Here is a 57,671-nt window from a genome sequence, read left to right as displayed (position 1 = left end):
CCGAGGATACCACTTACTTGACGTTGGAAATCCGCCATATTCTGGGCTTCCTGGCCAACAACCGAGTTGCCCTGTCCATCCGTGCGCAGGAGACTATCCGTGAGGTAATCCAACGGGTTTGTTTTCAACCCCTCTGGCAACATTTGTTCAACCGATGGAGCAGCCGCCTGACCTGCGCCCTGGGCTAACCCGGACACCGCTTGCCCGGCGCCTGAAGCAAGCCCACCAGCTAACTGACCAGCACCTTGCGCAGTTGCACCAGCCACGGTTCCTGCGGTCTGCACAGCGGTTTCTGCGGCACTTCCAACTGCTTTTGCGCCGCCGGAAATAGCGCTGACGAGCAACAGCGTGGATATGATTGTGCCAAGACCCCATACAACGAGGCCGTTTAATCCGTCTCGAACGGTCAATTCATCGCGTGTAGCCGTTCCGGCAGGTCGCCGCATTCTTCCGGTGATGTAGCCACCAAGCATGTAGGAAGCGACCATTGATATGATCATAAAAAGCGCAGTTACCACAAGCCAAACTACGCTTATGTCTCCCCCTTCATCGACGGAGAATGAACTTAAACCGAGGCCACTTGCAAAGGTCGTAAGGACAGCCATAACACCCGAAGCGACGGCGGTGCCAGCGAAGATGGCGGCCCAGTCAACGTAGCCGCGATCATTCGTGTCTTCTACAATAGTTGGATCTACCATCAGCGTAACCCCAGAAACGAGAGGATGAACAACACGATAACGACTAGACCGACTAAATAGATGATGGAGTTCATGTTGAGTTTCTCCTTTCGACAAAGGAAACACCCTGCTTGCAGTTCTTTATTGCAGCGGGTTTTTCTATCTGTGACAACTCGCTAGTCAGCAAAAGGTTTCAGCGAAAGGCGATTATTGGCTTGAGCAAACTTTCGATCGGTCAGAAGAATGGCCCCGGCGCTCTTCCCGGAGTAGTCGGGGCCGCGCTTGGCATAGTGTGCCTGACCTAGCTTCGCGCTATCATCCATCAATACCACGGATGATCTCAATGCCATTGGCTGGGCCGGATCGTCAGCCCGGCGGCCTTCGCGGCTTTTATAAACGACTCGCGTGCAGTGTTTGGCAGTCCTTCCAGATCGGCGAGGCAAGCCTGCAACGCTTCCTCGTATTCCTTGCCGTGGGCCTCTTCATTTTCCGGCCAATCGTTAAGGAGGCATCTGGCGGCTGTCGCGGTATCGGGCACAATTCGATACTTGCCTATCCCATATAGCTGTACGTCTACCGGCTTATCCCAAGGCATAATGCGCTCCAAAAATAACCCCGCCAAAAAAAAGGCAGGGCAGCGTCAGTTTGCTGTTAGGCATATTGACGCGAAGTTTTCCAGGCGGTGTCTGAACTTTCAGTGAGCCGCTTTGTTCCCGCCTAAGCGAGTGGATCGTATTCAATGGATCGGGTCGGAACGGTCCGCTTTAAGCAGTTGCTGTTGGCGACTGGACATTGCTTGAGTTCATGTCGTCTCTCAAACCGTTGATGAGCAAGACGCGCAGACAATTCGCTGAGATAAGCGTGGTCTCTGAGGCCACTCTGGTAAAGCAGGATAATGCATGATGCCAAATCCGCAGCGGAGTAATCGTGGTCGCTCTCTTCAAGAATGATTGCTGCATTACTGAAGCAGCTACGCATGAAATTCACTTCGATGGGGTCGTATATGCGGCTCGCTTCGTTAGAAAATGGCATTTCGGTCTCCCTTTAGCTTGCGCTAGTAGAAACCCCCACAACTATTAGGTAACCTTGGGCGCAATTAGCCGTTAATACAAATCACAAAGTCCCCGCCGGCCAAATCAATGGCCGACGAGGTAGCGCCTGCCGAAGCGAGCCACGCCGATACAGACGCCGCGTTACATACCAATCTTGTGCCGGATTGTTCCAAATAAACTGCTGGGATGAATGGGCAGGGAGCGTCAGCTGTCGGGCACGAATTTGACACGCGAATGCTATTGCGATCTGCTCTTAACTCCTCAAAATAAGCTCGCCTGCGCTTCCTCGTTGTCATTACTCGGCGCGAGGCCGATGAGACCGGCGTCGGGCAGGGGCTTTTGCATTTCTTTGGCTTCGTTCCAGGGGGCCCGTAGCCATGTGTCGATTTCTTCCGTGGTGCGGAGAATGACCGGCATTGCTTTTGGGTGGATCGGCTTCACCACAGCATTCGGCTCAGTGGTTAAGAATGCGAAGATATCGACCTCAACCGGCCCCTCCTTTTTCTTCCGCACGCCTTTCCAGCTTGTCCATATGCCGGCGAACGCAAAGAGCGGCTTGTCCTCATTTAGAGCGAACCAGTGTAGCGGCTTGCGCTTGGTCTTCGGGTCCGGTTCCTGCCCGTACTCGGAGAAGGAGGTGGCGGGGACAACGCACCTGCTTTCGACACCCTGCCAGCGCCTCCAGTGAGGTGAGGTCAGATTGCGGATATTCGTTACCCCACTATCCGCTTCGCCCTTCACATACATCGGAGGCGTCGGCATGCCCCAGCGCAGCATTGCCAGTTCCGGCTCTTCACCTTTGACGTTTCGCAGAACAGGCGCGGGATAATCCGGGTACACGTCCAGCTGCGGATCGACGCGGTTCGTCATATCCGCGAACTTTGGAAACAGACGGCGCATGGCCTCATGTGTCGTTGTGATATTGTATAGATTGCACATGCGACCCTCCTGGCGGATGAGAGAATAGCGCGCTTATTTCCGCCGTCCAGACAGGGCATCCTCGCCTTCCTGCTTATGAGCCCGGCAGAACCAAAGCTGGCCATATGTAGTCTTGTAACCGAACGAGCCCCATTCCTGGCAGCCGTTCGAATCACAAAGGTGCACAAATAGACTTCCGGCTTTGGCTACATGGGCGTTGTCGCTTTTGTATCCGCTCATCTATCACCTCGGCATCTTCGTAATTCCAAACTGCGCATCGCCCTTGGCTGTGCATGCCTTGCATCGCATACGACTGTGCAAATCAACGAAGTAAGTATGCGTCCCGAACTTTCTTAGAAGGATCATCCGATCCACCGATCCGATATGTCCGCAGCGACAGCAATAACCATATAGTTCGTACCACTGGAGAAGATCCATAATCCGGGTCGATGCTGGCATTTCTTGCAGAAAGGTAGGCCGCATTCTCATCGATCAAAATACGTTGCCCACGGCTTGGATTTCTTGTCCGTCGGGTCGTAAGGCACGCCGCCATAAAGCCGAATGAAATCTTGCTGGCCTTCCTGCGTCGCGAATTTCACAATCGAGAAATGATATCCTTCATGATATTGGTAGCCATGCAGGTGATAGGCGCCCAGCCGGCGTTCATTCGTAATTACGTCCGAAAGCGTTCTGCGCAGCTCGTCTGTCAGATACAAAACTACCTGAAACGGGTAATGCTTGTTGATCAGGGTTTTCGGCGGTTCGCCGCGTGATCTGCCGCTCATTTCACGAACACCGTCGGTTTCCAGCCCCGGGTATAGCCGTGGCTGACAGCCATGCTCGCAATGGCGATCTCTTTAACGAGAAAATCCCGATCTTTGAGAAGCGCCTCTATCGCGGCTCGCGCATCGCCCTTGTGGTAGGCGAGAACCAATTCAATTTCGTCGTCGTATTCATTTTCCTGCGCAACCGCACTCATTGTTCTGCTCCATTGAAGCAGACACACACGCCACCAAGCATGTCTGGATTTCATCAGCGCCGCCCGCTGATGTTCCTAAAATGTTCTTGTTTGAGAGGAGAGTCAATCGCGAACTCAGCGCTGTGAAAACTTATGGGATCACCTGTGGATTTCCTGTGCGCATTCGCGGGTTTATCGAACCAAAACCTTCTCCCATTTCCCATCGCCGAACGGTTTGCCGCCATGCCGACGCATAAATGCGCTCATGCACCTTTCGGTAGGAAAACTGAAAACGCAGAAACCAACTCCAGACTTGCGGGCCATGCGATGAGGCAGGCGTGCACCAAGCCGATCAGCATCACGATGCACCTCGCGACGTGCAAACTTCAAGGCGTAAGATTCGGGGAGTGCGACCTGGAACGTTTTCATTAGGCTGCCCTCTTAAAGAGTTCGACAGGATGGCCATGGGTGACAGCGAGACGCGATAGCTCTACTTCACGAATGAGGAAGTCGCGGTCTTTCAAAAGTGCCTCGATGGCAGCGCGCACATCTCCACCGTGATACGCGAGAACTTCCTCGATTTCGGCGTCATAGCTTTGGACAAGAGCGTTCATAGGTTTCTCCTGTTTTTTGATGTTCTTATTTTGTTCTCATGCAGGACGAAAGTCAACAGGAGATGATTCTGTATCGTCGGCTTGTCGGCTCGTGTGCCGTTGTATAGTATGTGCCAAAATTATCAGGAGTTCATTTTGGCCAAAATTAAGAAGCGATCCTGGGAGAATGCCAGCGGCCAGCATGAGGCTTGGCAACTCGATTTTACGGATCGTCTCGGCAAGCGGCACCGTGAGCAGTTCACAAAGAAGCGCGAAGCAGAAGCAAGGCTGGTTGAACTCGTCGCCACGACAGGTTCAGCCACGTACAAGGAGGAGGCGAAGAAAACTACGGTTGCGGATATTTGCGACGATTTCTATAAAGCCATGGAGCTTCGTCACAAGCGCGGTGAGAAGGTCGTTCAGTCATATCTTCGGACGACGAAGCAGCATTTCGATAATTGGATCAATCCCACCGACGAAAGCAGCATTGGCTTCGAAAACGGCATTGGCGAGAAAACGCTGGCAGAGCTAACGACAGCCGACGTCATCAAGTTTCGTGATGACATGCGCAATGCGGGGGCGGGAATTGTCACAACGCGGCGCGTCCTAGGCACGTTAAGCCGCACCCTCAAGCATGGTATTGAGACGAACAAAGTCGGCGTAAACGTTGCTAAGGGTGTCCGCGTCATTGGAAAGCGGGACGAAGGATCGGAGCGAGTAACGCCGCCGTCCAAGATGGCTTTAGCGGCAATCCTCAATCTTGCTCAGTCGCCTATCGACCTGCGTATCCGCTTTGCCGCCGCCACCGGACTGCGCGCTTCCGAACAGTGGGCGCTGCGATGGGCGCATATAGATCTGGAAAACGGCCACGTCAGTGTCGAGACGCGTGTTGATGCCTATGGCGAGTTTGACACGACAAAGTCGGGGGCAGGCCGCCGAACCGTTCCAATCGGAAAGGCGATGGTTGATCAGCTGAAGACATGGAAAGCGGCGTCCAAGCATAATGGAGTTGACGACTTCGTGTTTACCGACAGCAGGGGCGGGTTCATCAGGCATACGAACTTTATGAAACGGGATTGGAAGCCCCTTATCGCAAAGACGAACGCCCCGGATATCGGATGGCACGCGTTGAGGCATTATGCGATTTCGACGTGGATCGAAGCCGGGCTTCCCCCCAAGGCCGTGCAGACATTGGCGGGGCATGCCAGCTACGCAATAACCATGAATCGATACGGTCATCTGTTCCCATCCGACGATCATAAGGCAGCATTTGACAGGATTGCCGAAACGCTCGCCTCATGATAGATTGGCACACAAATGGCACATGAAGACTATAACATATTGAAAATAAAAATATTATTCGCTGACTTTTAATCAGTAGGTCCAGGGTTCGAATCCCTGCGCGCTCACCAAAATCAATAACTTAGCCCCATTCTAAACATCCTGATTTTACAGTGGGACGAGTTTTTTACGTATATGTTCCTTTGATGATCTTTAAGCGTGCCCATCAACTGGCTGGTCGGGGCGGCAATCCGGCACGGGTGCGCATTTTTTCCAGAAGGCTTGCAGCAATCGGCTCATAATTTTCATCGAAATGATGGCCGCCAGGCAGTTTCATGACTTCCATGCCCTTCAGTTCGGCAGCAGTGCAGGCGGTATCCTCTTCTTCCTGGCCATAGACACAAACCACCCGGTCAAGGGGGATTGTCGAGATAGCCGGAATGACGTCCTTGTCCCCATCCATTCCAAGCCATCCTTCAATGGAGACCTGAAATGTGGTCGTGGTCTCAACGCCCAGCAGGCCGATCATTTTGGTCCGGTCCTGTATGGCCGCAGGCAGATATTTCCAGGCGAACGGAAATGTATCCGCGCCAAATGAATAGCCTAGAACGGCAACCGGTAGTTTATTCGTGGGGTCCGCTTTTTTGATCATCGCCGTCGTATCATTGGCGATTTCCTCTGGTGTGCGCTCTGACCAGAAATAACGCAGAGAATCCACACCGATCACGTGGACACCGTGTGCTTGCAGCCACTCGCCAATGGATTTGTCGAGGTCGCGCCAGCCGCCGTCTCCCGAATAGAAGACCGCAACCATCTCGGCATTTCCGTCCTTGGCGGGAAGGTCGACGATGGGGAGGGCTTCATTCTTGGCATCCTGATCCGCCATGGCAACGACATTGTCGACAGCCATTTTCAGACGTGCCGGAAATGCAGGAGCAGATTGAAGTATGGCGAAATTTTCCTGTCGGGCTGTAACGGGATTGTTGACCGGCGATCCGGCTGGTCCAATCACAAGGGCAGGGGCCGGAATTGCCACATTGAACCCGTAGGTGAAGCCTCCGTCGGGGGCTTTGGTTGCCGCAGCTTTCTCCGTGCATGAAGGCAGGCGGGTCTTGGCCGGAACCGGATCAAGCGCAACGGCGCCTGCAATCGTCGCATCGGGCGAATCCGAGGCCGCCGCATAAGCAATGGTCGCGCCTTGCCCAATACCTGTCAGGACGGGATGGAAATAGACACCGAGATCCAGCCCACGCAAGGCTTCCTTGGCGATGGCTTCGAAATCGGAGTCCAGATAGTTGCACTCTCCGTCCTCCTTGTCGAGCGCAGCGCGCCAAGGGCCAAGCTCAACCGGCAGAACGATCATATTCCGCGCAAGCATGGCATCCATGAATTGTTTTTCCCGGTCACCTATGCCGCCGTCATCGCTGAGCAGGATAGCAAGACCGACCGGGTCGTTCTCCGGCATATAGACGGGGATATTGGATAGCCTTTCGGCACTGGCGTGAATAACCGGTTCGTCAGAATCGATCACCTTTGTCCAGAGCCGTGCGATTTTACCAGTGTGCATTGTGCCGTATACAATCGCTGCTGCCACCAGCGCCAACCCGAGCACAATAGAAAGAACGCGTCTTTTCGTCATTTGCGGATGAACTCCAGTGGGCTGCCATTGATAAGGGTTGTGGCATCGAGAAGGGCGCGCGGCGTTTCAAGACCACCCGGACAGACCATATAATGCGGGGTCCAGACAGGATCGAATTTTTCCTTGAAGGCTTTCAGTCCGCCGAAGTGATAGAGATCAGCGCCGCGTTTGTAGATGAAGGAGCCAAAGCGGTTCCAGCGGGAAGCCAGCCTACTGCCGCTCAGACCGGAAAGCGGGGCAGCACCCAGGTTGAACCACTTGTAGCCTTCTTCCTTGCCGGCCATCAGCAATTTAGCGAAAAGCGCGTCCATCAGGAGCTTGTGGACATTCGGCATGTAGCGCATGAGGTCAACGGTAATTTCATTTTTATTCGCGCCGCGCCATATATTGGCAAAAGCCACGATTTCTTCGTCGCGTTTCAGCACTGCGACGTCGAAACGTTTCATATATTCTTCATCGAAATATCCCAGCGAGAACCCTTTTTCGCTACCCGACTTGAACTCCAGCCAGGCATCCGAAATCTCCCGCAGGCGTGGAATGAGCGGAGGCACATCAGCTGCCGGGATTATTTCAAATGTCAGTCCGTCCTTGTCGATCTTTCGGTCGGCATAGCGGAACGGTTGGCGACGCGGTCCTTCCAGCGAGAACTCGGTGAGATCAACGCGGGCGACCTCGCCTAATTTGAGGGCGACAAGGCCCATATCCAGAAAGAGGGGCAAGCTTTGCGGACCAACACCGTAAAATACGGTGCGTAGCGCAAGCTTGTCTGCCAGCCCATGAAAAGACCATGCAAGCTCCTTGCCACTCTGTTCGTTGCCAACGGGTTCGCCAAGCGCGATCAGGCTCCCGCCAGACTGCGCATACATGATGAAGGAACTCTCGTCCGGAGCAAGCAGAAACTGCTTGTCGCCGAGCAGTGCCAGAGCAGCATCGGTATGCGGGCACTGGGCAACGAGAGCAGGCACAGCACGGGGGATCGAATAATCCACCTTCCGCCTGCGATGTCCGTTCCGGTTGATGATTGAGTAAAGGCCCACCGCAGCGACCACGGCAAAGACAAGCACGGTTGCTCGCAGAAACCGCGGCGCATTGGCGTTCCAGGCGAAATCCCACCAGAGAGTGTTGGAATACTCCACGTGGCGATAGACGAAAAATCCGAGCCATGTGGAAACAAGCACCGTTGTGCCGACTGTGGTGATCCAGTTCCAGCTCAGGTCAAACGGTCCGGAAATGGGGCGGCGATAGAACGAATCCCGGAAGCCCCACAGCGTGAAAGCGAAAAGGCAGAGGGTGATGGCTTCTTCCCAGTCGAGACCCTTCGCCAGTGAGAAGGCTGCGCCGCAGAGAAGCAAAATCTGCGCGGCCACCCATGCTCGTGCAAGCCTCTTCGACAGACCGCGAGCCACGATAAGCAGGGCCACACCGACGAGACTGGCGGCGAGGTGAGACATTTCCATGAAAGATTCAGGAACGATATCGGAGAGCACTTCGACGCGATAGCGAAGGTCCGGCGTGGCCCCTGAAACGAGAAGCATGATCCCGCCCAGAAAGATGATGCTGGCAGACAGACCAGGGATGAGCGGTTCGACGAGGCGTTTGGCGAAGCGTGCCTGTTTGCCAAGCATATGGCGCCGGCGCATGATCTCCCATATGAGAATGCCCGCGGTCGCCACGACAAGCGGCATAATCGTATAGATAAGCCGGTAGGCGAGAAGCGCCGCAATCGCATCCGGTTTTCCGCCAAGACCAAGACCTGCAATGATTGTCGCTTCGAAGGCGCCGAGGCCGCCGGGCGCATGGCTGGCGATGCCCAGCACGATGGCGATCACATAGACGAGTGAGAAAACGGCGAAGCTTGGCACAGCATCGGCGGGCATGAGGACATAGAGCGTAGCCGCTGCGGCGCCTACATCCACAAGCCCGGCAAATATCTGGATCAGCGCTCCCTTTGAGTTGGGTAGGCGCAGACTGAATGAACCGATCGTGAAGGCACGTTGTCCATGTGACAGCCAGTAGATCAGCCAGCCGATGCCGCCCAGAATGGCGATACCGGCAACGATATCAATGCGGGAATCGATTGCGGAAAGCCATGGAACATCCCGTGGATCGATGAGAAGCGCAGTGCCGACCATTATGATGAGCGCGAACCAGATCGCGAACCACGATGTTCCGACAATTTTGCCAATGTCGGCAAGGCTTACACCTTCCGCTGCGTAGATGCGATAACGCAGGGCGCCGCCGGTCAGCAGCGAAAAGCCGAGCGCGTTGGAGATTGCATAGCCAGCAGCGCCCGCAATAGCTGCGATGCGGCGCGGAATCTGGTTGGGCGCAATCGTGTCGACGGCCACGACATCATAGAGTGCGACAGCAGCGTAGCTCAGGGCTGTGAAAAACACCGCCAACCAAAGCGTGGCCCACGGCATATTATGCAGCGCGGCGAGCGTTTCTTTGCGAGATGTATGCTGGAGGAGGTTCTCGAGCACATAAACCGCAAGCAAGGCAATGGCGATGCCGGCGATCGGGAACAGGAAATGTTGGTAGCGCGCGAACCAGCCATGATGTCTCGTTGACGTTTCGGACGGGATGGGACGCACTTCGTCATCATCAATAAGGCTCATAGGAACATCGTCCGGTTGGAGCAACATATATAAATTGCGCAATGATCTCGATTTAGGGCGAACTTGTGGTCGAGCGAGATGCCGCATTGAAAATATTCAAAGTAGAGCAGAAGTTGGTCTATACAAGCCTGCGGTTCGGCCACGCCGCACGTGATTTGATGAATGGAAAGAGGTCCTGGTGCTCGATATTTCATACATGACCGCAGCCGGAGCCGGCGCGTTGTCGTTTCTGTCACCCTGTGTCCTGCCGCTTGTGCCGCCCTATCTGTGCTACATGGCGGGCGTGAGCGTCGAAGATTTCCGCGCGGAGAAGACGACTGCCGTTGCGGCGGCACCTTCGGCGCGTCGTTCGCTGGCATTCGCGGCAATTTGCTTCGTTCTCGGTTTCACGACGGTTTTTGTTGCGCTTGGCGCGGGTGCCTCGTCCATTGGCGCCTTCCTGCGCGCCTGGCAGCAGGAAATTGCAATTATTGCGGGCGTGGTCATCATATTGATGGGACTGAATTTCCTTGGCGTTCTGCGCCTGTCGTTCTTGTCCCGCGAAGCTCGTTTTCAGGCGCGCAACGCTCCGGCATCGCCACTTGGTGCCTATATTATGGGGCTCGCTTTTGCCTTCGGCTGGACCCCATGCATCGGGCCTGTTCTCGGGCCGATCCTGACGCTTGCTGGAGGCAGCAGCACTGTTGGTGAGGGGGCGCTTTTGCTGGCGACCTATTCGCTGGGGCTCGGCATCCCATTTTTGATCGCCGCTCTTTTTTCCGGCGCATTCATGCGTTTTCTTTCGCGTTTCCGGGTGCATCTCGGCAAGGTGGAGAAAGCGATGGGAGCGCTTCTGGTTGCGGCGGGCATCCTGTTTCTGACCGGTGGGATGCAATCCTTCTCGTTCTGGCTGCTTGAGAATTTCCCAGCGCTCGGGCGGCTGGGGTAAGGTTAGCGGTAGCCTGTAAGTTTTCATAGACGCTTTGATGCTATGAGCGAAGATCATCTCAATTTTCTGGACGATAACATGACAGACCGTACCTGCCTTTCCATCGTGCTTGCTGCTGGCGAAGGCACGCGCATGAAATCCAGTCTTCCGAAAGTGCTGCATCAGGTGGCAGGGTTGCCGCTGGTCTCGCACGTGGTGAAGGCTGTTCAGGGTACCGGCAAAAGCGATGTTGCGCTGGTCGTGGGGCGTGGCGCCGACGAAGTGCGCGCGGCGGTGGAGAAGAAGGCAGGGCCCGTCTCGGCCTTTGAGCAGAAGGAACGTCTCGGTACAGCACATGCGGTTCTGGCCGCACGCGAGGCAATCGAACGCGGTTATGACGATCTGCTCATCGTGTTTGGTGATACGCCGCTGATCGAGGCACAATCTTTGCAAAAGGCCCGGGAGCGACTGGCCGCAGGCGCTGATGTTGTCGTTATCGGTTTCCGCCCGGAGAATCCGCACGGCTATGGCCGTCTGATCGAAGAGGGCGACAAACTGGTCGCCATCGTTGAGGAAAAAGAAGCAAGCGAAGCGCAAAAACAGATTGGTTTCTGCAATGGCGGGCTGATGGCTGTTCGCGGCCGACACGCTCTGGCGCTTCTGGATGCCGTCGATAATAACAACGCCAAGGGCGAATATTACCTCACCGACATAGTTGCCATCGCCCACGGCCGGGGCATGAATGTGACGGCCATCGAAGTGCCGGTCGACAATGTGATCGGCATCAACAACCGTGTCGAACTGGCTGAAGCCGAAGCCATCTGGCAGCAGCGTAAGCGCCGCCAGATGATGCTGGCAGGCGTGACGCTTGTTGCGCCTGAAACAGTGTTTTTCTCCCACGACACGCTGATTGAGGCCGACGTTATTGTTGAGCCGAACGTCTTCTTCGGTCCCCACGTGCATGTTGCGTCGGGAGCTTTGATCCATTCTTTCTCTCATCTGGAAGGTGCGGAAGTCGGTCCCAAGGCAGAGATCGGGCCATTTGCGCGCCTGCGTCCGGGCGCAAATCTGGCCGAAAAGACCAAGGTCGGCAATTTCTGCGAGGTGAAGAATGCCACCGTGCATAAAGGCGCGAAGATCAATCACCTGACCTATATCGGAGATGCGACAGTCGGCGCGTCGAGCAATATCGGTGCGGGCACGATCACCTGCAATTACGATGGCTACAACAAGTATGAGACGGTGATTGGCGAAAACGCGTTCATCGGGTCGAACAGTTCGCTGGTTGCGCCGGTGGAAATCGGCGACAATGCCTATATCGCATCGGGCAGCACGATCACGGACAATGTTCCCGCAGATGCGCTGGCCTTCGGCCGTGCCCGGCAGGAAACGAAGGAAGGTCGGGGGAAAACCCTGCGGGAGAAATATGCCGCCATCAAAGCGGCTAAAACCGCGGCGAAATAAATCATCCAACAGCTTGGAGCATTTCCAGCAAAAGTGTGAAACGGTTTTGCGTTAGGAAATGCGGCAGAAACAGACAGTTAGAGCGGTTCCAACGATTCCGTAAAAGCAAGAACCGCTCTAAACGAGCGGCAATCCATTGGGTTGCCGTTCTGCATTAGAATCTTTAAACCGCGAAACATTACGTCTCAACGTCGGATCTGGAGCAGCCTATGTGTGGAATTATCGGCATTATCGGAAATAACGAAGTCGCTCCGCTTCTCGTGGATGCACTGAAGCGGCTTGAATATCGCGGCTACGATTCTGCCGGTATCGCCACCTTGCAGAACGGCAAGCTCGATCGCCGCCGCGCCGAAGGCAAGCTGATCAATCTGGAAAAGCGACTGGCTGGAGAACCGCTTCCCGGTGTCATCGGTATCGGCCATACCCGCTGGGCGACGCATGGCAAGCCTGTGGAGCGCAATGCCCATCCGCACATTACCGAGCGCCTTGCGGTCGTTCATAACGGCATCATCGAGAATTTTGCCGAGCTTCGCGCCATGCTTGAAGCGGAAGGCTACAAATTCCAGACCGAAACCGACACCGAAGCCGTCGCGCATCTGGTGACCCGCGAACTGGCAAAGGGCAAGTCTCCGGTAGAGGCTGTCCGCGACAGCCTGCCGATGCTGCACGGTGCTTTCGCGCTTGCCTTCTTGTTCGAGGGCGACGAAGAGCTTTTGATCGGTGCGCGCCAGGGACCGCCGCTTGCCGTTGGTTATGGCGAAGGTGAAATGTTCCTCGGTTCCGACGCTATTGCACTGTCGCCTTTCACCGATACCATAGCCTATCTCGAGGATGGCGATTGGGCTGTGCTGACGCGCAAGGGCGTGACCGTTTACGACGAAAACAACAACGAAGCTGAGCGCCCGATCCAGAAGACGCAGACGGCTAATATGCTCGTCTCCAAGGGCAATCACCGTCACTTCATGCAGAAGGAGATGTTCGAGCAGCCGGAAGTGATCTCTCACACGCTTGCGAACTATCTCGATTTTACCACGGGCAAAGTGCGTCAGGAAGCAATCGGCATCGATTTCAGCAAGATCGACCGCCTGACGATTTCTGCCTGCGGCACAGCCTATTATGCTGCATCTGTCGGCAAATACTGGTTTGAGCAGATTGCGCGCCTGCCGGTGGATAGCGATATCGCTTCCGAATTCCGCTATCGCGAAATGCCGCTGTCGAAGGATTCGCTGGCAATGTTCGTGTCCCAGTCCGGTGAAACGGCTGATACACTGGCATCGCTGCGTTACTGCAAATCGCAAGGGTTGAAAATCGCTGCAGTCGTTAACGTGACGGGATCGACCATCGCGCGTGAATCCGATGCCATTTTTCCGACGCTCGCAGGGCCGGAGATCGGTGTTGCGTCCACCAAGGCTTTCACCTGTCAGCTCTCGGCCATGGCCTCATTGGCGATTGCCGCAGCCAAGGCGCGCGGCGCAATTGATGACAAACGGGAACAGGAACTGGTGCGTCAACTTTCCGAGGCGCCGCGTTTCATCAATCAGGTTCTGAAGCTCGAAGACCAGATAGCAGCAGTCTGTCATGAGTTGGCCAAGGTCAATCACGTGCTTTATCTCGGTCGCGGCACGTCCTTCCCGCTTGCCATGGAAGGCGCGCTGAAGCTCAAGGAAATTTCCTATATCCACGCTGAAGGCTACGCCGCTGGCGAGTTGAAGCACGGCCCGATTGCGCTGATTGATGAAACGATGCCGGTAATCGTCATAGCGCCGTCTGATCGTCTCTATGAGAAGACCGTTTCCAACATGCAGGAAGTCGCGGCACGCGGCGGTCGCATCATTCTCATCACCGACAAAAAAGGCGCAGAAGCCGCTAGCATCGACACGATGGCAACCATCGTTCTGCCGGACGTACCGGAATTCATCACGCCGCTCGTTTATGCGCTGCCGATCCAGATGCTGGCCTATCATACCGCCATTCTGATGGGTACTGACGTTGACCAACCGCGCAATCTGGCAAAGTCTGTCACTGTCGAGTAAAATCAGCTCACTACCAAGAAGACTTTACAAATTGATAGAAATGGCGGCGGAGTGCCGCCATTTTTCTATCCTGCCCGCAAGAGCCTGATCGCTTCGTCTCGCCCAAAGAGATAGAGCAATATTCGTAGCGCCTGTCCGCGTTCGGATTCCAGATCGGGATCGCTGGTCAGAATGTAACGCGCGTCCTTGCGGGCGATTTCCAGAAGATCGCCATGCGCTTCGATGGAAGCCAGACGGAAACCCGGCGTTCCCGATTGCCGCGTGCCAAGCAGTTCACCTTCGCCACGCAGTTTCAAGTCTTCCTCGGCGATGCGAAAACCGTCTTCCGTCTCACGCATCACTTTCAGCCGGGCTTGCGCGACTTCACCCAGCGGCCCCTTGTAAAGCAGCAGGCAGGTTGAAGGTTTGTCGCCGCGGCCTACACGCCCGCGTAGCTGGTGCAATTGCGACAGGCCGAAGCGTTCGGCGTGTTCAATGACGATAATCGTGGCATCGGGCACATCCACGCCGACTTCGATCACTGTGGTGGCAACCAGTACACGGGTTTCGCCCTGCTTCAACGCCCGCATTGCCTCATCTTTTTCCGCTCCGTTCATGCGGCCATGGATAAGGCCGATGCGATCTCCAAAGACGGGTTTGAGGCTCCCAAAGCGCTCTTCGGCGGATGTCAGTTCCACGACTTCGGATTCTTCGACCAGAGGGCAAATCCAGTAGATTTTCTGGCCTTCTCCGACAGCCTTTCGGATGCGCTCGACAAGTTCGTTCATGCGCTCCATCGGCACGATAGCCGTTGTGATGGACTGGCGACCCGCGGGTTTTTCGGTCAATTTCGACACATCCATGTCCCCAAAGGCAGTGAGGACGAGGGTGCGCGGAATGGGCGTCGCCGTCATGACCAGCATATCCGGTGCCGAACCCTTGGCCGTTAGCATCAGGCGCTGATGCACGCCGAAACGATGCTGTTCATCAATGATGACCAGAACGAGGTCGCGGTACTCGACCTTTTCCTGAAATAGCGCGTGCGTGCCGATGACGATATCGATCTCACCGCCTTTCAATCCTTCCAGCACGGTATTCCGGTCGCGTCCTTTTTCACGACCGGTCAGGAGTGCTGCCTTCAATCCCGCTTTCTCCGCAAGCGGCGCGATGGTCGCAAAATGCTGGCGGGCCAGAACTTCTGTTGGCGCCATCAGTGCAGATTGGCCACCGGATTCAGCGGCGTGGGCCATGGAAAGCAATCCCACCACCGTCTTGCCCGAGCCTACGTCGCCCTGCAAAAGCCGCAACATGCGTTCAGGCGATTTGAGGTCGGTGATGATTTCGCGAACGGCCTGATCCTGCCCCTTGGTCAAGCGATAGGGCAAGTGACGCATGATTTCCGCGACGATGCGTCCTGTTCCTTCCAAAGGGCGACCGGAAAGACGTCGCGTCTTGGCGCGAACAAGGGCCAGCGCCAATTGTCCGGCGAGAAACTCGTCATAAGCGAGCCTGCGTCGCGAAACACTTTCAAGCGCGATGTCGGACGGGTCTTCCGGCAGATGAAGCGTGTTGAGCGATTGCCGGAAACTGGTAAAGCGCTCCCGCGCGAGCAAGGGCGCGTCGATCCATTCCGGCATTGTTGGAACACGCGTCAGCGCTTCCTTGACGGCGCGCGCCAGCGTCTTGGACGACAGGCCCGCAGTTAGCGGATAGACCGGCTCGACCATAGGCAGATTGGCCGCATCTTCCAGGCTCGCAATGTAATCAGGATGGACCATGGAGGCGCGGCCGTTGAACCATTCCACCTTGCCCGACACGATGACGGTCTCACCTTCGGGCAGCATTTTTTGCAGCCACGGCAATTGCGCGTGGAAGAAGGTCAGCGCAATTTCGCCCGTATCGTCATGTGCGAAGACGCGATGCGGAATATTGCCGCGTCCAGGCGGTGCCGGCTGATGCTGGTCTACTGTCACTTCCAGCGTGACGATTGCACCCTCAGGCGCATTGACGATCCCGGGTCGGTTTCGCCGGTCGATCACGCTATGCGGCGCCAGGAACAGAAGCTGGCCGACTTTCGGCTCCGCGCCCGGTAAGTCAGTACCAAGCAGTTTGCCAAGCAGAGCTGCGACCTTCGGGCCAATGCCTGAAAGTGAACGAACGGAAGCGAAAAATGGATCGAGAACGGATGGACGCATGGCGGGAGCATTAACTGCTTCGCCCCGCCGTGCAAGGGCGCCGCGCAATCTTTCTGTGCTCTTTTTGTTCTTGTCGGATAAACGGGTTCCCGTTTGCGGCGCAGATGCTATATACCAGCAGCAATTTGGAACTGACTGGAGCTTACCGAGGATGACTGGCAGCACATTGGCGACGGAAAATCTGGATGTACGGCGCCGCAAGCTTCTGTTTCGCGCATGGCATCGCGGAATGCGCGAGATGGATCTGATCCTTGGGCAATATGCGGATGAATATATTGTCGGCTTCACCGATCCGCAGCTTGACGAATTCGAGCATATCCTGGAAGTGCTTGACCGCGATCTTCTTAAATGGGTGACAGGTGAAAGCCCGGTCCCGGCAGATTTCGACACGCCCCTGTTCCGCGATATTGTCGCCTTCCGCGACCGCATAGAATTCTGAGTTCAAGGTTCCCATGCCCGTTTTCAGCAAACTAGGTCTTAAGTCCTCCAGCGCGCTCGGGGCAAAACGTCATATCGTGATCGACGGTGTTGCCGACGGTTACGAGGCGTTCTGTCTTGTCCGACTGGTGGAAGGGATCGGCGAACGCGGGCCGATTATGTATATCGTGCGCGACGGGCAGCGCATTGCCGACCTTGAACAGGTGTTGAGTTTCGTAGCGCCGGATATGGCGGTTCTTCACCTGCCTGCATGGGATTGCTTGCCTTATGATCGCGTGTCACCGGGGGCGGATGCGGCTGCGCGCAGGCTCACCGCGCTTGGTGCATTATCCGCGCTCAGGACAGCGCCGCATCCAGCCATCATTCTGACGACAGCCAATGCAGTCCTGCAAAAGCTGCCGCCTCAAGCGGCAATCGCCGAACAGGTGATTTCTGCACGACCCGGCAACCAGCTGGATATGAACGATCTGGCATCCCGGCTGGAGCGCAATGGTTTCGAACGTGTGTCGACGGTGCGTGATATTGGCGAATTTGCCGTGCGCGGCGGCATTCTCGATCTTTACGCGCCGGGCGCGGAAGAACCGCTGAGGCTGGATTTCTTCGGCGATACGCTGGAGACGATTCGCGCTTTCGACCCTGCTTCGCAGCGCACCACCGGCACGCGGAAGGAATTCGTGCTTCAGCCGATGAGCGAAATCACGCTGTCGCCGGAAATGATCAGCCGGTTCCGCAAGAACTATGTGGCGATGTTCGGCGCGCCGCAGCGTGACGATGCGCTCTATCAGGCGATCAGCGAAGGTCGCCGCTTTGCGGGCATGGAACACTGGCTACCGCTGTTCTACGACACACTCGATACCGTATTCGATCATGCGGGCAATATGCCGGTGGTGTTCGACCATCTGGTGCATGAAGCGCTGAACGAGCGCCACACGATGGTGGTCGATCATTACGAAGCGCGGCTGCGGCAGGCAGAAGGCAAGGAACCCGGCAGCGATGCGGTGCCTTACAAGCCCGTCAAGCCGGAAACGCTTTATCTTACTCCTGCGGAAGTCGAGAAGCACGCCGAAACCGGTGGGATGCGCATCGATTTGACGCCGTTCGGCGCGCCGGAAGTTCCGGGGCGGACGATTGTTCATGCTGAAGTACACAAGGGCCGCAGCTTTGCCGAGGAACGCGCCGCCACCGATGTGAACCTGTTTGAAGCGGTGGTGAAGCATATCGCCGAACTGCGCGCATCGGGCAAGAAGGTGCTGGTTGCTGCCTGGACGGAAGGCTCGCTCGACCGTCTTTTGCAGGTGCTCGACGAGCACGGGCTGGAAAAGATCGAATCGGTAGACCGGCTTTCCACCGTCAAGGCGCTCTCACGCGACAAGGTGACGGCGGCTGTGCTGGCCGTTGAAAGTGGATTCGATGCTGGCGATCTCGTCATCGTGGCCGAGCAGGATATTCTGGGCGACCGTCTTATACGCCGCTCCAAGCGCCGCAAGCGCGATCAGGATTTCATCTCGGAAGTCGCCTCGCTGACGGCTGGCGACATTGTCGTCCACGTCGATCACGGTATCGGTCGTTTCGTTGGCCTCAAGACAATCACGGCGGCGGGTGCGCCGCATGACTGCCTCGAAATCCACTACGCGGGCGACGACCGGCTGTTCCTGCCGGTCGAAAATATCGAGCTTCTGTCGCGCTATGGTTCGGAAGGGTCCGATGCGGTTCTCGACAAGCTGGGTGGCGGCGCGTGGCAGATGCGCAAGGCCAAACTCAAGAAGCGACTGCTTGAGATTGCCGGACATCTGATCCAGATCGCTGCCGAACGCCAGATGCGCGGCGCGCCGGTCATGACGCCGCCGGAGGGTCTCTATGCCGAGTTCGCCGCTCGCTTTCCCTATGATGAGACCGATGACCAGTTGATGGCCATTGAATCCGTCGCCGACGACCTGGCTGCCGGTAAGCCGATGGATCGCCTGATCTGCGGCGATGTCGGCTTCGGCAAGACGGAAGTGGCGCTGCGTGCTGCTTTCATTGCGGCGATGAGCGGCGTTCAGGTCGCGGTTGTCGTTCCGACGACGCTTCTGTCGCGCCAGCATTTCAAAACCTTCTCAAAGCGTTTCCATGGCCTGCCCATCAATGTTGCCCATGCATCGCGCCTCGTTGGGACGAAAGAGCTCGCTGCTGCCAAGAAGGGGTTGGAGGAAGGAACCGTCGATATAGTCGTCGGCACCCATGCGCTGCTCGGCAGCTCGATCAAGTTCAAGAATCTCGGGCTGCTCATCATCGATGAAGAGCAGCATTTCGGCGTCAAGCACAAGGAACGGCTGAAGGAACTGAAGTCGGATGTGCATGTGCTGACATTGTCAGCCACGCCAATTCCGCGCACCTTGCAGCTTGCGCTGACCGGCGTGCGAGAGCTGTCGCTCATTACTACGCCGCCGGTCGATCGCATGGCGGTGCGGACTTTCGTTTCGCCGTTCGATCCGCTCGTGATTCGCGAAACCCTTCTGCGCGAGCGTTATCGCGGCGGTCAAAGCTTCTACGTGTGTCCGCGTATTTCCGATCTTGGCGAGATCGAGGAATTTCTGAAAACCCACGTGCCTGAACTGAAAGTGGCCGTGGCTCACGGCCAGATGGCGCCGGGCGTCCTCGATGACATCATGAACGCATTCTATGACGGTCAGTATGATGTGCTTCTGTCCACGACCATCGTGGAATCGGGCCTCGATATTCCGACGGCCAACACGATGATCGTGCACCGCGCCGATATGTTCGGCTTGGCGCAGCTCTACCAGTTGCGTGGTCGCGTCGGGCGCTCCAAGCAGCGCGCCTTTGCGTTGTTTACGCTTCCAGCTGGCAAGATGCTGACGCAGATGGCGGAACGCCGCCTCAAGGTTCTGCAGTCGCTCGACACGCTGGGCGCGGGCTTCCAGCTTGCAAGCCACGACATGGATATTCGCGGGGCAGGCAACCTGCTAGGCGAGGAGCAGTCCGGACATATCAAGGAAGTCGGTTTCGAGCTTTACCAGCAAATGCTGGAAGAAGCGGTGGCTACTCTCAAGGGAACGATCGAGGTTGAAGACAGCCAGTGGTCGCCGCAGATCGCTATCGGCACGGCGGTGATGATACCGGAAGCCTATGTGCCCGATCTTCAGCTGCGTCTCGGCCTTTATCGCCGTCTCGCAGACCTGGAAGAGCCGCAGGATATCGATGCTTTCGGTGCGGAACTTATCGACCGTTTTGGCCCGATGCCCGAAGAAGTGCAGCATCTGCTCAAGATCGTTTACATCAAGGCGCTCTGCCGCCGTGCGAATGTCGAGAAGCTCGACGCTGGTCCGAAGGGCGTGGTCATCCAGTTCCGCAATGCGACCTTCAACAATCCGGTCGGGCTGGTGAAGATGATCGGCGAACAGGGCTCCATGGCCAAGATCAGGCCGGACCAGAGCATTGTCTTCATCCGCGACTGGCCGACGCCGGAAAAGCGGCTCAACGGCTCCGCAGTCATCATGACGCAGCTGGCGAAGATCGCGGCGGGTTAATCCGCCGCCGTCGTTTTCAACCTATCGGTCCTCGGCAAACCCCGGCTCGAAACCTTCTGCCGTCTGACGGATGGCGTCAGCAAGGACATCTGCGTTCTGCGCGCCCATGACGGCATATTTCTGGTCGATGATGAAGCAGGGCACGCCGCGCACACCAATGCGGCTGGCCGTGTCGATCTCCTCGCGAATTGTCGCCTTGTCGGCATCGCTTTGGAGAAGCCGGGCAACAACTGCGGCATCCATGCCGACGCTTGCCGTAGCATCGACCAGCACTTCGTGGTCGCCAATATCCTGTCCCTGCTCGAAATAGAGCGAAAACAACAGGCCGACCATCCGATCCTGTGTATCGGGGGCAGCTTGCGCTGCCCAATGGATGACGCGATGCGCGTCGAGCGTATTCGGCGCACGGGCAATGGCGTCGAAATCGAACACGATGCCGTTTTCCTCGCCAAGCTCGGTCAACTGTTTGTGGATGTCATCGATCTTTCCGCCAGTGCCGAATTTCTCTCGCATATAGGCTTGGCGATCCTTGCCTTGCGGAGGCAGGGTAGGGTCCAGCTGGAAGGGGCGCCAGCGTACTTCCGCCTCCACATCCGGCACCATGGCAAGAGCCGCTTCGAGGCGCTTGCGCCCTAGAAAGCACCATGGGCAGACGACATCCGACACGACATCGATAGTTATCTTTCTGGCGGCCATGGCTCAATCTCCGTGCAGGAACCGGAGGCTGGGCCTCCTGTTGAATATCCCATTCTATATTGGGTGGATGTAGGGCGAATTACAGCGGCGTTAAAGCCCGCTTATTGTTTGGCGCGCCACCAGGTCGGCAGTTGATAACCATAAAGCGGGGTCTTCTGCGGATGTTCGATGCGGTCCCAGCGCGCCACCCATTGATAGGGCAAATGGTAAAGCGGAACGTAGTAGTCGCCGGAGATAAGCACCCGATCAAGCGCGCGGACCGCACTCACGAAATCGGCCCGATTTCTCGCGGCCAGCAGTGCTTCGATCATGGCATCCACCGCCGGATCGGCAACGCCCGGATAGTTGAAACTCCCCTGGACATCGCGCGAAGCCGCACCCCAGCGCATCCATTGTTCATTGCCGGGAGAAAGCGAGCCGGCGAGCGCGCCGAGTATCATGTCGTAGTCGAATGTCTGCAGACGTTGCTGGTATTGGGCGTCGTCCGCGGTGCGGATTTCCGCCGTAATGCCAAGCCGCGCGAGATTGCGCTTATATGCGAGCGCGACCTTTTCCTCATCGGGCGAGCGTGTCATGATTTCAAAGGCGAGCGGCTTGCCGGAGGGGTCGATTGCCAGGCCGTGTTCAAACCGGAAACCGGCCTCCATCAGCAGATCATAGGCTTTCTTTGCAGGCGTACGATCATGGCCACTGCCGTCCGTTACCGGCGGGTGCCACGTGCCATTCATGACATCTTCGCGGACAGCGTCGGGGAAAGGTGCAAGCAATTGCTTCTCGCGGTCGTCCGCCGGCTTGCCGACAGAAGAAAGCTCCGATCCTTCCCAGTAGCTCTGCGTGCGTCGGTATTGGTCGGCAAACAGATTGCGGTTGGCCCATTCAAAGTCGAACAACAGCCCCAGCGCCTGCCGGACCCGGCGGTCGGCAAAAATCGGGCGGCGCGTGTTGAACACGAATCCCAGCAGATTTGCTGGCGTTCCTTTCTGGAAAGTTTCCTTGATAACTTTGCCCTGTTTCACCGCCGGAAAATCATAGGATTTTTCCCAGCGCGTGGGATTCGCTTCAATGAAAACATCCAGCAGGCCTTTCTTGAAGGTCTCGAACAGCGCCGTTTCATTGCGAAAATATTCGATGCTATAGATATCGAAATTATTCAGGCCGCGCCGCGTTGGCAGATCCTTGCCCCAGTAATCGGGATTGCGCTTGTAGACAATGCGCTCGCCGGGCCGCACATCTGACACTATGTAGGGGCCGCTTCCGACCGGAGGGTTCAGCGTCGAATTGCCGAAGCTTGCGGCATCAATCGCATGTTTGGGCAAAACCGGCATAGAGGCGGCGATCAACAGAGGAAATTCGCGATCCGATTTGTCGTTGAAGGTGAAGCGAACGGAACGTTCTCCCGTCTTCTCGATCTTTTCGATGCGGCTCATGCGGTTGTTGTAGGGAGGGCGCCCCTTTTCTGTCAGAATGTCATAGGTGAAGATGACATCATCCACCGTTACCGGTTGCCCGTCCGACCATTTTGCCTGGGCATTGAGCGTGAATTCCACCCATGTTCGCTTTGGATCCGTGGCGACCTTTTCGGCCAGCAGGGGATAAAGCGTGAAAGGTTCATCCCGCGAGCGCTGCATCAGACTTTCGTAGACGAAATTTTCACCATCGCCGAACAGTCCAACTGCCGTCGTACGCATATTTTTTAGAATGAATGGATTGAGACTGTCGAAGGTACCGACGACACCCATTGCGAGCGTGCCGCCTTTCGGCGCGTCGGCGTTTGCGTAGGGAAAATGCGTAAAATTTGCCGGCAGAGCCACGTCCCCATGCATTGAGAGCGCATAGTCCGGCTGTGACTGGGCCATTGCCTGTAACGGCGTGGTGGCAACAGCAGCTACGGCAAAGCCCGCAAGAACCGCCCTGCGGAGAAACGCAATCAATCCGTTCAACTTCAATCGTCCATTGTAAACAAGTTTGATGGTCGCCGCCGGGAAGCGTCGATTCGGAAACGAAAACTAGCATGATCGTACATTAAGTGCGGAATTAGGGCGTGTCCCTCACGTGACAGTGGGAGCTAAAACAAAGTTTTTGGCGGATTCCGGGCATGGAATGTCGAAACTCATCTGGATTCATGCCTCCAGTCGTTGTAACACGGCTCCGAATTGGGCTCGGAATAGGGTCCGAACGGGGGCTAAAACCCTCAAGGTCACGCTGTTGCCGCATTTTCAAACCAGTGACGGTCTATCGCTGACTTAAATACAGAACGGGAACTATAGATCAGAGTGTTGAAAGGAACCTGTTGATCATGTCCAGCACGAAGACAATCGCTGCCGCATCTGCCATTGCTGGCGCGTTCGCCCTGCTTGCCTCCGCGACGATGCCTGCATCGGCGCAGCAGCCGCCACAGGGCTGGTTCAAGGTCTGCTCGAAGCAGGAAGACAATGACATCTGCAACACGCAGAACATCGTCACTGCGGATTCCGGCCAGCTCCTGACCGCCGTCAATCTCATCGAGATCAAAGGCAAGATCAACCGCAAGATCTTTCAGGTGACCGTTCCTATCGGCCGTTTGATCCCTGCCGGCGTCGGCCTCCAGATCGACAACAACAAGCCGGTCAAGCTTGAATACGGCATCTGCTTCCCGGATCGCTGCATCGCCGAAGCTCCGCTGACCGACGATCTCACCAATGCGCTCAAGAAGGGTGGCAAGCTGACCCTGACTTCGGTCAACTATCAGAACAAGCCGAATCCGATTCCGGTTGCTCTGACCGGCTTCTCCGGCGCTTTGACTGGCCCGGCCCTCAAGCAGTCGGAACTGGAAGAACGCCAGAAGGAACTTCAGGACGCCGTCCAGAAGAAGCAGAAAGACTTTGAAGCCAAGATGAAGGCTGAACAGGACAAGGCAAAGGGCGCGGCCAACTAAGCTTTCGTCTAACAAGCGGAATATGAAAAGGGACGCTTCGTGCGTCCCTTTTGTTTTGAACCAAGACTGTAAGATCAAGCTCTATCTTAATTGGAATGCTGCGCTTTTACGCGATAAGAGCCGTTGTCCAGCCGGTCGAACATTTCTTCAATCTGCGGATGACGCAGGGGCTCGCCGCTCAAATCCGGCACGAGGTTCTGTTCCGATACATAAGCGACATATTCGGATTCCGCGTTTTCAGCGAGCAGATGATAAAAGGGTTGATCGCGATGCGGGCGCGCTTCCTCGGGAATGGATTCGTACCATTCTTCGGTATTCGCGAATTCTGGATCCACGTCGAAGATGACCCCGCGGAAGGGGAACAGCCGGTGCTTGACAACCTGCCCAATCTGGAATTTCGCGTGCTTTATCTGTGTCATACCCATGCAACATTATGTAGTTCACCGCATGACAAATTAAAGTCGGCGGAGACCGGCAATTCTCTCAGTTCAATCTCTCAGTTGATCCGAAATCTGGTTAGCCGGAACGTTTTCTGTCGCCCCGGTGCGGAAGGCTTAGCAGTTTCGGAAGAAAGTGCGAGAAACCGCTGCCGGGCCGAAGCCCTTCGCGCATGAAGAACGCGCGCAGCGGCGCAAAGGAGCGAAGCATTTCCAGTCCCAGGCCGCGCACGATCTGCGCTGGCAGCATTCCGGAAAGAAGCGAACGATTGAGCGCATCGACGGAGCCTGTGCGTGCCAGAATATCCGGGCGTCGCGCACGGTCATAGGCGCGCATGACCCTATCCGAACCGGGATCGACCGGATCGCTTTCGATAGCCTTGACCAGCGTTTCGACATCGCGTGAACCCAGATTGAGGCCTTGCGCGCCGATTGGCGGAAAGACGTGAGCGGCTTCGCCGATGAGAATCGTGCGCTTGGCCGCAAAGACGTGAGGCACCAGGCCCGAAAGAGGCCAGGCCTGCGGCTGAATGTCGAGCGTGATCTTGCCGAGCATGGACTGCATCATGTCCTCGATACGCCTGGCGAGTGTGGCGTCGTCAAGTGCAAGAAGCGCTTCGGCGCGCCTGGGATTGACCACCCAGACGAGGCTTGAGCGCTTGCCTTTCAGCGGCACCTGCGTGAACGGGCCTTCCTCGGTGTGAAACTCTGTCGAAATGTTCTCATGATCGACAGTGTGGGAAAAGGAAAGCACGACGGCTGTCTGCGGATAACTCCAGCGGCGTGTGCGGATGTCGGCTGCTTCACGGGCCATGGAATTGCGTCCATCCGCAGCAACGACCAGCCTTGCATGCAACGTGTCGCCGCCAGAAAGGGTGACGCTCACATGATCGCCATTGTGACGATATTCGATGACCGGCGCATTTATGCGCTCAATGTTCGGGTTGCGTGCAACCGCTTCTGAAAGTTTCTCGTTCAAAACGGCATTGGGAATATTGTAGCCGAACGCAGTTTCGTCGATTTCACCGGCACGGAAAGTCACGACGGGGCTTCGCACAAGACGCCGCGTCGCATCGATAATGCGCATGGAGGCGAGGGCGGCAGCTTCTGGCTCGATATCCGGCCAGACGCCCAATTCTTCCAGCAATCGGATGGCGGGCATCATGAGCGCTGTCGTGCGGCGGTCTCCCTTGTCGGTCTCCGGTCCGAGCAGGATGGTGTGGTAACCCTTCGCGCCGAGTGCCAGTGCAGCCATCATCCCGGCAGGCCCGCTGCCGCTGATGACAATGTCGGTGAGTGGCTTGTTCACAACAAGATCGTTCATCGTGTTTCGTCCCTGATCCAACAGTGCGGACCTCGTGCACCGTCTGATGATTCCAGCCGCACTTAAACCGAATTGCAGCCAGAAGGCCATTCTTCCGTGGGATTATGGCGGATTTGCCTCACGCATTACTTGCTCTTTTGCGCTTATTCAGGAAAAGCTGCTACAGGATCATGGCGTTTTTCCCGAGGGAAAAAATTGTTTCGATGATCATAAGTTTTGGGGATGTCAGTTTGTGTGGTGTACGCGTTCCCCGATTGATTGAATATACTCGCCGCCTCGGGAATTGTCTTGGGCGGGATAAGCGCGGCGACAAATTGAAATGGCGGACGGCGTGAAAACCAAACTGACCGGAAAACTCAAAGCCAAGAAAGTCACCGCGCCGCAAGCCAAGGCGTTTTCGGTACATCTTCTGACGGCATCGGGTTCGTTTCTGGCATTCCTTTCCATCGTGGCGGCCAGCGACGGACGCTATACGGCGATGTGGTGGTGGCTGGGATTGGCGCTTTTCGTCGACGGTATTGACGGCCCCATCGCGCGCAAGCTTGAGGTCAAATATGTCTTGCCGAACTGGTCGGGCGAGCTTCTCGACAACATCATCGATTACGTCACCTATGTTTTGATACCCGCCTTCGCGCTCTATCAAAGCGGGTTCATGGGAACCTATTTGTCCTTCATATCCGGCGCAATCATCGTGGTTTCGAGTGCGATTTATTATGCCGATACGGGCATGAAGACGAAGGAAAACTTCTTCAAGGGGTTTCCGGTTGTCTGGAACATGGTGGTCTTCACGCTCTTCATCGTCAGGCCGGGCGAGTGGGTGGCGTTTGCAACGGTTGTTGTGTCGGCGATCCTGTCGTTTCTGCCGATCAACTTCCTGCATCCCGTGCGCGTCGTGCGCCTGCGACCGCTTAATCTGACCGTTTTTCTGCTCTGGTGTGCCTTTGGCGCGGCTGCGCTCTATTATACTCTGGATGCGCCATTATGGGTCCGCGTCGGCATATCCGTGACGGGCCTTTACATTTATTTCATCGGCGCTGTTATGCAGTTTTTCCCGGGGCTGGGAAGAACTGCAACCGTCATTGCGGCTGAGAAAACCGCCGCCGCAAGGAAGAGTGGAGAAGTATGATGATCAACGCCATTCGCGTCCACCAGACCGGCGGGCCGGAAGTCATGAAATATGAACAGATCGAGATCGGCGAACCGGGTCCGGGCGAGGCGAAGGTGCGCCACGAAGCCGTCGGTCTCAATTTCATCGATGTCTATTTCCGCACGGGACTCTACAAGGCCGCGCAGATGCCATTCACGCCCGGAAACGAAGGCGCAGGCATGGTCGTAGCGGTTGGTCCGGGCGTCAACGATGTTCGTGTCGGTGACCGCGTTGCCTATGTGGCGACACCGGGCTCCTATGCGGACGAGCGCATTCTGCCAGCCGACCGGCTGGTAAAGGTTCCGGATAATGTCGATCTGAAAACCGCTGCCTCCATGATGCTGAAAGGCATGACTGCACAATATCTTCTGCGGCGCACATTCAGGGTCGAGCCGGGACAGACGATCCTTTTCCATGCAGCCGCGGGCGGTGTGGGCCTGATTGCCGGGCAGTGGGCGAAACATCTCGGCGCTACCGTTATCGGTACGGCGGGGTCGGAAGAAAAGATCGCGCTGGCCAAAAAGCACGGCTACGATCACGTCATCAATTACCGTACCGAAAACTTCGCCGAAAAGGTGAAAGAACTGACGGATGGGGCGGGCGTAGATGTGGTCTATGATTCCGTTGGCCGCGATACCTATATGGGTTCGCTGGATGTGCTGAAGCCGCTTGGCATGTTTGCCTGCTTCGGTCAGTCGTCCGGCGTCATTCCGCCATTCGATCTCGGCATTCTTGCGCAGAAGGGCTCGCTTTTCGCCACGCGGCCTACCTTGTTCAATTATATCGCCAAGCGAGCCGACCTCGAAAAGACCGCCGCCGAGCTTTTCGATGTGGTTGGAAGCGGAGCCGTCAAGATCGAGATCAACCAGACCTATGCGCTCAAGGACGCGGGCAAGGCGCATGAGGATCTGGAAGCCCGCAAGACGACCGGTACAACTATTCTGATACCATGAACTGACTGATGATTGCAGCGGTGTGCATATGTCCACCGCTGCTTGCTTTTAGGCTTTTCAAGAGCAGACTTGCTGGCTAAGGTCGCTCAAAAATACAAATGGGGAACAATGACAGCGCCTTTAACCGACCGGCCTCTTCTGGATGTCCGCCGGCTCACGAAAGTATTTGGTCAGCTGCGGGCCTGTGATGGTGTCGACCTCACCATCGGGAAAGGGGAGATTCACGCGCTTCTGGGCGAGAACGGCGCTGGAAAATCCACCTTCGTAAAAATGCTGTTCGGCGCGCTCCAGCCTCTGGAAGGTGAAATCGTCTGGAAGGGCCAGCCGGTCGCGATAGATGAACCTGCCGCCGCAAGAAAACTCGGCATTGGTATGGTTTTCCAGCACTTTTCGCTGTTTGATTCACTTACGGCCGCTGAAAACATCGCCTTGTCGCTGGATCGTTCACTGCCGCTTTCGGATGTTGCAAAACGTGCGCGTGAGGTTGGCAAGACATACGGACTTCCGGTTGATCCGCAGGCCCATGTCGGCGATCTGTCCGTTGGCGAACGCCAGCGTATTGAGATCGTGCGCTGCCTTCTTCAGGAACCCGACCTCATCATCCTTGATGAGCCAACCTCCGTGCTGACGCCGCAGGAAGCCGACAAGCTGTTTGAAACGCTGGAATGCCTGAAAGCCGAAGGCAAGTCCATCCTCTATATCAGCCACCGTCTGGAGGAAGTGAAGCGCCTTTGTGACCGCGCAACCGTGCTGCGGCATGGCAAGGTCGTCGCGCATTGCGATCCGCGCAAGGAAACCGCCGCGTCGCTTGCGCGCATGATGGTTGGAAACGACATCAATGTCGTGGCGCGCACTCCCATTGCGGCGGCAAATGTCGGCGATGATGCGCTTTTTGAAATCAGGTCCCTGTCACAGCCGCCGCGCGGACCCTTCTCGACGGCATTGAAGGATATTTCACTTTCGGTCGCTGCTGGCGAAGTGGTTGGCATAGCGGGCGTTGCGGGTAACGGGCAGGGCGAATTTTTCGAAGCTGTTTCCGGTGAAGTGTTGCAGCCCAGTGCCTCGAATGTGCGTATTCGGGGTAAAGATGCCGGCAAGGCTGGCATTAGCGAAAGGCGCATGATGGGCGCGGCCTTCGTACCGGAAGAACGGCTTGGACATGGTGCCGTTCCGACGATGACGCTGACCGACAATCTGTTCTTGTCCCGCTACAAGACCGACTCAAAAATGTTCCTGCGCGGTGGCAAACTGAAGCTGGTCGCAGAGAGCGCGCTACGGTCGGCTGCGAAACGCATCATCGAACGGATGGATGTGCGCAAGAGCGCTGAAAATCCGCCTGCGTCCGCACTTTCCGGCGGTAATCTGCAAAAATTCATCATCGGGCGCGAGCTTGACCGTTCCCCCTCGGTCATGGTCGTGAACCAGCCCACATGGGGCGTCGATGCTGGCGCTGCGGCGCATATTCGGCAGGCGCTGGTTGATCTTGCGCGTTCCGGTTCCGCAGTTCTCGTTATCAGCCAGGACCTTGATGAACTTCTTGAAATCAGCGACCGGATCGCGGTCATGAATCATGGCCAGCTTTCCGATCCAATGCCGATTGCCGAAGTCACGCTGGAAAAGATCGGCCTCCCGATGGGCGGCGTTTCCGGAGAGGCTGCATGATGCGGATCGAACTCGTTAAACGCCCGCAGCCCTCAAAACTTTTCAGCGCCCTGTCGCCACTGCTTGCGCTGACTTTGACGCTGGTTTTCGGTGGTCTTGCTTTTGCGCTGATGGGCAAGCAACCGCTGCATGCACTCTATGTCTTCTTTGTCGAACCTTTGTTCGATATCTGGTCGTGGCATGAATTGCTGGTGAAGGCCGCACCGCTGATCCTGATTGCGGTTGGCCTTTGCGTCTGTTTTTTGTCCAACAACTGGAATATCGGTGCCGAGGGGCAATTCATCGCCGGTGCGATAACCGGGTCGGTCTTGCCTGTCATGTTCCCGGATTTGCAGTCGTGGGTGGTTCTGCCCTTGATGATGCTTATGGGGATGGCGGGCGGTGCGGCATATGCATCCATACCCGCCTTGCTGAAGGTACGCTTCAACACGAACGAAATCCTGACCAGCCTTATGCTGGTCTATGTTGCGCAGCTCTTTCTCGACTGGCTGGTGCGCGGCGCCTGGCGCAACCCCGAAGGCTATAATTTCCCGGAAACCCGCCAGTTCAACGATAGCGCCATTCTGCCGGAAATCTGGAGCGCATCGGGCCGTGCCCATTGGGGTTTCATCTTCGCGCTTGTGGCGGCGGTGGCTGTCCGGTTTCTGCTCAAGCACACGCTGAAAGGCTTTGAGGTCAAGGTCATCGGCCAAAGCCCGAGGGCAGGGCGCTTTGCGGGTTTCAGTGCGGGCAAGATGGTGTTCTTCGTCTTTGCGCTTTCCGGTGCGCTTGCCGGTCTTGCGGGGATTGCAGAAACTTCCGGCGCTATCGGCCAGCTCCGCCCCGTCATTTCTCCGGGCTATGGTTTCACGGCAATTATTGTCGCGTTTCTCGGACGCCTCAATCCGTTGGGGGCAATTGCAGCCGGTCTGGTGCTGGCGCTTTCCTATCTTGGCGGTGAGGCCGCACAGGTTTCCATCGGCATCTCGGAAAAATCCGCGCGCGTGTTTCAGGGCATGATCCTGTTCTTCGTGCTCGCTTGCGATACGCTTATTCTCTATCGCATTCGCTTCATATCCGCAGCTCGAGCGGGAAAGGCCTGATCTCATGGATTTGACGCAGGCTATTCTCCTTACGATTGCAACTGCTGCAACGCCGCTCCTGATCGCTGCTATCGGCGAGCTGGTGGTCGAACGCTCCGGCGTGCTCAATCTCGGCGTCGAAGGCATGATGCTTATGGGCGCGGTGTCCGGTTTTGCCATCGCGCAGATGACCGGTTCGGCATGGTTGGGCCTGATTGCCGCTGTTCTGGTTGGCGTGCTTTTTGCGGCAATCTTTGGCTTTCTCACGCTCACGCTTGTCACCAATCAGGTGGCGACCGGGTTGGCGCTTACAATCCTCGGCGTTGGGGCATCGGCCTTGCTCGGCGAAAGCTTTGTCGGGCTTCCCGGCGTTCGGCTCGAAGCGGTTCATATTCCCTATTTGACCGATATCCCGCTTGTCGGGCGGTTCATCTTCGGTCAGGATCCCATCTTCTACATGTCCATTCTGCTGGTTGTCGGCGTTGCATGGTTTCTGTTCCGCACACGGGCAGGGCTCACATTGCGTGCCATTGGCGACAGCCATGGCTCGGCCCATGCGCTCGGTGTGCATGTGGTGCGCACGCGTTATCTGGCGGTGCTGTTCGGCGGGGCCTGTGCCGGTCTCGCAGGTGCGCAATTGTCGCTCGTCTATGTGCCGCAGTGGGTGGAAAACATGACTGCTGGCCGCGGCTGGATCGCGCTTGCTCTCGTCGTGTTCGCTTCTTGGCGGCCGTGGCGGGTGTTGATCGGTGCTTATTTGTTCGGCGCGGTGACTATCGGCCAGCTCCACGCGCAGGCGCTCGGCTTCGGCCTGCCGTCACAGTTTCTGTCTGCGCTGCCTTATCTTGCGACGATTGTGGTGCTGGTCATCATTTCGCGCAACAAGCGTCTGACGATGATGAATACGCCGACTTCGCTCGGCAAGCCGTTCGTGCCGGACAGGTAAGGCGTGCGGTCGAGGGGTAACAAAAATCAGTCCCAAGGATTTTTGTTGTGGTTAGTGGGTATAAACAAGGAGTGCAGGGAACATGAAAAAGACGCTTATGGCGATTGCCACCGCGACAAGCTTTATGCTCGGCGGCGCGGCACATGCAGAAGAAAAGCTGAAAATCGGCTTCATCTATATCGGACCTCCGGGCGACTTCGGCTGGACCTATCAGCATGATCAGGCACGCAAGGAACTGATCGAGGCGCTCGGCGACAAGATCGAAACCACCTTTCTGGAAAACGTGCCGGAAGGTGCCGACGCCGAACGTTCCATCGAACGTCTGGCGCGCGCAGGCAACAAGCTGATCTTCACGACATCGTTCGGTTACATGGACCCGACCTTGAAGGTCGCCAAGAAATTCCCTGACGTGAAGTTCGAACACGCGACCGGCTACAAGACCGCCGACAACATGTCCGCCTACAATGCGCGCTTCTATGAAGGCCGTTATGTGCAGGGCGTGATCGCTGCCAAAATGTCCACGAAGGGTGTCGCCGGTTACATCGCATCCGTGCCGGTGCCGGAAGTCGTGCAGGGCATCAACGCATTCATGCTCGGCGCGCAGTCCGTCAATCCTGACTTCAAGGTCAAGGTGATCTGGGCCAATTCCTGGTTCGATCCGGGCAAGGAAGCCGATGCGGCCAAGGCTTTGATCGATCAGGGAGTCGACATCATCACCCAGCACACCGATTCCACTGCCGCCATTCAGGTGGCGCATGATCGCGGCATCAAGGCGTTTGGTCAGGCTTCGGACATGATCAAGTTCGCGCCCGACACGCAGCTTACCGCTGTCGTGGACGAATGGGGTCCATACTATATCGACCGTACCAAGGCCGTTCTCGACGGCAGCTGGAAGAGCCAGAATGTCTGGTGGGGCATGAAGGAAGGTCTCGTGAAGATGGCGCCTTATACCAACATGCCGGACGACGTGAAGAAGCTGGCGGAAGAAACCGAAGCCAAGATCAAGTCGGGCGAATTGAAGCCTTTCACCGGCCCGATCAAGAAGCAGGACGGTTCCGTTTGGCTCAAGGAAGGTGAACAGGCCGATGACAAGACACTGCTGGGCCTGAATTTCTATGTCGCCGGCGTGGATGACAAGCTGCCGCAGTAAGCTTTTCCATGCTGAAACAGAAAAGGGCGCTCACCGCGCCCTTTTTCTTTTCTTACACTCTATTAAAGTCAGCTGTTAAAGCGATAGCTTAAGCCCTTCGTGGCTATCGACGAAGCCGAGCGATTGATAGAAACGCAGCGCATCCGAGCGCGCTTTGTCCGTCGTCAGCTGCACGAGGCGGCAGCCGCGTTCGCGGCACCGTTCGATTGCCCACTCGATCATCCGTCGACCGATGCCGCCGCCGCGAATATGGCTTGCAATCCGCACGCTTTCGATCTGCCCGCGCCACATGCCCAACCGGGACAGGCCGGGTATGAAGCTGATCTGCATGCAGCCGATGATCTCGCCACCCTGTTCCACGACAGCCAGAAGCTGGTTGGGATCGGCGTCGATGGCTGCAAAGGCGCTGCGATAGGAATCCCGCAAGGGCAGGCTCGCATCTTCGCGCTTTGCGCCCAGCGCGTCGTCGGCCAGCATGGCGACAATCGCAGCCACGTCAGCCGAGGCGGCTTTTCTGATCGCTATGGCCGGTTCCGCCGTCATCAGACCGCGATGCCGTGCAGATCGTAAGCGTCGCTTGCCTCGATCTTCACCGTCACGATGTCGCCGACACGGAGCGGGCGGCGCGACTGGATGTGAACGCTGCCGTCGATTTCCGGCGCATCGTAGCGCGTGCGGCCCTTGCCAATGGTGCCGTTTGCTTCATCGATGATAACAGGCAGGCGTTTGCCGACCTTCTTCTTGAGAAGGTTGGTCGAAATCTGCTGCTGCTTGGCCATGAAACGATGCCAGCGCGCTTCCTTGATTTCTTCTGGAACCTGCTCAAGGCCAAGGTCGTTGGCCTTCGCGCCCTTGACCGGCTCATATTTGAAGCAGCCAGCGCGTTCGATCTTGGCTTCATCGAGCCAGTCGAGCAGCATCTGGAAGTCTTCTTCCGTTTCGCCCGGATAGCCGACGATGAAGGTGGAGCGTACGGCCAGGTCCGGGCATGTCTCACGCCATGCCTGAATGCGGCGTGAGGTCTTTTCCTGATGCGCGGGACGGCGCATGTTCTTCAGCACCGCAGGCGAGGCGTGCTGGAAGGGAATGTCCAGATAAGGCAGAATCTTGCCTTCAGCCATCAATGGAATGACCTCATCGACATGCGGGTATGGGTAGACATAATGCATACGCACCCACACGCCCATCTCGCCCAATTCCCGCGAGAGATCGAGGAATTTGGTGCGAACCGTGCGGTCCTGCCACATGGCTTCCTGATACTTGATGTCGAGGCCATAGGCGCTCGTATCCTGCGAGATGACAAGGATTTCCTTGACGCCAGCCTTGACCAGCTTTTCCGCTTCGCGCAGCACCTGATCAATCGGACGCGACACGAGATCGCCGCGCAGTGCCGGAATGATGCAGAAGGAGCAGCGGTTCGAGCAGCCTTCGGAGATTTTCAAGTAAGCGTAATGGCGCGGGGTCAGCTTCACGCCCTGCGGCGGCACCAGATCGACAAACGGGTCGTGTACGGGAGGAGCCGCTTCGTGCACCGCGCTCATCACACTTTCATAGGCTTGCGGGCCGGTGATGGCGAGCACGTTGGGGTGGCGCTGGCGGATAACTTCCGGCTCCGCGCCAAGGCAGCCGGTCACGATCACCTTGCCGTTTTCGTTCAGCGCAAGGCCGATGGCATCGAGCGATTCATCGCGCGCGGAATCGAGGAAGCCGCAGGTATTGACGATCACGAGATCGGCGCCGTCATGCTTGCGGGAGATTTCATAGCCCTCGGAGCGAAGGCTGGTGATGATGCGTTCGGAATCGACAAGCGCCTTCGGGCAGCCAAGGGAAACGAAACTGACGCGCGGTGCGCTCATTGGGGAAACCTTGCAAAATATCGGAAATTGGGCGCGCAATATCACGATAAAGGGGCAACGGTAAAGTTGAGATGACAAAAAAGCCGGAGCGCAGGGCTCCGGCTTCCAATTGTTAGGCTGGGATCGGCTTATTCGGCCTGATCGGCGGGAGCCGCGTTGAGCTGGCCATAACGCTCTTCACCGATCTTGGCGAGAAGGTCGAGCTGGGTTTCGAGGAAGTCGATATGGCCTTCCTCATCAGCCAGAAGTTCATCAAAAAGCTGCTTGGAAACGTAGTCGCCGAGTTCGTCGCAGATTTCGCGAGACTTCTTGTAAGAAGCGCGGGCGTCGTATTCACCTGCAAGATCGGCTTCCAGAACTTCCTTGACGTTCTGGCCGATGCGCAGCGGAGCTACGGTCTGCAGGTTTGGAAAACCTTCCAGGAAGATAATGCGATCGATCAGCTTGTCAGCGTGATGCATTTCTTCGATAGACTCTTCACGTTCCTTCTTGGCAAGACGCGTGAAGCCCCAGTCGTTGAGGAGGCGGTAGTGAAGCCAATACTGGTTTACAGCGCCAAGCTCGAGGAAAAGTGCCTCGTTAAGCCGCTCGATGACCTTTGGTTCGCCTTTCATTCCATGAACTCCCGAATTTGTCGCGTAGAGAACGTACACGATCCATGAACTGGACCACGTTTTCGTCCATTTGGTTATGACGAAGATGATACTCTTCAGTCACCCTTATGATCGTTTCCACGACGTTTGGGAAGCAGCCACAGCAACGGCCGCGCTTGGACATGATATTATAGACGGTGCCAGGGACAATAAGTTGCCAGCAATCCTGATCGAGAAGCTCGATGACGACGGCTTCAATATCTTTATCGGTAATAACGTTGCAGCTGCACACTAGCATGAGGAACTATCTCCCATGCATGAACAGCAGAAATCAGATGCGAAAAGCACCGAACGAAGAGACTTTACCGGCTCAAACTGAACTTCAACTGTATGGCTGCGCAGAAAAACTGACAGCTTTATTTCACTCGTGGCGCAAGGCCGAACTGAACCGGTCAATGGTTCCTCCAACTGCAAGGGTTAAAGGCCCGAACATTAAAGGCATTACTTAGGTGGTGTTTATAAAACCCACCCATTTAGGTCAGGTTATGGCCGCTAGAGCTCCGTTCTGTCAATTTTTATGTTTTTGAAATGTTCTAAAAATCAATAACTTGGAATCATTCTAAATATGAGTTAACCACCCATCTTTAAAAGATAATTGGTGTCTACGGTCCCGTGGCGGCGCAGAAATCGCGCCGCCAAGGCCTTATGCGCCATTTCGCCGCACCTTTGTGGATAGGCAGGTGCTCATCATGAGCCCAGAACGGCGCTGAACCCTTCAAACTGCGGAGGACCAAGATAGAGGGGCTTGTTTTCTCCGGCGTTGCGATGTGCATCGCGGAATTGCTCGGATTTGGTCCAGGCGACGAAATCGTCGCGATTGCGCCAGACCGTGTGCGAAGCATAGAGCGTGTAGCCTTCCTCTTCGTTGGTCGCACCGCGAAGCAGGTGAAAGCTTTCGAAGCCGGGGAGCTCCGACAATCTGGAGTCGCGGTTCTTCCAGACGGTCTCGAAGTCGGCCTCGCTGCCGACGCGAACCTTGAAGCGATTCATGGCTATGTACATTGCTGATCCTTTTCCATCAGGTTGGGACTGGCTATAGCGCATCCCGGAAAGTCCAACGCGGAATGCTCTCACAATATAAGTTCCGGCGAGTGCAGCGGTAGGGGCTGCACTCGCCGCGTCACATCTCGGGATCAGGGGCCGCCCGCGGTCAGGTTGGCCGGCCCTGGCAGAGGTGACGATCTCAAGAGAGAGGCGAAAACGCCTCCCGAAGTTTCTAGAACTGGAACTGGGTCGCGACGAGGAAAGTGCGTCCGCGGCCAGAACCGTAAGTGCTGAGGGCAGGGGTATATTCCTTGTCGGCAATGTTGAGCACCTGGAGCGAAAGATCGACCGTGTCGGTGAACTTGTACTTCGCGAAGACGTCCACCAGCGTGTAAGGATCAGTGTCGCTTCCGCTGATAGTCCTACCGCTCGAAACATGCTGGACACGCAAGCCGCTTTCGAGCTTGCGCTCGAAGAAGCGCGCACCGGCGGTAATCGTCACGACATCTTCGGGCAGATATTGGTTTGCACCCATGCCGGCTGTCTGTTCGGGCAGTTCAGAGGTGGAATGCGTATAGGCAATCCCCCCGAACGCGAAGCCCGCATCGTAACGCGCATCCAGTTCGAAGCCTTTGACCGTCGAGGTGCCGTCAACATTGACGAACTGGCTATAGTCGGATGCAGCCGTGATATAGTCCTCAACGCGCATCGTGTAGTAATTGGCCTTGAGACGCACGCCATCTTCAGCGGTCAGGATACCGTCGCGGGCGATATTGACGCCGAATTCCCACCCGCGCTGCTTTTCAGGCCGAAGATTGGGGTTGCCGTGCATCATGCCTGTTCCGGCGTGCGCCACGCCGCCCAGAAAGGTTTCCTGCAAGGTCGGCGAACGCATGGAATGCGCATAGGTGATATACGGCTGCAGCCAGTCGGTCAGGTTATAGGCAACGGTGACCTTGGGGCTGAACTCGCTGTCGCTGTTCGAAATGGCACTGTCTTCGCTTTCGAGCTTGAAGTAATCATAGCGAAAGCCGGTAACGACTTGCAGGGCCTGATAATTCCAGGTCGCCTCCGAGAACACCGCGCCGCGATTGGAGTTGGCATCGGTCGGGTTGACGCCGGTCTTGGTGCCGCCCGCATTGTCGCGATTGACTTCAAAGCCGTTTTTCCACGCGACCGCCACATCGCCAAAAGTAAAGCGCGACGTGTTCGAGGCGGTCATGCCGGTGGTCTCGGTCGAAATCTGCCGGCCCACGAAGCTGCCATTGCCATCCACCCAGTTCTGCAATGTGCTGTTGTGGTAGAGGTTGACATCGATGCCAATGAGATCGTTGTCGGACGGATTGTAGTTATACTGTGCAAAGAACGTGCGGTTCTGCAGGAACATATCGTAGGTCGTATAGGTTCCCGGACGGTAGCCCGCCGCATATGACCCATAATGGTTGTTGTAGAGAACGCCGCCAAGCGTCAGCTTCTGATCTTCGCCAAGGCCGAACTCAGCCTTGAACAGCCCGGAGGTCAGTTCCTCGCCGGACTTCTCGACAGTAACGCCGTCGCCGTTCTTGTAGTCGTTGGAATCGTGACGGCTGATTGCGGCAACAAGCCCGATGGAATTGACGCGGGCCGCACCCGCCAGCATTTCGGAGAAGCCGGTGCCATTGCTGCCCCAGGATGCGCGGCCGAGAACGCCCTTGTCCTTGCCGTCCAGAATGACATCGTCGACGCCCAGTGTGCGGAAATTCACGCTGCCGGCAAGCCCGGTGCCGCCTTCGGTCGTAACAGCGCCGCGCGCCACATCAATTTCCGACAGCAGGTTGGGGTCGATATAGGCGTAGCCCTGCGCGTCATGCGCGGTGTTGCGATAGTTCTGCGGCACCCCGTCGATCATCATGTTGACGCGGCCGGAACCTTCAAAGCCGCGAATATTGACGGCCACGCCCGGATTGGAGCCGCTCTCTAGGGTGAAGACGCCTGCGGTGCCGCGCAGCACATCGTCGAGTTTCGCGCCACCGAAGCGATCGATCTCCTCGCGGCTCACCTTGCCCATGGGCGCGGGGACGGCGGTCGGCACCTGCGCATCGTTCGGCCGGCGAATGGTGATTGTTTTCAGCGCAACGCCGGCTTCCTCCTCGGGACTTTTCTGCTCCTGCCCCAATGCCTGTGACGTCATTGCCGCCAGAATAACGGCAAGCCCCGTGCTCGCCTTGAATGACCTTCTTTGAACCCCACCAGTCGCCCGCATTTCCAATGTTTCCTTCATGACCAGACACGCTTCGCCAGTCCCCTGGACAGCGAAGAAACTGAAAAATTTCAATTGTTTATGACTTCCCCCTCAAGAGAAGGGCCGCGTGCTGGCTGGGAAGAAAGCATCTCCCTGGCTTGCGTGGAAAAAACGAGATTTAAACTTGACTCGTTTATTCCAGTAATGCAGTGATTAATAAACATGAGTATTGATGTCAACAAAACAAATTTGCTGCCATCACCATGCGGAAAGTCGATGCTGAGGCGAGAAAATGAACAGGCGAATCCATATCGACATGCAGGTGCGTTTGCCGCGCGGACCCGTTTCCGAACGCGCCGCAAATCGCATTTCCGAAAGCCAGCTTCACAGCGATTCGAACGGATCTATTCCGGTTCAGACAAAATCTTGCTTCAGCGAGAGCGCGCTTGAGCCGCGACTGAAAACCTATGGTAGCCGCGAACTTTTCGACGGCTCCCGGGAAGTGGGCATAGAGCATGGCGGCTCGCTCTATCGCCTTAAGATCACCCGCCAAGGCAAGCTCATCCTAAACAAGTAGGCAACATCAGATGACGACCCATACCAAGCCCTCCCCAGAGGAGATTCTCAAGGCACGGGCTGATAATCCGAAAATGCGCGAACGTGATTTTGCGCAGTTCCTCGGTATATCAGAAGCCGATTTTGTTGCAGCACATTGCGGGCAGCCGGAAACGATGCCGATTTCGGCTCGGCGCATTCGCGCCGATGTCGAAATGCTCTTGAACCGCATCGCATCTGTCGGGGAAATCATGGCGCTGACACGCAATGAAAGCGTGGTCCATGAAAAGATCGGCCCTTTTGAAAAGACCGTCTGGGGCGCGCATGCTTCGCTGGCGCTCGGCAAGGAAATCGACCTTCGCATTTTCCCGAAACACTGGGTGCACGGTTTTGCCGTCGCCAAACAGGATGGTGAGGCCACGCGCCGCAGCTTGCAATTCTTCGACGCAACCGGCGAGGCAGTTTTCAAAATTCACCTGCGCCCGGCTTCCAATGTTGAAGCCTATGAGGCGCTCGTTGCAGATATGCTGTTAGGCGATCAGGCCCCGGTCATCGAAACAAGCATCCTCGCTCCCAAGGGGCCGAAGGCGGATGTGTCGCTGCTCGATATCGACGCATTCCGCGAGCGCTGGGGCGCTCTCACCGACGTGCATCAGTTCGTGGGGCTGTTGAAGGATTTCGGGGTTGACCGGCATCAGGCCGTGCATCTTGCCGGTCACGATTTCGCGTGGCGGGTCGATACGTCGTCGGTCGAGGCCATGATGAACCATGCGGTGCAGGAAAAGCTGCCGATCATGTGTTTTGTCGGCAGCCGCGGCTGCATCCAGATTCATACGGGGCCGATCCACGAGATCAAGATGATGGGCCCGTGGCTGAACGTGCTGGACCCGACTTTCCATATGCATCTGCGCCTCGATCACATCGCTGATGTCTGGGTCGTGCGCAAGCCGACGAAGGACGGTCATGTCACATCGCTTGAAGCCTATGATGCCAGGGGCGAACTGATCGTTCAGTTCTTCGGTGAGCGTCACGAAGGCGAAGCGGAACTGGCGGACTGGCGCATGATCGTGGAAAATCTTCCGCGTCTGCCGCACTCGTCGGCTGCATAGGGTGGCCGCGATGTCGTTCATTTCATTGCGATTCAGGCATGGGGCCGCTCTGGTCGCTGTCGCTTTGTCGCTGGCAACTGGTTCCGCGCGCGCCGAGATGGTCGATCATTTCACCGACACGTCGCGCATCGTTTCCGTTGGCGGGTCGCTGACGGAAATAGTCTATGCTCTCGGCGCGGAAAAGATGCTCGCCGGACGTGACCAGACGAGCGTTTATCCCGAGGACGTGAAGAAGCTGCACGATGTCGGCTATATGCGCCAGCTTGCGCCCGAAGGCGTTCTTTCGGTTAATCCGACCGGCATTTTGCTCCTCGAAGGAAGTGGCCCGCAGGATACGCTCGATGTTCTGAAAAAAGCGTCCGTGCCGATGATTGTCGTGCCGGAGGCTTTCACAGGCGAAAGCGTCGTCAGGAAAATCGAGATCGTGGGCAAAGCCCTCGGTCAAGAAGACAAGGCCAAGGAACTCGCCGCCGAAGTTTCTCGTGATATTGAAGCGGCTGAAAAGGCCGCTGCGGGATATACTCCCCGCAAGCGTGTGCTTTTCGTGCTGTCGGCTCCGGGAGGGCGCATGATGGCCTCTGGCACTGGCACTGCGGCTGATGGCATGATCAGGCTTGCCGGCGGTGAAAACGTCATCAGCGAGTATCATGGATACAAGCAACTGACCGATGAGGCCATTGAAAAGGCCGCGCCTGACATGGTCCTGATCATGGATACACGTGCGGATGGGATGACGGCGGAATCGCTCATGAAGAATCCGGTTATCGCGGGAACGCCAGCGGGTCGTAACGGCAACATCGTGTCGATGGAGGCGTCCTATCTGTTGGGTTTCGGCCCGCGAACCGGCGCTGCCATTCGTGACCTGTCGGCAAAACTCTATGGCGCTCCCGCGGGGCAATAACATGGTCAGGCTTGCTTGGTTCAAGCGCGAGCCTGCCTGCAAGGATAATTCGAAATGACGATCCAAGGTCGCGTGGCGCGCGAACAGCGCATTGCAGCGCGTCATCCAGAAAATGTCACGGGAGATCGCGCAGCACGCGCGCGGCTCACCATCATATTGCTTGCGGTAGCCTTGTGCATCGCTGCTCTTTTCAGCCTAACGGCTGGCGCTTCGGATGCATCCGTGCTTTCGGTTCTGCGCGCCCTGACCTCCGGCGGAGCCGAGGGCGCGGATGCTTTTCGGCGCGATCATCTGATCATCATGGAAATCCGCCTGCCGCGCATCGTCATGGGTATGCTGATAGGGGCGGGGCTCGCCGTTTCCGGTGCGGTGATGCAGGGCCTTTTCCGCAATCCGCTGGCCGATCCGGGTCTCGTCGGCGTTTCTGCGGGAGCGAGCCTTGGCGCGGTATCCATGATCGTTCTGGGAGGCACGATTCTTGCGCCTGTCATTACCATGCTTGGCGTCTATGCGCTGCCGCTGGCCGCATTTCTGGGCGGACTTTGCAGCACTTTTCTGCTCTATCGTATCGCGACACGACGAGGACGAACCTCTGTTGCAACCATGCTATTGGCTGGCATTGCGCTGAGTGCTCTGGCAGGTGCTGCGACCGGCGGACTTATCTATCTTGCCGATGACCGCCAACTCCGCGACCTGACCTTTTGGGGGCTGGGCTCACTTGCCGGTTCCACCTGGGCGAAGATTGGCGCCGCAGGTCCGATCATTGCTGCTGTTCTGGTGGTATCGCCCTTGCTGGCGCGGGGGCTCAATGCGCTGGCTCTTGGAGAAGCTGCCGCTGGCCATCTCGGCATTCAGGTGCAGCGCATCAAGAGCATCGCCATCGTTACGGTTGCCGCCGCCACCGGTGCGACCGTCGCCGTCGCCGGCGGGATCGGCTTTATCGGTATCGTGGTGCCGCATATGCTGCGCCTCGGGATCGGTCCGGATCATCGCTATCTGCTGCCAGCATCGGCCCTGCTGGGTGCTACTCTTCTGCTGCTGGCGGATGCGGTAAGCCGCACGTTCGTGGCTCCGGCGGAATTGCCTATCGGCATCATCACAGCGCTTTTCGGGGCGCCGTTCTTCCTCTGGATATTGCTGCGCCAGCGCGGCCTGCTCGATCTGTGAGGCGATCATGATTGAAACAAATTCATTGAGCGTAAGCCTGTCGGGCAAAAACATCATCAGCGACATCGGCTTTTCCGCCAAGCCGGGCGAGGTGACGGCGATCGTCGGGCCAAACGGCTCCGGCAAGACGACGCTGCTGCGTGCGCTTTCGGGTGACATCGCCTATACGGGAATAGCCCGTCTGGACGGCCAATCCTTCGCCGAAATCAAGCCGTGGCAAATGGCAGCACGGCGGGCGGTGCTGCCGCAGGCGAGCGCCTTGTCATTTCCCTTCACGGTTCGCGAGATCGTAAAGATCGGGCTTACAGGTGGCTATAGCGGCGTTTCACGTAATGAAGAAAAGTGGTTGCCTGATCTTGCCTTGCAAAGGGTTGATCTTGCCGGTTTCGGCGGACGGCTCTATCAGGAGCTTTCCGGCGGAGAGCAACAGCGCGTGCAGCTTGCCCGCGTCCTATGTCAGGTCTGGAAGCCGGTCGTGGACGGCGAGGCGCGTTATCTGTTTCTGGACGAGCCGATTTCAAGCCTCGATATTCGCCATCAGATCGTGGTGATGGAGATCGCGAGGGATTTTGCGGCGGCAGGCGGTGGAGTGATCGCGATCCTGCACGACCTTAACCTGACTGCCATGTTCGCCGATCGTGTCGCAGTGATGAGCAAGGGCAAGCTTGACGTCATAGGCACGCCCCGTGAAGCGCTGACCGATGAACGGCTCGAACGTGTCTATGAATGCTCGTTGCGAGTGGGCGTTCCGCCCGAAAGGGGTGTGCCTTTCGTATTGCCGCAGTCTGCTTATCGCGCAGTTGCGGAATAAAAAAAGGTCCGGCAGCAAGCCCGGGTCAGACTGCTGACAAACCCTTGGCCTTGTTCAGGGTTTGTGATTCATTGGATCATGTTGAAGAAACCCGCTCCGTCGCAGACGGCTCTAGAGATGGTGACGCTCGACAGTCTGGTTTCGAAGAATCACCTGCTTCGTAAGATTGATGCTGAAAAAAGCCGAAGGAAACTCCTCCGGCTCTTTTTTTCAAGGCGATGCACGCTTAAAAGAAGACTTTGAAACGGTCGGCGTCGTCCATGAAAGCCTTTTCGCCGAAGGGCTGTTCGTTCGAGCCGAACGGCATCTGGGCGCGAAGTTTCCACGAGGCCGGAACGTCCCAGGTCCGGGCAACTTCCTGATCGATCAGCGGGTTGTAGTGCTGGAGGCTCGCGCCGATGTTTGCATTGGCCAGTGCGGTCCAGACCGAATGCTGTGCCATGCCGCCCGACTGTTCGGACCAGACCGGGAAGTTGTCGGCGTAGAGCGGGAAGTTTTCCTGAAGGCCCTTAACGACATTCTGGTCTTCGTAGAACAGAACCGTACCGGCACCGGCAGCGAAACTGTCGACCTTGGCTTCCGTCTGCGCGAAAGCGTCGGCTGGCACGATCTGGCGCAGCGTTTCCTTGACAATGTTCCAGAGCTTGTCGCTCTCGGCGCCAAACAGGATTACGGCTCGCGAACTCTGCGAGTTGAACGAGGAAGGTGTGTGCTTGACCGCCTCGCGGATCAACTCGGCAACCTCTTCGTTCGACAGCGGAAGAGACTTGCCCAGAGCATACTGCGTGCGGCGCTTCTTAATGGAATTCAGCAGGGAATTATTCATGACTGGGTCCTGTGTTTCAGCGGTCTGGCAGGCTGTCCGGCTTGGGAATTTTCGAAGGCAACCTGTTGGGTGATGGTGGCTAGATAGTGCTATTCGTGCAGGGGAAGCCAGCCCATGTTTCTGAAACACACTGTCAATGATATGCGGCCAGTTTCACGTGACTGTTTACTTTCCCATCGCAGATTTCCAACGAACACGGGTTAATAGCGCACTGTTCGCACAGCAATCTTCCCGGTTTTGAAGGGTTTACAAGAGCGGCTCTTTGTTGGAATCTAACAAAAATAGTGAGATTTACGGGGCGAACTTTGACGACGCTCTTTTCGGGGTGTCGTCGGTAAATGGGATGAGGTCACGAAAGTTTGAAGTCATTTATCATCATCGGCGCCGGGGCAAGCGGCATCATTCTGGCTGCACAATTGCTCCGGCGTTCGCCGGAATCGACCGTGCGAATTTTCGAACGGTTCGACAGGTTAGGAGCGGCGATAGCTTATGCGACCGAGAATCCCAGCCATCTGCTTAACGTGCGCGCCAGCAATATGAGTGCGTTTCCCGATCAACCGGATCACTTCTTCAACTGGTTGCAGACGAACAGCGGCAGTTGGGAGCCGCACAGTTTTGCGCCGCGTAAACTCTACCGCTCCTATCTAAAACATTTGATCGAGCCCGATCTTTCCGCTGGCGATCGGCGACTGACGGTTGAGAGAACTGGCGTCGTTGATGTGGCGCTAAAAGCTGGCAGGCCGGCTGTTGTTACCGAAACCGGCGAAACATTTGTGGCCGATGCCGTCATTCTTGCGACGGGCAACGAGGCCGCCATTGCGAAATCCGCTAGCCAGATTACGGAATACTGGTCAAGTAACGGCTATTTCGATGTGCCGACAGATGCGCCCGTGGCGATATTCGGTACCGGCCTTTCAATGGTCGATAGCGTATTGTCATTGCTGGATAGCGGACACCGTGCGAAAATATATGCCATTTCCCGTCGCGGGCTTCTACCTGCCCGCCACGCCCCCGCGCAAGTTTATCCGGTTGCCGCGGATGATCTTCCGGTATCGCTCGGGCTTTCCAAGCTCATTCGGCGCGTGCGCGGCATGATGGCGGAAGCAGAAAAATCGGGCTTCGGCTGGCGCGGTGTGATGGACGGTCTGCGCCCGCACACGCAGCATATATGGGCAGGATTGCCGACGTCCCAGCGCCGCAGTTTTCTACGGCATCTTCGCCCATGGTGGGATGTCCATCGTCATCGAATGGCGCCCGCTGTGGCGGATCGTATCGAATCTGCAACGGATACCGGACAGCTCAAAATCGCAGCGGGTCATCTCGTTTCGGTGCGCGTCGAAGGGAGAGGGATGGAAATCCGCTATCGTCCGCGGCGTAGCGAAAAATTCGAGAAGCTGCATGTGGCGGCTGTCATTGATTGCCGTGGCGGCAACTCGCGTTTCTCGACAACCCGCAACGCGGCATTGATCGGCCTCATGGAGCATGGCTTGGCTCGCCCGGATGCGCTCGATCTGGGGCTGGACGTTACCCGCGACCTTCAGCTTCTCAACGCGCGAGGCGAGCCATCCGGTCCGTTCTTCGCTATCGGACCGGTTACGAAAGGCGCATTCTGGGAGGTCACAGCCGTACCGGATATTCGCGTTCAGGCGGAGCGGCTGTCGGGGATTTTGCTTGAAGGATAACAACTTCCTCAGAAGCCATTCCTGCGACGATCTTCCGATAAGATTATGTCATTCGGCTGAAAGATTTTCGGAGTGCTCTCTCCGATTGTGAGCCATCGTGGTTCACAGCAAGTGATAAATTATAGATTTTTTGCCGAGAGAAACCATAAAAAGATTCAAATCCGCGCGATAAGCCATTGAAAGCTATTGCCATAATGTTCCGTGGCCCGTCATAATAACGCCATCGGAACATATGATTCCTCTCTACAACTTGCCGGAGCGATTCTGTTGCTGTTTTCTTGAGCGGTGCCTGCTTCGGATCAACCTTGATTTCGGCTAGGAGGCCTGTGGCGCATGACGATGGACGGCAGAATGCTTTTCCTGCTTGTCCTTCTACCATTTCTCGGCAGCGCCATAACCGGACTATTCAGGGGGGCGGATCGTAGCGGTTCGGCTTGGTTTACGGCAGCGATTGCGCTTGTCGCCTTTATCGTCACCGCCAGCCTTTATCCCATTGTGTCGGACGGCAAGGTGCTTCGCGGCACCGTGGAGTGGTTGCCGGCCTATGGACTCAACGTCACTTTCCGGATGGACGGCTTTGCCTGGCTTTTCGCGATGCTTATAACGGGCATCGGCCTTCTGGTCGTCATTTATGCGCGCTATTACATGTCGCCTGAAGACCCGGTGCCGAGGTTCTTCTCGTTCCTTTTGTCCTTCATGGGATCGATGCTTGGCGTGGTCCTGTCGGGCAATCTGATATTGCTTGCGGTCTTCTGGGAACTGACCAGCATCTTCTCATTTCTGCTGATCGGCTATTGGTATCACAATGCAAGCGCCCGCGATGGTGCGCGCATGGCGCTGACCGTGACCGGCATCGGCGGCTTCTGCCTGCTGGCAGGCGTTCTGATCCTCGGGCATATCGTTGGAAGCTACGATCTCGACAAGGTTCTCGGGGCGGGCAATCTCGTTCGCACGCATCCGCTCTACAGCGTGGCGCTCATCCTGATCCTGCTTGGCGCGTTCACCAAAAGCGCGCAGTTTCCCTTTCATTTCTGGCTTCCGAACGCCATGGCAGCGCCGACGCCCGTTTCGGCCTATCTGCACTCGGCGACCATGGTGAAGGCTGGCGTCTTTCTGCTCGCCCGCCTGTGGCCGGTTCTCAGCGGAACGGAAGAATGGTTCTGGATCGTCGGTTCGGCTGGCCTGATCACGCTTCTGATCGCCAGTTTCTTTGCGGTTTTCCAACAGGACCTCAAAGGCCTGCTCGCCTATTCGACCATCAGCAATCTCGGCCTGATTACCGTTTTGCTCAGCCTTGGCAGTCCGCTGGCGGCAGTCGCAGCGATCTTCCATATGGTCAACCATGCGATCTTCAAGGCATCGCTTTTCATGGCCGCGGGTATCATCGATCATGAAACCGGCACGCGCGATATGCGCAAGCTGAGCGGGCTCTTGCGTCCCATGCCCTATACGGCGACGCTCGCCATGGTGGCGAGCGCGGCCATGGCTGGCGTGCCGCTGCTCAACGGGTTCATTTCCAAGGAAATGTTCTTCGCCGAGGCGGTCGAAACCCACATGGCGTCCTGGCTCGACACTATAACGCCCTACGTGGCCACCATCGCGGGCATCTTCACCGTCGCCTATTCGGTACGCTTCATCTATTCGACATTCTTCGGGCCGCCGCCGCATGATCTGCCACACGAGCCGCACGAGCCGCCCCACTGGATGCGTCGCCCTATCGAGCTTCTGGTCCTGCTTTGCCTGTTGATCGGCATCATTCCGGGACTGTCCATCGGGCCGTTCCTGCATTCGGCCGTGCTGTCGGTGCTGGGCCAGGCCACGCCGGAATACAGTCTCTCGGTCTGGCACGGTATCAACCTGCCGCTGATGATGAGTATCGTAGCCATGATCGGCGGCATTCTCCTGCACTGGATGCTGAAGAATTATCTCGCTACGAGCGAAGACGGTCCACCGCTTTTCCGGCACTTGCAGGGGCAGCGCATTTTCGAGCGCGTTCTGGTGACGCTGTCGTGGAACTGGGCGCGCAAGGCGGAAGCTTTTCTCAGCACGCGCCGTCTGCAGCCGCAGCTCCGCATTGTGGTCGCAGTGGCCGTGCTTGCCGCTGCCTGGCCGATTTTCGCCGCCGGATTGCAGTCCGGTTCGCTTGGGCCGCAGCCAGTTGGCCCGATCTTTGCCGGGCTTTGGATACTCGGCGGAGCCTGCGCCATCGGCGCGGCCTATCAGGCGAAGTTTCACCGGCTGGCCGCCCTCATTCTTCTGGGCGGGGCAGGGCTCACCACCTGCATTACCTTCGTCTGGCTGTCCGCACCCGACCTTGCGGTGACCCAGTTGCTGGTCGAGATCGTCACTACCGTTTTGTTGTTGCTTGGGCTTCGCTGGCTGCCGAAGCGTTGGGAAGATCCCGATCCGCTTCCGGTGCAGATCGGTCCTCGCATCCGCCGTTATCGCGATCTCCTGCTTGCCATCGGCAGCGGTGCGGGGGTGGCCGTTATCGCCTATGCTGTCATGACGCGCCTCTCGCCCAGCAGCATCGGCGACTATTTCCTCGAAAACGCCTATTCAGGCGGCGGCGGCAAGAATGTCGTGAATGTCATTCTGGTGGATTTCCGCGCTTTTGATACGTTTGGCGAAATCGCGGTCCTTGGCATTGTCGGTCTTACGGTCTTTGCGCTGCTGCGGCGTTTCCGTCCTGCGCCCGATACAACCGGATCGACAGCCCAGCAAAAAATTCAGGACGCCTATGACGAGGCAGCGCCCGACCGCAAGGCAGGTGAAACGCTGGCCGATTATCTGGCCGTGCCGTCCGTCATCATGCAATGGCTTTTCCCGGTGATCGTCGTTCTGGCAGTGCATCTCTTCCTCCGTGGCCACGATCTGCCGGGCGGCGGATTTGCGGCGGGTATCACGCTCGCAATCGCTTTCCTGCTGCAATATCTGGCCTCTGGCGCGCGCGTGGTGGAGGATCGCCTGCGCATCCTGCCCCTGCGCTGGATAGGGATGGGCCTGCTGTTGGCCGGCGCAACCGGCGCTGGATCGTGGTTCTTCGGCTATCCGTTCCTCACAACCTTTTTCCAGTATACTGAAATACCGCATATCGGGAAAATGCCGACAGCCAGCGCGCTGCTGTTCGATCTTGGTGTCTTTACCCTCGTGGTCGGCGCCACAGTCCTCGTTCTGATCGCTCTCGCGCACCAATCACTCCGCAAACACCGTGTCGAAAAGCTTGCCGCAACGAAGGAGGAGAACTGATGGAACTCGTTCTTGCTCTGGCAATCGGCGTGCTGATGGCATCCGGCGTGTGGCTCATTCTTCGCCCGCGCACCTTTCAGGTGGCGATTGGCCTGTCGCTGGTTTCCTACGCCGTCAATCTCTTCATCTTCTCGATGGGGCGTCTGCGCACCAATGCAGCTCCTGTGCTCGATAGCGGTGTCGATGTTCAGGCCACGCAATATACCGATCCCGTGCCGCAGGCGCTCGTGCTGACTGCAATCGTCATCGGCTTCGCAATGACCGCACTTTTCCTTGTCGTGCTGCTCGCCTCACGCGGGTTGACACGTACGGACCACGTGGACGGCAAGGAGAACTGATGTTAGACTGGAAAACACATCTCATCGTCGCACCAATCGTCCTGCCGCTCCTCACGGCGGCTGTGCTGTTGCTGTTCGATGAACGCAAGCGCAAGCTTAAGATGGCCATCAACTCCATCTCCACCCTGGGGCTGATCGCAATTGCCATCACGCTTGCAGGCATGGCGAGCGAGAAGGCGCCCGACGCCCTGGTTTACCTGATCGGCAACTGGCCAGCGCCATTCGGCATCGTGCTGGTGCTGGATCGCCTCGCGGCCCTCATGCTGGTGCTGACGAGCCTGCTTGGCATGGCGTCGCTCAGCTTCGCGCTTGCCCATTGGCACAAAGCCAGTCCGCATTTCCATACGATATTCCAGCTTCTGCTGATGGGGCTGAACGGTGCATTCCTGACCGGCGACCTGTTCAACCTTTTCGTGTTCTTTGAAGTGATGCTGGCTGCTTCCTATGGTCTGGCGCTGCATGGGTCCGGTCCCGCCCGTGTAAAGGCCGGGATGCATTATATCGCTGTCAATCTGGTTGCTTCATCACTGTTCCTGATCGGCGTCAGCCTGATCTATGGGGTTACCGGCACGTTGAACATGGCCGATCTTGCGCAGAAGATTTCGCAGGTCGCACCCGAAGATCGAATGCTTCTTGAGGCAGGCGCGGCGGTTCTTGGTGTAGCGTTTCTCGTCAAGGCAGGCATGTGGCCGCTCAATTTCTGGCTCGCCCCGACTTATACGGCAGCAGCGGCACCGGTTGCGGCGGTCTTCGCCATCATGAGCAAGGTCGGTATCTACGTCCTTCTGCGCCTGTCGCCGCTGATGTTCGGCATCGGCGCAGGTTCCTCCTATGGCTTCGGCAACGACTGGCTTTATTTCGGCGGGATGGTAACGCTTGCCTTCGGCCTGATTGGCGTCGTCGCATCGCAGGCGATGGGACGGCTCGCAAGCTACAGCATTCTTGTATCCTCCGGCACCTTGTTGGCCGCTATCGGCAGCGGCAACACCGCCATGACGGGTGCCGCACTTTTCTACATGGTCAGTTCGACGCTCACCATTGCAGCCTTCTTCCTGCTCATCGAATTGATCGAACGCGGGCAGGACGCGGCCGCCAACGTTCTTGCCGTTACCATGGAAGCCTATGGTGACGATGAGGAGGAAGAAGAGGAAGACGAGATCGGTGCCGTGCTGCCGGCAACGCTTGCAGTCCTTGGCACGTTCTTCGGGATCTGCGCCATATTGCTGATCGGCCTTCCGCCATTTTCGGGCTTCATTGCAAAGTTCCTTATCCTTGCAGCCGTCTTCAACGGTGACGGTCCGACACCGCAGCTCGCGATGCCTGTCAGCCCGGCGAGCTGGACACTGGTCGCGCTCATCCTCCTGTCCGGACTGTCGGCGCTTATCGCGATGACGCGCACCGGCATCCGCACCTTCTGGGCTTCGCTCGAAGGCAATGTGCCGCGCGTTCTCGTGCGCGAAGTCGTCCCGATTGCGGGACTTCTGGCAATCTGTCTCGCGCTGACGATCGCAGCCGGTCCGGCGATGCGCTACATGGATGAAACGGCGCGTTCGCTGCACAATCCCGCATCCTATATCAGCAGTGTTCTCAATGCGCCGCGTGCTGGCATGCAAACGGAGGAGGCACAGTGAAGAAAATCCTTCCTTACCCGCTTCTGTTCGCCTCGCTGCTTTTGTTCTGGCTGCTTTTGAATGGCTTTACACGGGCACAGCTCCTGCTCGGCGCGATCATCGCCATCGCTGCGTGCCTGATCATGACGGCCTTGCAGCCGCAGAAGAACCATATTCGCTCGATCCCGACGATGCTCTGGCTGTTTGGAGCCATGAGCTATGACATATTGCACTCGAATATTGCCGTTGCGGGGATCATCCTGTCGCGCAAGCGCAAGCGGCGTCCGGGCTTCGTCGTTATCCAGCTCGATCTGGAAAACCGGACCGCGCTTGCCGTTCTCGCCTGCATAATCACTGCGACGCCGGGTACGGCATGGGTGGATTATAACGCCGCCAGGCGCGAGTTGACGATTCACGTGCTTGATCTGGACGATGCGCAGGCGTGGCGGGATACGATCAAGGGAAGGTATGAGCAAAGGCTCATCAAGATATTCACAGCCGCCGACCTCATCGAGGGGGAGAAATCCGCATGAGCGCAGTCATCATCTTCTGGTCCCTGCTTGCCGCCCAACTGATGCTTCTCGGCGCCATGGCTTGCGCGGTCTACAGGCTTCTGGTCGGGCCGCGCGCGCAGGATCGCATTCTCGCGACCGATGCGCTTTACCTCAACGCGTTGCTGCTCCTGATTACATTCGGCATACGCACGGGCAGCATCATTTATTTCGAAGCGGCGCTGATTATCGCTCTTCTGGGCTTTGTTGCTACCGTGGCGCTGTCCAAATTCCTCATGCGCGGGGAGGTGATCGAATGATCAATGCCGGCGAAATTCCTGTCTGGGCCGCTATTGTCATTTCGTTTTTTCTGCTCGGCGGGGCATTCCTGACGCTTGTGGGATGCATCGGCCTTGTCCGCTTCAAAAGCTTTTACGAGCGTGTTCATGCTCCCACGCTCGGCTCGTCGTTCGGGGCGGGCGGCATCCTGATCGCGTCGATTATATTTTTCTCCATCTTGCAATCGAAGCCGATTCTGCATGAAGTGGTCATTACCGTCTTTGTGGTTGTCACAACGCCGGTAACGCTCATGCTGCTCAGCCGCGCCGTGATCCATCGCGACAGAACGCAGGACAGCAAGGAGCTGCCTTCATCTTCCGACCCGCTTTAGTCGGTATGATGTTCGAGGGTGCGGAGAGGGCGGAAAGCCAGCGTTTTCCGCCGCACCAAATGGGGAAAACCGCCAGCTCCGCGAGGAAATGGCGGCTGTCGCTTTCGGGCTGACCGGAGACCTGTTTTGGAGTTCGCTTCAAGACCGGCTATCCTGCCGACCGGAAACATTATCTGCCATTTGCCGAATCCCTTGCATCACTGCCAACGACCGCGGAGCGGGATGCAGCGGCCTATCGTCCCTTAGGGCATTTGGAGGAGTGTCCCGGGGCTGCGGCCAATTGTCCATTCGGACCTGTGCCGGAGGCGAGCTGATTGAAGGAACAGATCATTTGAATTATCTGGATTTCAGTAATTTCTGAAAATTCAGAATTTACGGGAGAGAGAATTTTGGAATTGTCGCCAATCGTTCAGTCGTTCGTGCTCCACTTCGGGGAGATGGGCAGCCGTTGGGGCATCAACCGCACCGTAGGGCAGATATATGCGCTTCTTTATATATCGCCTGAGCCTCTTTGCGCCGACCAGATCGTCGATGCTCTCGGCGTGTCGCGGTCGAACGTTTCCATGGGTATCCGCGAACTGCAAGGCTGGAACCTGGTGTTGCTCAAGCACATCCCGGGTGATCGCCGTGATTTCTTCACGACGCCTGACGACGTGTGGCAGATCCTGCGCACGCTCGCCGAGGAGCGCAAGAAGCGCGAAATCGATCCTACGCTCACCGTTCTGCGCGAGATCCTGATGGAACAGCCGCAGGGTGACAGCGATCTTTATGCGCAGGATCGCATGAAGGACATGTACGGCCTGATCGAAAGACTGACCAACTGGTACGACGACGTCAAGCGGCTGGATACAGACCGTTTGACCAGTCTTCTGGCGCTTGGCGCCAAGGTGACCCGCTTCCTTGAAACCACGGACAGGATCGTGGCGCTCGGGCGCGGACGAACATCGGCCAAAAAGGAGCCTAAGCGAGAGTGACATCCGTTGTCCCCCGAACGGAAACATTGACGGCAGAAGTCGGCGAAGCGGCAGGCAAAGAGCAAGGCTCGCGCCGCCTGCAGCGTCGTTCTGTTCCGTCCTTGCTGAAGCGGGGGGCATATCTTCAGGCGCTGGCCGCAATTTTGTGGCTGCCGCAAGCGGGATTTCTGGCCTATGCCATCGGACGATTGGCCGACACCGGCTTCAATATTTCCATCTATTATAGTGCAGCAGGCATTTTCATACTCGGTTGCCTGCGCAGCATTCTCGACAGCGCGGGTGCGGCGAAGGCATTCGATGCCGCGAGGCTGGAGCTTTCCCGGCTGCGGACCAATGCCGTTTCTGCGCTTGCGGAGCGTTCGCCGCTCGATGTGACGCGCCCGTCGTCGGGCGAGGTGGCAAGTATTCTCGCCGAACAGGCGGAGATGGTCGTTCCCTATCTTTCGCGTTTCGTCCCGGTGCGCATTCGCGTCATGCTGGTTCCATTGGCTATACTTGCGGTCGTGCTCTGGTATTCCTGGGCCGCGGCGCTTGTCCTGATGGTCGCCGCGCCGCTGATACCGATCTTCATGGCGCTGATCGGCTGGCGCGCTAAAGCCGCGAGCGAAAAGCAACTCGTCGCCCTTGGCGGCATGAACGGTTTTCTGCTCGACCGACTGCGCGGCCTTGCAACGATCCGCACGTTCCATGCAGTGGATGCGACCGCAAACCGATTGCGCGAGAACGCCGAAACCTTGCGTTCAAAAACGATGGCCGTCCTGCGCATTGCTTTTCTGTCGTCCGCAGTGCTCGAACTTTTCGCTGCAATCGGTGTCGCCATGGTTGCGGTCTATATCGGCTTTCATTTACTGGGCCAGCTCAACTTCGGAGCGTGGGGGCACAAGCTGACCCTGGCGGAAGGTCTTTTCGTCCTGCTTCTGTCACCTGCATTCTTCGAGCCCTTGCGCGATCTGTCAGCCGTCTGGCACGACCGTGCGGCAGGCGAAGCATCCATCGACGCGCTGGAAAAGCTTGCCGAGCACCCCATGTCAGTTGTCGGAAAGGGTGCAAATCAGGCAGCTACACGGGAGACTCCCACGGTTGCCCTGCACAATATCGGCTTTGGTTACGGAGCTGGAGCCACGGTACTCGACCGGTTCAGTCTTCATATCGAGGCGGGGGAACACGTAGCGCTGCTCGCGCCAAGCGGCTATGGAAAATCGACCGTTCTGGCGCTCATTGCCGGGCTGACGGCTCCACAGGCTGGCAGGGTCGAGATCGGCGGTATCGCGCTGACAGAAGAAACGGCGAGCGCGCTCCGCGCAAGGATGAGCTGGATCGGACAGAAACCGCATATCTTTGCCGGTTCCGCCCGCCAGAATATCACACTAGGTCGACCAGCCGACCTTGCAACAACCAAAACCATCATCGACGATATGGCACTCGGCCATGTTCTGGGCGTCACGGGCAACGGCCTTGTCGGCGAGAACGGAGCCGGAATTTCCGGCGGCGAAGCCCTGCGGCTGGCGCTTTCCCGTGCGGCTGTCGATCCCGGCGCAGATATTATTCTGGCCGATGAACCCACCGCGCATCTCGATCAGGAAACGGCAGCGCTCATTGCCGACAGCCTTCTGAAACTTGCCAAGAGCAAGACGCTGATCGTCGCAACGCACGACGAAACCTTTGCGTGCAGGATGGATCGCATCGTTCGTCTGGATGGCGGCGCGAGCAATGGTCCGCTCTGGCAGAGGAGGGCTGCCGAATGAATGGCTTCCAGTCATTGCAGCCAATCCTGCGGCTCTTTTTTCGCACCAAGGGAACGGCTCTCCTCGCCGGTATCGCAACGGCAACAGTAACCGTCCTCGCCGGTATTGCACTTCTTGGCCTGTCGGGCTGGTTCATCACCGCAACGGCGATTGCGGGCCTGAGCAGCGCCACGGCAGTCGTGTTCGATGTTTTCGCACCCGCCGCCGGTATCCGTTTGCTTGCGATCCTGCGCACCGGTTCGCGCTATCTCGAACGGCTCGTCACCCATGATGCAACGCTCGCGATCCTCGCGGCATTGCGCGAAAAGCTGTTTCGCAGCTGGGCGCGCCCAAGTGCTGCGAATGCACTTTTGAAACGTCCGGCGCATCTTCTCTTCCGTTTGACCGCAGACATCGATGCGCTGGATTCGCTTTATCTGCGTGTGGTAGTGCCCATCGGGGCCGCGCTCGCCACCGCACTTGTTGCCGGTATCGCGCTCGGCCTGATGAGCCCGACCTTCGGGTTGCTGGTAGCGATTATCCTGCTCGCGGCGGGCCTTTGCATTCCGCTTGCTGCCGGCCGCATTTCCGAAAAATCCATGCGCCGGCGTGCCAAAGGCACGGAAGCACTGCGCGCCCGCACAGTCGATCTTGTGGCTGGTCAAACCGATCTTCTGATGGCGGGACGGCTCGAAGATCAAAAGCTGGCATTGGCCCGTGCCGATGGCTATGTCGCCGCGTCGGATCGCAAGCTGAACCGCATAGAGATTGTTGCCGGGGCCGGTTTCGGCATTGTTCACGCAGTCCTGCTTGCGGGTGGCCTTGTGGCGGTTGGATTGCTGATGCAGGCGCAGACCATCGGCGCGCCTGTGGCCGCGCTTGCAATGCTTGTCATTCTCGGTGCGATGGAACCCTTCTCGGCATTGCGGCGCGGCGCGATGGAACTTGGTCGCACGGTCCTTGCTGCAAAGCGTGTCGCGCCTCAACTGGCGGATGACGTCCAATCCGCACTGGTCCAAGGGCCGGTGAGCGGCGTGGCAGCTGAGCTGAAAAACCTGTTCGTTCGCCATGAAGGTACTGACCGTGATGCCCTGAAAAATATCACGCTCGATATTGTCGCCGGGGAGCGTGTTGCCATCGTCGGCACAAGCGGTGCAGGCAAATCGACCCTGTTCGCTCTGCTCGCCGGAGAGATTCCGGCAAGACAGGGCAGCATCGCGGTGTTGCCCACGCGCCTTCTCACCCAGCGGACCGAGCTTTTTCAGGACAGTCTTCGCGACAATCTGCGGCTGGCGCGCGCCGATGCAAGCGATCAGGAACTGTTGGATGCGCTGGACGCCGCCGGCCTCGGGACATTTATCCGGCAACTGCCTGCCGGTTTGGACGCAATGCTGGGCGAGGGCGGTCTGGGGCTGTCAGGTGGACAGGCGCGTCGTCTGGCCCTTGCGCGGCTGTTTCTGACCGATGCGCCGCTCTGGTTGCTGGATGAGCCGACCGAAGGTCTCGACAGCGCGACCGCCGGTGATGTTCTTAAGCGTCTCAAGGCGCGGGCCGGTTCACGCACGCTGCTGATCGCCACGCATATCCGCCGCGAAGCGCTAATTTGTGAACGGATCATTGTTTTAAATCAAGGCGCTCTAATTGAGTCCGTAGGTAAGGGGACAGCGCGCTTTGACGAAATCCTCGAAACCATGAGGTAAGCGATAACAGCACCGACACGCGCCAGGGCGCGGTGTGGGGGCGTCTAACCGGAACTTGGACCGGTAGTTGGAATTGAAGCGGGAAAGTCTTCAGAAACTGCCCGCTTTCAAAACGGGGGCGGCGCCGGAAGCGCAGCTCATAACACCAGGAGGGCCGGATACCCGGCTTAAAGAGATGGAACTCGATATTGTCTCCCTGTCGCGATTGCAATTCGCAATCACGGCACTTTATCACTTCCTCTTCGTACCTCTGACCTTGGGTCTTTCCGTGCTGCTTGCCATCATGGAAACCGTTTACGTTATGACGGGGCGACTCATCTGGCGGCAGATGACGAAATTTTGGGGTACGCTGTTCGGCATCAACTTTGTCATGGGCGTCGCGACGGGCATCGTGATGGAATTCCAGTTCGGCATGAACTGGAGCTATTACAGCCACTATGTCGGCGATATCTTTGGTGCGCCGCTTGCCATTGAAGGTCTCATGGCATTCTTCCTCGAAGCGACCTTCGTGGGCCTGTTCTTCTTCGGCTGGGATCGCCTGTCGAAAATCGGACATCTCATGGCAACCTACGCTGTCGCGGCAGGTTCCAACTTCTCGGCACTGTGGATTCTCATCGCCAATGGCTGGATGCAGAATCCGGTCGGATCGGCGTTCAATCCTGAAACCATGCGCATGGAAATCACCGATTTCTTTGCCGTGCTGATGAACCCGGTCGCGCAGGCCAAGTTCGTGCACACCGTTTCAGCCGGTTATGTCACTGCAGCCATTTTCGTTCTCGGTGTTTCCGCCTGGTATCTGCTCAAGGGACGTTCGGTAGAACTGGCCAAACGTTCCATGACCATCGCGGCATCCTTCGGTCTGGCTGCTTCGCTTTCGGTTGTCGTTCTCGGCGATGAAAGCGGCTATCTGGCCAATGAACACCAGAAGATGAAGATCGCGGCCATCGAAGCCATGTGGGAGACGGAACCGGCCCCGGCCTCGTTCACTGTTTTCGGCTTCCCCAGCCAGGAGGCGCGCGAAACCCACTTCGCAGTGCATATTCCATGGGTCATGGGCCTGATCGGCACCCGCTCCCTCACGACGCCGATCCAAGGTATCAACGAACTGGTCCAGAACGCGGAAAACCATATCAGGAACGGTATCGTCGCCTATGACGCCTTGCAGAAAATCCGCGCGGCTGGCGACACGAACGCCGTTCCCCAGGACGTGAAGGACGTTTTTGCCGACAACAGCCAGTGGATGGGCTATGCGCTCCTGCTGAAGCGTTATGTCGATGATCCGCGTCAGGCAACCGATGAGCAGATCACGCAGGCAGCCAACGACACGGTTCCCGGTGTCCTGCCGCTCTTCTGGTCCTTCCGCATCATGGTCGGCATTGGCTTCTTCCTGATCCTGCTGACCGGCACATTCTTCGTGCTGTCCGCGCGCCGCAAGCTCGACCGTTATCCGGTCCTGCTGCGGGTTGCCGTCTTTTCGATACCGCTGCCGTGGATTGCTGCCGAAATGGGCTGGATCGTGGCCGAATACGGCCGTCAGCCTTGGGTCATCGAAGGCATATTGCCCACGGCAGTTGGCGTCTC

49 protein-coding genes (2 of these 49 cut by a window edge) are annotated in these 57,671 nt (G+C 57.2%); 29 read left to right on the top strand and 20 right to left on the bottom strand.

Going from position 1 to position 57,671, the window contains the following annotated elements; genetic code table 11:
• The 6 genes from F9K78_RS18935 to F9K78_RS18900 form a co-directional block, all read right to left on the bottom strand.
• Window positions 1-698: the 5' portion of a hypothetical protein gene (locus tag F9K78_RS18935; protein ID WP_144897146.1), read on the bottom strand. The gene continues 397 nt to the left of window position 1, outside the view; 698 of the gene's 1,095 nt are visible here — the first part of the coding sequence; its start codon is at window positions 696-698; its stop codon lies off the left edge, out of view.
• A 319-nt stretch (window positions 699-1,017) separates the two neighbouring features.
• The gene (locus tag F9K78_RS18930; protein WP_144897131.1) at window positions 1,018-1,272 is read right to left on the bottom strand and encodes a DUF982 domain-containing protein; all 255 of its coding nucleotides are present in this window, start codon (window positions 1,270-1,272) and stop codon (window positions 1,018-1,020) included.
• Window positions 1,273-1,990: 718 nt separating this feature from the next.
• Window positions 1,991-2,668: an SOS response-associated peptidase gene (locus F9K78_RS18920; protein ID WP_151682542.1), complete on the bottom strand. Its 678-nt coding sequence runs from the start codon at window positions 2,666-2,668 to the stop codon at window positions 1,991-1,993.
• A 464-nt stretch (window positions 2,669-3,132) separates the two neighbouring features.
• On the bottom strand, window positions 3,133-3,432 hold the full coding sequence (locus F9K78_RS18910; RefSeq protein WP_144897128.1) for a hypothetical protein: 300 nt from the start codon (window positions 3,430-3,432) through the stop codon (window positions 3,133-3,135).
• Window positions 3,429-3,626 (bottom strand): hypothetical protein, encoded by a 198-nt coding sequence (locus tag F9K78_RS18905; protein ID WP_144897127.1) that lies wholly within the window; start codon window positions 3,624-3,626, stop codon window positions 3,429-3,431. Before F9K78_RS18905 ends, F9K78_RS18910 begins: the two co-directional genes overlap by 4 nt.
• A 407-nt stretch (window positions 3,627-4,033) precedes the next feature.
• Window positions 4,034-4,219: a hypothetical protein gene (locus F9K78_RS18900; protein ID WP_144897126.1), complete on the bottom strand. Its 186-nt coding sequence runs from the start codon at window positions 4,217-4,219 to the stop codon at window positions 4,034-4,036.
• A 135-nt stretch (window positions 4,220-4,354) separates the two neighbouring features.
• Here F9K78_RS18900 and F9K78_RS18895 point away from each other — a divergent pair, with 135 nt between their 5' ends.
• A complete protein-coding gene (locus F9K78_RS18895; RefSeq protein WP_235925478.1) occupies window positions 4,355-5,500 on the top strand; it encodes a tyrosine-type recombinase/integrase in 1,146 nt (381 codons plus the stop codon).
• Between the two features lie 205 nt (window positions 5,501-5,705).
• Here F9K78_RS18895 and F9K78_RS18890 read toward each other — a convergent pair whose 3' ends face one another.
• Window positions 5,706-7,118: an AcvB/VirJ family lysyl-phosphatidylglycerol hydrolase gene (locus F9K78_RS18890; RefSeq protein ID WP_174813355.1), complete on the bottom strand. Its 1,413-nt coding sequence runs from the start codon at window positions 7,116-7,118 to the stop codon at window positions 5,706-5,708.
• A complete protein-coding gene (mprF, locus tag F9K78_RS18885) occupies window positions 7,115-9,736 on the bottom strand; it encodes a bifunctional lysylphosphatidylglycerol flippase/synthetase MprF (protein ID WP_174813356.1) in 2,622 nt (873 codons plus the stop codon). The genes F9K78_RS18890 and mprF overlap by 4 nt, the downstream gene beginning before the upstream one ends.
• Before the next feature lie 178 nt (window positions 9,737-9,914).
• Between mprF and F9K78_RS18880 the strand changes: the two genes are divergently transcribed.
• The 3 genes from F9K78_RS18880 to glmS all read left to right on the top strand — a co-directional run bounded on the left by F9K78_RS18880 (window position 9,915) and on the right by glmS (window position 14,140).
• Window positions 9,915-10,664, top strand: coding sequence for a cytochrome c biogenesis CcdA family protein (locus F9K78_RS18880; protein ID WP_121981816.1), 750 nt, complete (start codon window positions 9,915-9,917; stop codon window positions 10,662-10,664).
• Between the two features lie 78 nt (window positions 10,665-10,742).
• Window positions 10,743-12,107 (top strand): bifunctional UDP-N-acetylglucosamine diphosphorylase/glucosamine-1-phosphate N-acetyltransferase GlmU, encoded by a 1,365-nt coding sequence (glmU, locus tag F9K78_RS18875; RefSeq protein ID WP_121986517.1) that lies wholly within the window; start codon window positions 10,743-10,745, stop codon window positions 12,105-12,107.
• A gap of 209 nt (window positions 12,108-12,316) precedes the next feature.
• On the top strand, window positions 12,317-14,140 hold the full coding sequence (gene glmS, locus F9K78_RS18870) for a glutamine--fructose-6-phosphate transaminase (isomerizing) (RefSeq protein WP_121986491.1): 1,824 nt from the start codon (window positions 12,317-12,319) through the stop codon (window positions 14,138-14,140).
• A gap of 65 nt (window positions 14,141-14,205) precedes the next feature.
• Here the strand turns inward: glmS and recG are convergent, their stop codons facing one another.
• A complete protein-coding gene (gene recG, locus F9K78_RS18865; protein WP_121986490.1) occupies window positions 14,206-16,314 on the bottom strand; it encodes an ATP-dependent DNA helicase RecG in 2,109 nt (702 codons plus the stop codon).
• A gap of 151 nt (window positions 16,315-16,465) precedes the next feature.
• Between recG and F9K78_RS18860 the strand changes: the two genes are divergently transcribed.
• Together F9K78_RS18860 and mfd are read left to right on the top strand one after the other, a co-directional pair.
• On the top strand, window positions 16,466-16,753 hold the full coding sequence (locus F9K78_RS18860; protein ID WP_121981813.1) for an FAD assembly factor SdhE: 288 nt from the start codon (window positions 16,466-16,468) through the stop codon (window positions 16,751-16,753).
• 13 nt (window positions 16,754-16,766) lie between these two features.
• The gene (gene mfd, locus F9K78_RS18855) at window positions 16,767-20,279 is read left to right on the top strand and encodes a transcription-repair coupling factor (protein WP_121986489.1); all 3,513 of its coding nucleotides are present in this window, start codon (window positions 16,767-16,769) and stop codon (window positions 20,277-20,279) included.
• A gap of 21 nt (window positions 20,280-20,300) precedes the next feature.
• On the opposite strand, the gene F9K78_RS18850 is transcribed toward mfd, so the two are convergent.
• Together F9K78_RS18850 and F9K78_RS18845 are read right to left on the bottom strand one after the other, a co-directional pair.
• Window positions 20,301-20,975 carry a DsbA family oxidoreductase gene (locus F9K78_RS18850; RefSeq protein ID WP_121986488.1) on the bottom strand — a complete coding sequence of 225 codons (675 nt, stop codon included), beginning with the start codon at window positions 20,973-20,975 and terminating at the stop codon, window positions 20,301-20,303.
• Between the two features lie 101 nt (window positions 20,976-21,076).
• A complete protein-coding gene (locus tag F9K78_RS18845; RefSeq protein WP_121986516.1) occupies window positions 21,077-22,831 on the bottom strand; it encodes an extracellular solute-binding protein in 1,755 nt (584 codons plus the stop codon).
• Window positions 22,832-23,271: 440 nt separating this feature from the next.
• Here F9K78_RS18845 and F9K78_RS18840 point away from each other — a divergent pair, with 440 nt between their 5' ends.
• Window positions 23,272-23,889 (top strand): invasion associated locus B family protein, encoded by a 618-nt coding sequence (locus F9K78_RS18840; RefSeq protein ID WP_121981842.1) that lies wholly within the window; start codon window positions 23,272-23,274, stop codon window positions 23,887-23,889.
• An 86-nt stretch (window positions 23,890-23,975) separates the two neighbouring features.
• On the opposite strand, the gene hspQ is transcribed toward F9K78_RS18840, so the two are convergent.
• Together hspQ and F9K78_RS18830 are read right to left on the bottom strand one after the other, a co-directional pair.
• Entirely contained in the window at window positions 23,976-24,314 is a 339-nt protein-coding gene (gene hspQ / locus F9K78_RS18835) for a heat shock protein HspQ (RefSeq protein ID WP_006468906.1), read from the bottom strand.
• A gap of 91 nt (window positions 24,315-24,405) precedes the next feature.
• Window positions 24,406-25,650 carry a UbiH/UbiF family hydroxylase gene (locus F9K78_RS18830; protein ID WP_121986487.1) on the bottom strand — a complete coding sequence of 415 codons (1,245 nt, stop codon included), beginning with the start codon at window positions 25,648-25,650 and terminating at the stop codon, window positions 24,406-24,408.
• A gap of 319 nt (window positions 25,651-25,969) precedes the next feature.
• On the opposite strand from F9K78_RS18830, the gene pcsA reads away from it, so the two are divergent.
• The 6 genes from pcsA (at window position 25,970) to F9K78_RS18800 (ending at window position 32,569) form a co-directional block, all read left to right on the top strand.
• Window positions 25,970-26,776, top strand: a complete 807-nt coding sequence (pcsA, locus tag F9K78_RS18825; RefSeq protein WP_121981809.1) for a phosphatidylcholine synthase — start codon at window positions 25,970-25,972, stop codon at window positions 26,774-26,776.
• Window positions 26,776-27,750 (top strand): quinone oxidoreductase family protein, encoded by a 975-nt coding sequence (locus tag F9K78_RS18820; RefSeq protein ID WP_121981808.1) that lies wholly within the window; start codon window positions 26,776-26,778, stop codon window positions 27,748-27,750. Before pcsA ends, F9K78_RS18820 begins: the two co-directional genes overlap by 1 nt.
• 108 nt (window positions 27,751-27,858) lie before the next feature.
• Window positions 27,859-29,412, top strand: a complete 1,554-nt coding sequence (locus F9K78_RS18815; protein WP_122066378.1) for an ABC transporter ATP-binding protein — start codon at window positions 27,859-27,861, stop codon at window positions 29,410-29,412.
• Window positions 29,412-30,494 (top strand): ABC transporter permease, encoded by a 1,083-nt coding sequence (locus F9K78_RS18810; protein ID WP_121986515.1) that lies wholly within the window; start codon window positions 29,412-29,414, stop codon window positions 30,492-30,494. Before F9K78_RS18815 ends, F9K78_RS18810 begins: the two co-directional genes overlap by 1 nt.
• 4 nt (window positions 30,495-30,498) lie before the next feature.
• Window positions 30,499-31,419: an ABC transporter permease gene (locus F9K78_RS18805; RefSeq protein WP_122066379.1), complete on the top strand. Its 921-nt coding sequence runs from the start codon at window positions 30,499-30,501 to the stop codon at window positions 31,417-31,419.
• Between the two features lie 82 nt (window positions 31,420-31,501).
• Window positions 31,502-32,569, top strand: a complete 1,068-nt coding sequence (locus F9K78_RS18800) for a BMP family ABC transporter substrate-binding protein (protein WP_121986484.1) — start codon at window positions 31,502-31,504, stop codon at window positions 32,567-32,569.
• Between the two features lie 75 nt (window positions 32,570-32,644).
• Here the strand turns inward: F9K78_RS18800 and F9K78_RS18795 are convergent, their stop codons facing one another.
• From F9K78_RS18795 to F9K78_RS18770, 6 genes are all read right to left on the bottom strand, one after another.
• Window positions 32,645-33,112: a GNAT family N-acetyltransferase gene (locus tag F9K78_RS18795; protein WP_121986483.1), complete on the bottom strand. Its 468-nt coding sequence runs from the start codon at window positions 33,110-33,112 to the stop codon at window positions 32,645-32,647.
• The gene (rimO, locus tag F9K78_RS18790) at window positions 33,112-34,425 is read right to left on the bottom strand and encodes a 30S ribosomal protein S12 methylthiotransferase RimO (RefSeq protein WP_121986482.1); all 1,314 of its coding nucleotides are present in this window, start codon (window positions 34,423-34,425) and stop codon (window positions 33,112-33,114) included. Before rimO ends, F9K78_RS18795 begins: the two co-directional genes overlap by 1 nt.
• A 128-nt stretch (window positions 34,426-34,553) precedes the next feature.
• Window positions 34,554-35,039, bottom strand: coding sequence for a bacterioferritin (gene bfr, locus F9K78_RS18785; protein ID WP_006468896.1), 486 nt, complete (start codon window positions 35,037-35,039; stop codon window positions 34,554-34,556).
• A complete protein-coding gene (locus F9K78_RS18780) occupies window positions 35,005-35,316 on the bottom strand; it encodes a (2Fe-2S)-binding protein (protein ID WP_109986605.1) in 312 nt (103 codons plus the stop codon). Before F9K78_RS18780 ends, bfr begins: the two co-directional genes overlap by 35 nt.
• 449 nt (window positions 35,317-35,765) lie before the next feature.
• Window positions 35,766-36,080, bottom strand: a complete 315-nt coding sequence (locus tag F9K78_RS18775; RefSeq protein WP_121986481.1) for an antibiotic biosynthesis monooxygenase family protein — start codon at window positions 36,078-36,080, stop codon at window positions 35,766-35,768.
• A gap of 214 nt (window positions 36,081-36,294) precedes the next feature.
• On the bottom strand, window positions 36,295-38,376 hold the full coding sequence (locus tag F9K78_RS18770) for a TonB-dependent receptor domain-containing protein (protein ID WP_121986480.1): 2,082 nt from the start codon (window positions 38,374-38,376) through the stop codon (window positions 36,295-36,297).
• A gap of 313 nt (window positions 38,377-38,689) precedes the next feature.
• On the opposite strand from F9K78_RS18770, the gene hemP reads away from it, so the two are divergent.
• From hemP to F9K78_RS18745, 5 genes are read left to right on the top strand one after another with little or no spacing between them, the layout of a single operon-like run.
• Window positions 38,690-38,860 (top strand): hemin uptake protein HemP, encoded by a 171-nt coding sequence (gene hemP / locus F9K78_RS22290; protein ID WP_376903695.1) that lies wholly within the window; start codon window positions 38,690-38,692, stop codon window positions 38,858-38,860.
• Between the two features lie 10 nt (window positions 38,861-38,870).
• On the top strand, window positions 38,871-39,947 hold the full coding sequence (locus tag F9K78_RS18760; protein WP_121986478.1) for a hemin-degrading factor: 1,077 nt from the start codon (window positions 38,871-38,873) through the stop codon (window positions 39,945-39,947).
• Between the two features lie 10 nt (window positions 39,948-39,957).
• Window positions 39,958-40,848, top strand: coding sequence for a heme/hemin ABC transporter substrate-binding protein (locus tag F9K78_RS18755; RefSeq protein ID WP_121986514.1), 891 nt, complete (start codon window positions 39,958-39,960; stop codon window positions 40,846-40,848).
• Between the two features lie 54 nt (window positions 40,849-40,902).
• Window positions 40,903-42,015 carry a FecCD family ABC transporter permease gene (locus tag F9K78_RS18750; protein WP_121986477.1) on the top strand — a complete coding sequence of 371 codons (1,113 nt, stop codon included), beginning with the start codon at window positions 40,903-40,905 and terminating at the stop codon, window positions 42,013-42,015.
• 7 nt (window positions 42,016-42,022) lie between these two features.
• Window positions 42,023-42,826, top strand: a complete 804-nt coding sequence (locus F9K78_RS18745; RefSeq protein WP_121986476.1) for a heme ABC transporter ATP-binding protein — start codon at window positions 42,023-42,025, stop codon at window positions 42,824-42,826.
• Between the two features lie 226 nt (window positions 42,827-43,052).
• Here F9K78_RS18745 and F9K78_RS18740 read toward each other — a convergent pair whose 3' ends face one another.
• Window positions 43,053-43,652, bottom strand: a complete 600-nt coding sequence (locus F9K78_RS18740) for a nitroreductase family protein (RefSeq protein ID WP_121986475.1) — start codon at window positions 43,650-43,652, stop codon at window positions 43,053-43,055.
• Window positions 43,653-44,011: 359 nt separating this feature from the next.
• Between F9K78_RS18740 and F9K78_RS18735 the strand changes: the two genes are divergently transcribed.
• The 11 genes from F9K78_RS18735 to F9K78_RS18685 all read left to right on the top strand — a co-directional run.
• The gene (locus F9K78_RS18735; RefSeq protein WP_121986474.1) at window positions 44,012-45,334 is read left to right on the top strand and encodes an FAD/NAD(P)-binding protein; all 1,323 of its coding nucleotides are present in this window, start codon (window positions 44,012-44,014) and stop codon (window positions 45,332-45,334) included.
• Window positions 45,335-45,667: 333 nt separating this feature from the next.
• Entirely contained in the window at window positions 45,668-48,583 is a 2,916-nt protein-coding gene (locus F9K78_RS18730) for a monovalent cation/H+ antiporter subunit A (protein WP_151682541.1), read from the top strand.
• Window positions 48,583-48,921, top strand: coding sequence for a Na+/H+ antiporter subunit C (locus F9K78_RS18725; protein ID WP_121981542.1), 339 nt, complete (start codon window positions 48,583-48,585; stop codon window positions 48,919-48,921). Before F9K78_RS18730 ends, F9K78_RS18725 begins: the two co-directional genes overlap by 1 nt.
• Window positions 48,921-50,552, top strand: coding sequence for a monovalent cation/H+ antiporter subunit D (locus tag F9K78_RS18720; protein ID WP_121986472.1), 1,632 nt, complete (start codon window positions 48,921-48,923; stop codon window positions 50,550-50,552). Before F9K78_RS18725 ends, F9K78_RS18720 begins: the two co-directional genes overlap by 1 nt.
• Window positions 50,549-51,064: a Na+/H+ antiporter subunit E gene (locus F9K78_RS18715; RefSeq protein WP_121981541.1), complete on the top strand. Its 516-nt coding sequence runs from the start codon at window positions 50,549-50,551 to the stop codon at window positions 51,062-51,064. The genes F9K78_RS18720 and F9K78_RS18715 overlap by 4 nt, the downstream gene beginning before the upstream one ends.
• A complete protein-coding gene (locus tag F9K78_RS18710; protein WP_109988767.1) occupies window positions 51,061-51,342 on the top strand; it encodes a K+/H+ antiporter subunit F in 282 nt (93 codons plus the stop codon). The genes F9K78_RS18715 and F9K78_RS18710 overlap by 4 nt, the downstream gene beginning before the upstream one ends.
• A complete protein-coding gene (gene mnhG / locus F9K78_RS18705) occupies window positions 51,339-51,692 on the top strand; it encodes a monovalent cation/H(+) antiporter subunit G (RefSeq protein ID WP_121981540.1) in 354 nt (117 codons plus the stop codon). The genes F9K78_RS18710 and mnhG overlap by 4 nt, the downstream gene beginning before the upstream one ends.
• A gap of 389 nt (window positions 51,693-52,081) precedes the next feature.
• A complete protein-coding gene (locus F9K78_RS18700; RefSeq protein WP_174813357.1) occupies window positions 52,082-52,666 on the top strand; it encodes a GbsR/MarR family transcriptional regulator in 585 nt (194 codons plus the stop codon).
• The gene (cydD, locus tag F9K78_RS18695) at window positions 52,663-54,411 is read left to right on the top strand and encodes a thiol reductant ABC exporter subunit CydD (protein ID WP_121986471.1); all 1,749 of its coding nucleotides are present in this window, start codon (window positions 52,663-52,665) and stop codon (window positions 54,409-54,411) included. The genes F9K78_RS18700 and cydD overlap by 4 nt, the downstream gene beginning before the upstream one ends.
• A complete protein-coding gene (gene cydC / locus F9K78_RS18690) occupies window positions 54,408-56,090 on the top strand; it encodes a thiol reductant ABC exporter subunit CydC (protein WP_121986470.1) in 1,683 nt (560 codons plus the stop codon). Before cydD ends, cydC begins: the two co-directional genes overlap by 4 nt.
• 175 nt (window positions 56,091-56,265) lie before the next feature.
• Window positions 56,266-57,671 carry the 5' portion of a cytochrome ubiquinol oxidase subunit I gene (locus F9K78_RS18685; RefSeq protein WP_121981608.1) on the top strand. 172 nt of this gene lie beyond the right edge of the window, so only the first 1,406 of its 1,578 coding nucleotides appear in the window; it begins with the start codon at window positions 56,266-56,268; the stop codon falls past the right edge of the window.

Source organism: Brucella pseudintermedia (genome assembly GCF_008932435.1).
GTDB classification, from domain to species: domain Bacteria; phylum Pseudomonadota; class Alphaproteobacteria; order Rhizobiales; family Rhizobiaceae; genus Brucella; species Brucella pseudintermedia.
The sequence above is the reverse complement of the archived record's forward strand: the minus strand, read 5'-3'. Positions and strand labels throughout refer to the sequence as shown.

What these genes read in the sequence shown, in the direction of transcription:
- F9K78_RS18905 (WP_144897127.1), bottom strand. Translation starts at nt 3,626, where the DNA reads ATGAGTGCGGTTGCGCAGGAAAATGAATACGACGACGAAATTGAATTG.
- F9K78_RS18710 (WP_109988767.1), top strand. Translation starts at nt 51,061, where the DNA reads ATGAGCGCAGTCATCATCTTCTGGTCCCTGCTTGCCGCCCAACTGATG.
- F9K78_RS18845 (WP_121986516.1), bottom strand. Translation starts at nt 22,831, where the DNA reads ATGGCCCAGTCACAGCCGGACTATGCGCTCTCAATGCATGGGGACGTG.
- rimO (WP_121986482.1), bottom strand. Translation starts at nt 34,425, where the DNA reads ATGAGCGCACCGCGCGTCAGTTTCGTTTCCCTTGGCTGCCCGAAGGCG.
- F9K78_RS18780 (WP_109986605.1), bottom strand. Translation starts at nt 35,316, where the DNA reads ATGCTAGTGTGCAGCTGCAACGTTATTACCGATAAAGATATTGAAGCC.
- F9K78_RS18820 (WP_121981808.1), top strand. Translation starts at nt 26,776, where the DNA reads ATGATCAACGCCATTCGCGTCCACCAGACCGGCGGGCCGGAAGTCATG.
- F9K78_RS18755 (WP_121986514.1), top strand. Translation starts at nt 39,958, where the DNA reads ATGTCGTTCATTTCATTGCGATTCAGGCATGGGGCCGCTCTGGTCGCT.
- mfd (WP_121986489.1), top strand. Translation starts at nt 16,767, where the DNA reads ATGCCCGTTTTCAGCAAACTAGGTCTTAAGTCCTCCAGCGCGCTCGGG.
- F9K78_RS18930 (WP_144897131.1), bottom strand. Translation starts at nt 1,272, where the DNA reads ATGCCTTGGGATAAGCCGGTAGACGTACAGCTATATGGGATAGGCAAG.
- F9K78_RS18900 (WP_144897126.1), bottom strand. Translation starts at nt 4,219, where the DNA reads ATGAACGCTCTTGTCCAAAGCTATGACGCCGAAATCGAGGAAGTTCTC.
- hspQ (WP_006468906.1), bottom strand. Translation starts at nt 24,314, where the DNA reads ATGGGTATGACACAGATAAAGCACGCGAAATTCCAGATTGGGCAGGTT.
- glmU (WP_121986517.1), top strand. Translation starts at nt 10,743, where the DNA reads ATGACAGACCGTACCTGCCTTTCCATCGTGCTTGCTGCTGGCGAAGGC.
- mnhG (WP_121981540.1), top strand. Translation starts at nt 51,339, where the DNA reads ATGATCAATGCCGGCGAAATTCCTGTCTGGGCCGCTATTGTCATTTCG.
- recG (WP_121986490.1), bottom strand. Translation starts at nt 16,314, where the DNA reads ATGCGTCCATCCGTTCTCGATCCATTTTTCGCTTCCGTTCGTTCACTT.
- F9K78_RS18830 (WP_121986487.1), bottom strand. Translation starts at nt 25,650, where the DNA reads ATGAACGATCTTGTTGTGAACAAGCCACTCACCGACATTGTCATCAGC.
- F9K78_RS18805 (WP_122066379.1), top strand. Translation starts at nt 30,499, where the DNA reads ATGGATTTGACGCAGGCTATTCTCCTTACGATTGCAACTGCTGCAACG.
- F9K78_RS18840 (WP_121981842.1), top strand. Translation starts at nt 23,272, where the DNA reads ATGTCCAGCACGAAGACAATCGCTGCCGCATCTGCCATTGCTGGCGCG.
- F9K78_RS18920 (WP_151682542.1), bottom strand. Translation starts at nt 2,668, where the DNA reads ATGTGCAATCTATACAATATCACAACGACACATGAGGCCATGCGCCGT.
- F9K78_RS18850 (WP_121986488.1), bottom strand. Translation starts at nt 20,975, where the DNA reads ATGGCCGCCAGAAAGATAACTATCGATGTCGTGTCGGATGTCGTCTGC.
- F9K78_RS18760 (WP_121986478.1), top strand. Translation starts at nt 38,871, where the DNA reads ATGACGACCCATACCAAGCCCTCCCCAGAGGAGATTCTCAAGGCACGG.
- F9K78_RS18775 (WP_121986481.1), bottom strand. Translation starts at nt 36,080, where the DNA reads ATGTACATAGCCATGAATCGCTTCAAGGTTCGCGTCGGCAGCGAGGCC.
- F9K78_RS18810 (WP_121986515.1), top strand. Translation starts at nt 29,412, where the DNA reads ATGCGGATCGAACTCGTTAAACGCCCGCAGCCCTCAAAACTTTTCAGC.
- cydC (WP_121986470.1), top strand. Translation starts at nt 54,408, where the DNA reads ATGAATGGCTTCCAGTCATTGCAGCCAATCCTGCGGCTCTTTTTTCGC.
- mprF (WP_174813356.1), bottom strand. Translation starts at nt 9,736, where the DNA reads ATGAGCCTTATTGATGATGACGAAGTGCGTCCCATCCCGTCCGAAACG.
- glmS (WP_121986491.1), top strand. Translation starts at nt 12,317, where the DNA reads ATGTGTGGAATTATCGGCATTATCGGAAATAACGAAGTCGCTCCGCTT.
- F9K78_RS18720 (WP_121986472.1), top strand. Translation starts at nt 48,921, where the DNA reads ATGTTAGACTGGAAAACACATCTCATCGTCGCACCAATCGTCCTGCCG.
- F9K78_RS18890 (WP_174813355.1), bottom strand. Translation starts at nt 7,118, where the DNA reads ATGACGAAAAGACGCGTTCTTTCTATTGTGCTCGGGTTGGCGCTGGTG.
- F9K78_RS18745 (WP_121986476.1), top strand. Translation starts at nt 42,023, where the DNA reads ATGATTGAAACAAATTCATTGAGCGTAAGCCTGTCGGGCAAAAACATC.
- F9K78_RS18800 (WP_121986484.1), top strand. Translation starts at nt 31,502, where the DNA reads ATGAAAAAGACGCTTATGGCGATTGCCACCGCGACAAGCTTTATGCTC.
- F9K78_RS18860 (WP_121981813.1), top strand. Translation starts at nt 16,466, where the DNA reads ATGACTGGCAGCACATTGGCGACGGAAAATCTGGATGTACGGCGCCGC.
- bfr (WP_006468896.1), bottom strand. Translation starts at nt 35,039, where the DNA reads ATGAAAGGCGAACCAAAGGTCATCGAGCGGCTTAACGAGGCACTTTTC.
- F9K78_RS18750 (WP_121986477.1), top strand. Translation starts at nt 40,903, where the DNA reads ATGACGATCCAAGGTCGCGTGGCGCGCGAACAGCGCATTGCAGCGCGT.
- F9K78_RS18815 (WP_122066378.1), top strand. Translation starts at nt 27,859, where the DNA reads ATGACAGCGCCTTTAACCGACCGGCCTCTTCTGGATGTCCGCCGGCTC.
- pcsA (WP_121981809.1), top strand. Translation starts at nt 25,970, where the DNA reads ATGGCGGACGGCGTGAAAACCAAACTGACCGGAAAACTCAAAGCCAAG.
- F9K78_RS18910 (WP_144897128.1), bottom strand. Translation starts at nt 3,432, where the DNA reads ATGAGCGGCAGATCACGCGGCGAACCGCCGAAAACCCTGATCAACAAG.
- F9K78_RS18725 (WP_121981542.1), top strand. Translation starts at nt 48,583, where the DNA reads ATGGAACTCGTTCTTGCTCTGGCAATCGGCGTGCTGATGGCATCCGGC.
- F9K78_RS18740 (WP_121986475.1), bottom strand. Translation starts at nt 43,652, where the DNA reads ATGAATAATTCCCTGCTGAATTCCATTAAGAAGCGCCGCACGCAGTAT.
- F9K78_RS18795 (WP_121986483.1), bottom strand. Translation starts at nt 33,112, where the DNA reads ATGACGGCGGAACCGGCCATAGCGATCAGAAAAGCCGCCTCGGCTGAC.
- F9K78_RS18730 (WP_151682541.1), top strand. Translation starts at nt 45,668, where the DNA reads ATGACGATGGACGGCAGAATGCTTTTCCTGCTTGTCCTTCTACCATTT.